Origin of the sequence: Arhodomonas sp. SL1, from assembly GCF_052060015.1 — a bacterium.
Classification (GTDB): domain Bacteria; phylum Pseudomonadota; class Gammaproteobacteria; order Nitrococcales; family Nitrococcaceae; genus Arhodomonas.
Genome location: NZ_JBPODZ010000004.1, coordinates 55928 through 111960 on the forward strand (window position 1 = coordinate 55928; position 56033 = coordinate 111960).

Here is a 56033-nt window from a genome sequence, read left to right on the forward strand (position 1 = left end):
CGGTGCGCGGATCCATTTCCGCGATCATCGTGGTGGTCCGTGCCATGCTCACGAACGGCGTCTGTTCCGCATTGGGCACCTGCTCCCGGCGGGCACCCAGGGTGGCGGCGGCCATCACCGCGGCGGCGGCGATTACCCCGTGGAAGAGCCCGCCCGTGCCTACCGCGTTCATCAGCTGACCGATGGCGATGGGGCCCGCTACCGCCCCGATCCCCCAGGTGAACAGCAGTGCCCCCGCGACCCCGACGAAGTTCTCCGAGCGCACCCGGTCGTTGATGTGGGCCACTGCGAGGGGATACAGGGTAAAGGTCAGCCCGCCGTAGCCGAGCCCGACGCCCGCCAGGGCGTAGAGGCCGGCATCGGCGACGTAAAGCATGGCCAGGGCGACGCCGATGAGCACGACATTGACCACGGCGATGAGGGTCCGGCGGTCGAAGACGTCCGATAAGTGGCCGAGCGGGTACTGCAGCAGCATGCCGCCAAGGATCATCGCGCTCATGAATACCGCCACGCTCTGTACCCCCACGTGCTCGGCGACGAACACCGGGGCCAGGGCGAAGGCCGAGCTGTTGACGACGCCGGCCCCGAGGCAGATCAGCATCCCCAGCGGCGAGCCCCGGTAGACCAGCGCCAGCGCCATGGGCGCCCGTTCCGGTGGGGTGGGGTGAATGGCCCGGGTCAGGCTGACCGGCACCAGGCACAGCGCCAGCAGGATGGCGTTGATGATGAACAGCTCCGCGCCCGTGACCGGTCGCAGCGTGAGCAACACTTGGCCCAGACCGAGCCCCAGGTAGCTGGTGGTCTGATACAGCGAGAACAGCCGTCCGCGGGCCTGGCCGGCGCCGCGCTCGTTGAGCCAGCTCTCGATGACCATGTACAGGCCCGCCAGGGAGAAGCCGCTGATGATCCGCAGCGCGGCCCAGAACCACGGATTGATCCATAGGGCGTGCAGGAGGGTGGCGGCGGTCACTACGGCCGCGAATACGGCGAAGGCGCGGATGTGGCCGGCGCGGCGGATGATACCGCCGGCGCCGAGGGCGCCGAGCATAAGCCCGGCGAAATAGGCGGAGAGTACCGCGCCGGTGACCCCGGGACTGTAGGCCTCCAGCCCCATGCGTACGGACAGCAACGTGCCCAGTAGCCCGCTGCCGGTCATCAGCACCAGGGTGGAGGCCAGCAGCGCCGTAACGGAGATCAGCAGCGGCAGCATTCACGAATCCGTTCGCGGCGGTGCCCCGGTGGTAGTGATAGTTGCACGCAAATTACGCCTTCGCCGCGTAGCTGTGAAGTCTGCCGCGCGATGCGCCGGAACCGCTAACACAGCGACTGCGGTGTGCTACAAGTTCCAGTAGAGAGGCAGGGAATCGGCGTGCGGCGAAACCTATCGCCGGCGTCGGCACTCTAACCCATCACAAGGCCCCGGCCGCGGGGCATCCAATGGGGGCGCCCCGATCCCGCGGGCCATTCCGTAAGGAGGAGATGGTATGGCGAGCACCAACGGCAGCCCGCACGACCGGCATCAGCACTTCCTCGATTCCATGACCGCCTACACCCAGGAGCATCGGGCGAAGCAGTGGGAGGGCACATTCGGGGAATACCTCGAGCAGGTGGTCGTGCAACAGCCGCGACTCGCGACCCGTTCCAGCCACCAGTATGTCTGGGACATGCTGCGGTGGATGCAGCGCCGGGAGTCGGAGGACAGCGAGGAGGGCGAGGAATTCCGGCTGTTCTCCCAGGAGCTCTTCGGCATGGAGCGGCCCCTGCGCCGCATCATGGACTATTTCAAGGCGGCGAGCGCGGGCTCCGAGGTGGGGCGCCGCCTGTTGCTTCTGCTCGGCCCGCCCTCAGGGGGCAAGTCCAGCCTGGTGATCCTGTTGAAGCGGGGGCTGGAGGAGTACAGCCAGACCGAAGAGGGGGCGCTGTACGCCCTCAAGGGGTCACCGCTGCATGAGAATCCGCTGAACCTGGTGCCCTACAGCCTACGCCCCGAGTTCCGGGAGACCTACGGCGTGGATATCCAGGGGGATCTCTCGCCCTACTGCCGCTCGGTGCTCGAGCGCGAGTACGAGGGCGATTTCATGCGTTACCCGGTGGAGCGCATCTTCCTCTCCGAGGCCAACCGCGTGGGTGTGGGCACCTATGCGCCCCATGATCCCACCACCGCGGACATCGCCGATCTCATCGGCTCGGTGGATCTCGCCAAGGTCTCCGAGTACGGCGACGAGGGCGACCCGCGGGCCTGGAGCTGGTCCGGCGCGGTCTATGCCGCCAGCCGCGGCCTCCTGGAGATGATCGAGATCCTCAAGGTAAAGCGCGAATTCCTGTATCTGCTGCTCACCTTGACCCAGGAGAAGAACGTCAAGGTCTCGCGCTTCCCGCTGATCCATGTCGACGAGACCATCATCGCCCACACCAACCTGGCGGAGTTCCGCAAGTTCCTCCAGGAGAAGGAGAACGAGGCCCTGCTCGACCGAATGGTCATCGTCCAGGTCCCCTACACCCTCAACTACAAGGACGAGGCGCGGATCTACCGCAAGCTCATCGCCCAGGCACCAACGTTCCAGGAGGTGCACCTCGACCCGCATGCCCTGGAGGTGACGGCGGTGTTCGCCGTGCTCTCCCGGCTCAAGCCCTCGGAGCGTGAGGATCTGGATCTCTCCAAGAAGGTGCACCTCTATGCCGACGAGGCGGTGGATGGTGTCTCCGTCAGCGAGAAGGAGCGCATCGAGAACGAGCATGAGGACGAGGGCCTCTCCGGGGTCTCGCCGCGCTTCGTGGTCAACGCGCTGTCGAACGCCATCTCGCGTAGCGACGTCAAGAGCCTGACCAGCATGGAGGTACTGGTGACCCTCAAGGATGCCATCGAGAACGACGCCCGCATCGAGGCCAAGCAGAAGCGGGCCTGGGTGGACTTCCTGGTCACCGCGCGGAAGGACTTCTACAACCACTGGGTCAAGGAGGACGTCCACAAGGCGCTGTTCGTATCCTTCGAGGAGGAGAGCGCCAACCTGCTGGAGAAGTACCTCGACGAGGTGGAGGCGACCCTGGACAACCGCGAGGTCAGCGACCCCATCACCGGTGAGACGCGCCCGCCGGATGAGCGCTTCCTCCGCTCGGTGGAGGAGAAGATCAACATCTCCGACGCCGGCAAGAGCACCTTCCGCCAGGAGGTGGTGCGCAAGGCAATGGTCGCCTACAAGCGCGGGGAGGCCTTCACGCTGGACTCCCACAGCCGCCTCAAGGAGGCCATGGAGCGCTACCTCTTCGAGGAACGCCGCGACGTGCTGCGCCTGGTGACCTCGGTGACCCGGCCCGATGAGGAGGCCCGCGAGAAGATCGCCGCCGTCGAGGAGCGCCTGATCAGTGACTACGGCTATGATCGCCACGGGGCACGCGAGGCGCTCAACTACGTAACCACGCTGCTGTCACAGGAGTAGGGGCAATGGCATTGATACAGGCCCACGGCAGCGACGCCGAGCATCCCTGGTATGACCTCTTCTCCCGGGGCACCCGGGACTGGCTGCGCCACAACCGCCGGGTTCGCGAGGCGGTGCGAAGCCAGCTCCCCGACCTGGTAGCCGACTCGGACATCCTGTCCCGTCCGGATAACCGCACCGTGCAGGTGCCGGTGAAGTTCATGGAACACTACCGCTTCCGCCTGCGGGAGCCCTCCGAGCAGGGGGGCGCCGGCCAGGGCCAGGCCGAGCCCGGGGACGTGCTGCGGCCCGCCCAGCCGGGGGCGCCCGGCCAGGGCCAGGAGGGTGCCGGCGAGGGGGAAGGCGGGGTCACCTTCGTCCTCGAGTTCCGCGTCGACGACATCCTCGACTGGCTCTGGGAGGAGTTGGAACTGCCTAATCTGCAGCCGAAGCAGGGCGACAGCGTCGAGACCGACGAGCTCATCCGCGAGGGCTGGGACCGGCGTGGGGCCCGTTCCCGGCTGGACCGCCGGCGGACCATGCGCGAGGCCATCAAGCGGCGCAGCGCCACGGGCCCGGAGGCGGTGCCCATCAGCAACGACGACCTGCGCTTCCGCCAGCTCGCCCGGCGACGCAAGCCGAGCACCAATGCCGTGGTCTTCCTGCTGCTGGACGTCTCCTCGAGCATGGACGAGCATTGCCGTAAGCTCGCCAAGACCTTCTTCTTCTGGGCGCTCGCGGGGATCCGCCGGCAGTTCTCCGCGGTGGAGACGGTGTTCGTCGCCCACACCGTGGAGGCCTGGACCTTCGAGGAGGAGGCCTTCTTCCAGGTCCACGGCCAGGGTGGTACCCGCAGCTCGTCGGGGCTGCACAAGGTCGAGGAGGAGCTGGAGGCGGGCTACGACCCGTCCCGCTACAACTGCTATCTCTTCTACGCCACCGACGGCCACAACTTCAGCGAGGACCGGGGCCGCGCCACCGAGGCGCTGGCACGATTGGCGCCGCACATGAACTTCATGGGCTACGCCGAGGTGTCCCATCATGGCCACCGGCGGCTGGATACCGAGGTGGCGCTGATCTGGCGGGAGCTGGCTGCCGTGGGCGTGCCCTGCGGGAGCTATGCGCTGAGCGACGACAGCGACATCTGGCCGGCGATCCGCGCGTTCTTCACCGATCAGGCGGATGCCGTGGAGGCAGTGTGAGATGCGACTGACCCTGGAAGACGCCATCCCGCGTATGGAGGCCCTGGCCCGCGAGCAGGGGCTGGAGCACTACCCGGTGGACTTCGAGCTGGTGCCCTCGGCGTTCATGACCGAGATCGCCGTCTACGGCCTGCCCGTGCGCATGCCCCACTGGTCCTTCGGCGTGCGCTGGATCTACCAGATGGTGCAGCACCGCATGGGCCACTCGCGGATCTTCGAGGTGGTGTTCCCGGGCAACCCCAACCGGGCCTTCCTGGTGGACACCAACAGCGTCGAGGAGAATACCCTCGTGGTCGCCCATGTGCTCGGCCACGCGGACTTCTCGCGTAACAATCTCCTGTTCTCCCGCAGCCAGGAGCAGGTGGGCTATCACATCGTCGAGCAGGCGGCGGCCCATGCCCACCGTATCGAGGAGGTGATCGAGACCCTCGGCGAGAAGCGGGTGGAGCAGGTCCTGGACGCGGCCCTGGCGCTGGAGCCCCACATCGACACCGGGCAACCCCTGAACCGGAAACGCTTTCCCGAGGGATACACCGCAGAGTCGCCGGAGCTCGGCGACGGCGAGGGGGAGGAGGCGTTCCGCGAACGCTATTCCACCCTCCCCGGCGAGGGCGGGGGGGTCGGCGAGGCGCCCCGGCGGAAGGGTCCGGCCCGGATCCCGCCACGGCCCGAGTACGACCTGCTTTGGTTCATCGCCCAGTACGCCCCGGAGATGGAGGATTGGGAGCGGGACATCTTCCTCGCCGTCCGCAAGGAGGCCTACTACTTCCAGCCGGTGTTCAACTGCCAGATCATGAACGAGGGGTGGGCGAGCTACTGGCATGCGCGGCTGCTCCGGGAGGCGGATTTCCTGCCCTCGGAGGCCTACGTGGACTGCATGAAGACCCACTCCGATGTGGTCCGCCCCTACGGCGGTGACAACCGCATCTCGCTGCAGGTCAACCCCTATCATCTGGGCTACGTGCTCTGGCAACACATCGTCGAGGAGGAGGGCGTGGAACGGGCGCGGTCGGTGATGCGCGAGGAGGACGACTTCGGCTTCGTGCGCAATTACCTCAGCGCGGAGCGGGCCCGGGAGCTGGAGCTGTTCGTCTACTCGGCCCGCCAGGACGGCCAGATCCGCGTTACCGACGCCAACCTCGCCGAGCTCCACGAGACCCTGCTGGCACCGAAGTACAACTTCGGCGCGCCGCGGGTGGCGGTGGAGGAGCTCGGCCGCGATGGCTCGCTGGTGTTGCGGCAGAACATCGCCGATGACGGCCGCGGCCTGGACCTGGAGCGCGCCCGGTACGTGCTGGATTATATCCACCGCGTGTGGCGGCGGCCAGTGATGCTGGTGACCTGTGACGAGCGCGGCCAGGAGGTGCACCTAACCCCCGGCGGTGAATAGGGTTCACAGGGGGGCTGCGGACCCGCAAACTAAACCGCGACACCGATCCGCCGCCGGGGGAGCGCCCATGGACGCCGAGCTGCTTGAGATCCGTCAGCATATGGGGCGCCATCCCCCCTTCGACCGGATCTCCGATGAGCTGTTGGACGAGGTGGCCGGCAGCGTCGAAGTGGCCTATTTCAAGGCCGGCACTCCGATCCTGGAGGCCGACCAACCCATCGAAGACCTCTGCTACATCCGCAGTGGCGCGGTGGAGGTGTACCGCCGCAACGGCAACCTCTTCGACCGGCTCGGCGAGGGGGATATCTTCGGCCACTTCAGCCTGTTGCGGAATCAGCGGGTGCGCTTTCCGGTCTCGGCCATCGAGGATACGCTGATCTATTTCATCCCCCGCGGGGCCCTGCGGCGGCTCTGCGAGGCCGATGAGCACTTCGCCGACTTCGTGGAGCTCGGTCGTCCGCGGCTGAAGGCCGTGGTAGAGGAGCAGCGCAAGAACAACGAAATGATGGTGGCCCGGGTGCGCAAGCTGATCACCCGACCGCCGCTGATCGTCGAGGCCACCGACAGCGTGCAGGAGGCCGCACGACGGGTCACCGAGGGCCAGGCCTCGGCGGTCCTGGTGGTGGATGCCGTCACCGAGAATCCCCGTTACACCTATACCGACAACGACGGCCGGCAGTGGCAGGTCCGGGGCATCCTCACGGATACCGACTTCCGGGCGCGGGTCGTGGCCGAGGGGCTGCCACCGGAGACCGCCGTGGGCGAGGTGGTGGGCGATCGCCTGGTGGCCGTGCAGTCCGATGAATCCATCCATGAGGCGATGCTGTGCATGCTGCGCAGCAATGTCCATCACCTGCCGGTGATGCACCGGCGCCGGCCCATCGGCATTGTCCATCTCTCCGATCTGATTCGTTACGAGACCCATAGCAGCCTCTACCTGGTGGACGCCATCTTCAGCCGGAACAGCGCGGAGGAGCTCGCCGGGCTGTTGCCCGAAGTGCGCGCGACGTTCGTGCGCATGGTCCGCGACGGAGCCGACTCCCGAATGGTGGGCAGTGCCCTGTCCACCATTGGCCGGAGCTTCACCCGGCGGCTGCTGGAGCTCGCCGAACAGGAGCTCGGACCCCCGCCGGTGCGGTACGCGTTCATGGCGCTGGGTTCGATGGCCCGCAACGAACAGAGCATCGTCAGCGATCAGGACAACGCCCTGGTACTCGGCGACGACTTCGACCCGGCACGCCACGATGCGTACTTCCTGGAGCTGGCGCGGCGGGTCAGCGACGGCCTCGCCGCCTGCGGTTATACCTACTGTAAGGGCGACGTGATGGCCACCAATCCGCGCTGGCGCCAGCCGTTGTCGGTATGGCGGCAATACTTCAGTGACTGGATCGATCACCCCACCCCGGAGCGGCTGCTGCACAGCAATATCTTCTTCGACCTGGACAGCGTCTACGGGGAGAATCCCTTCGTGGAATCCCTTCAGGATCTCGTCGCCGAGCGGGCCAAGAACAGCGAGCTCTTCCTGGCGGCGATGGCGCGCAACGCGCTGAATCGTACCCCTCCCCTAGGGTTCTTCCGGGACTTCGTCATGGAGAAGGACGGCAAGCACAACAACTCCATCAACGTCAAACGGCGTGGCACCGCGCCGCTGGTGGATCTCATCCGGGTGCATGCCCTGGCTTGTGGTTCGCGGGCGCAGAATTCCTTCGAACGCCTCGACGACATCGGCCGCACGCAGTTGCTCGGCCCGGGCGTGGGCGATCGGCTGCGCGAGGCGCTGGAGTTCCTCAGCATCTCGCGAATCCGTCATCAGGTCGTGGACCTGGAGAACGAGCGCGAGCCGGATAACAATATCGAACCGGAGAACGTTCCGGCCACCGAGCGGCGCAATCTCAAGGAGGCGTTCCAGGCCCTGAGCAATGCCCAGAAGTTCCTGAAGTTCCGCTATCCGATGCCGGCCGGACGCTGAGCATGGCGTGGTGGCGACGCGGGCACCTGGCGGACAGCGGCACCTGGCCCGCCTACATGGGGGACCGTGCGGCACGGGCGCTGTCACCGCGGCTGGCGCGGTTCTACGCGGCCGGTGTGCCGGCCCCGGAGACGCCTATCGGCGAGACCCCGCTGGTAGCCCTGGACATGGAGACCACGGGCCTGGACGAGGCCCGCCACGCCATCGTCAGCATCGGCGTGGTCCCGTTTACCCTGCGGCGCATCCAGGTCTCGGGGCGCCGTTACTGGGTGCTGCACCCCTCGCGGGCGCTGGAGGAACGGTCGGTGACCTTCCACCATATCACCCATGCGGATATCGAGAATGCCCCGGATCTCTCCGCAGTGCTCGGCGAGGTGCTGGACGGCCTGGCCGGCCGCGTCGCAGTGGCCCACTACTGCCGCATCGAGCGTACATTCCTCGATGCGGCGGTGTGGGAGCGCTTGGGGGAACACCTGCTCTTCCCCATGATCGACACCATGGCGCTGGAAGCGCAACGCTATCGCACGTCCCTGCCATCGAGGGTGCGCCGCTGGCTGGGTAGGCCCCCGGTCTCCATCCGCCTCAACGACAGCCGCGCCCGCTACGGCCTGCCGCCGTATCATGCCCATCACGCCCTGGTGGACGCACTGGCCACGGCGGAGTTATTGCAGGCACAGATCGCGGCGCACCACAGCCCGGAGACTCCGGTCGGTGAGCTGTGGTGCTGAATCAAAAAGGGGCGGCCGCGGCCGCCCCTTGTCCGCCACTGTTGGGTGTCAGCCCCGGGGCTCGTCCATCAGCCCCCTGACCACCGCGTAACAAGCGGCCAGCAGCACCAGGGTGAACGGCAGGCCCGTGGAGATGGCCGCCGCCTGCAGGGCGCCCAGGCCGCCGCCGAGTAGCAACGCGATGGCGATAGCGCCCTCGATGATGGCCCAGAAGATGCGCTGGGGCTTGGGCGCGTCCACCTTGCCGCCGGCGGTGATGGAGTCGATCACCAGGGAGCCGGAGTCCGAGGAGGTGACGAAGAAAACGATCACCAGCACGATGCCGACGAAGGAGGTGATCGCCGCCAGGGGCATCTGCTCGAGCATCACGAACAGCTGCAGCTCCAGGCTCGCGTCCTGCACCGCCTCGATGCCCTGGCCCACCACCTGCTCGATGGCGGTGTTGCCCATGGCGCTCATCCAGAGCACGGAGATGACCGTGGGCACCAGCAGCACGGCGATCATGAACTCACGCACCGTCCGGCCACGGCTCACCCGGGCGATGAACATGCCAACGAAGGGCGACCAGGAGATCCACCAGGCCCAGTAGAAGGCCGTCCAGCCCTCCATGAAGTTGCTGTCCTCACGGCCGAAGGGGTTGGACAGGGCCGGCAGGTTGACCACGTAGCTCCATAGGTTCTCGAAGAAGCCGGTGGCGATGAGCAGCGATGGCCCCACCACGATCACGAACAGCAATAGCACCAACCACAGCACCATGTTGAACTTGGAGAGCTGCTGCACGCCCTTGTCCACGCCCAGCACGATGGAGCCCAGGGCCACTGCCGTGATGCCCATGACCAGCACCACCATGGTGACATCGTTGTTGGGCAGGCCGAACAGGTACTCCAGCCCTGCAGCCGCCTGGGAGGCACCGATCCCCAGTGAGGTGGCGAGACCGAACAGCGTGGCGAATACCGCCAGGATGTCGATGATGTGACCCCACCAGCCCCAGACACGCTCGCCGAGAATGGGGTAGAACACCGAGCGCATGGTCAGCGGCAGGCCCTTGTTGAAGGAGAACAGCGCCAGGGCCAACGCCACGATGGCGTAGATGCCCCAGGGGTGGAGCCCCCAGTGGAAGATAGTGGCGGCCATGCCGAGCTGCGTTGCCGCGGCCTGGTCACCGGCGGCGGCCCCCAGTGGTGCCCAGTCGGTGCGGACGCCGCCCTCCATGGAGGTCCCGCCGAGGGCGGTGCCGAAGTGGGTGATGGGCTCAGAGACCCCGTAGAACATCAATCCGATGCCCATGCCCGCGGCGAAGAGCATCGCGAACCAGCCCGGATAGCCGAAGTCCGGTGTGGCGTGCAACCCGCCCAGGCGTACCCGTCCCAAGGGCGTGAATATGAGCACGATGGAGAGGATCACGAAGATATTCCCGGCCAGCAGGAAGAACCAGGCAAGGTTGCCGGTTATCCACGTGCGCAGGCCGTTGAATACCGGATCCATCTGGGCCTGCAAGGCCAGGGTGATGATGACGAAGAACAGGATCACCAGCGAGGAGATGCTGAAGACCTTGCCGTGCAGGTCCACGTCCACTCCGAACTTCCGGGTGGTGACGTTGTCCTGCCCGATTACGTAGTCCGTGTCGATGAGATTGGCGGGGCCCTCCGGCGCGGGCACACCGGTGGAGCCCTCCTCGGGCCCCTGCCCGTTGTTATCGTTCGGCTCGTTTGCCACGGCTCTCTCTCCTTATTCTGGGTGTTGTGCCTCAGTGCGGCAGCCCTAGCCCTGTTCGGCAGGTGGCCTCACCAGGAACACCGAGACCTCGGTGTGGGTGGCGATCTTACCGCCGTGGGCCGGCATGACGGCGTCGAGATGACGCGGCAGGTGGGTCGCCATGACCACCAGGTCCGCCCCCACGTCCTCGATGGCCTCCAGGAGTACATCGTCGAGGTCGGCGACGGGATCCGGCGAGGTGATCACCCGGGCGCTGGCCTTCTGCCCATGCACCTGCCCCTGCTCTTGGGCAAAGGCGTCGAGCTTTTGCTGGTACTCCTCGGGGGTGCGGGCCACCGTGCCGGGCGTGGTGGCGGTCACCCCCACGTAGCAGACCTCGGCGCCGTAGTGGCGGGCGAGATCCGCCGCGGTGGTCAGCGCCGGCTGAATGGCGTTCACATGCGCCAAGTCCACCGGCACCATGATCTTTCGGTACATGAATCCTCTCCTTGTCGACTGCGTGCTCGGATCATGGAGACGTGTCGCCGTCCGGCGTCACTGACCCTAGTATGGTAGACGAGATATCAATCGCCTACCGATAGCATTCCAGTATCCGTGCGGCAAGGTGCTGTGTCCGTTTCCGTTTGCGGGGCTTGCAGCGTCCGGGCCCACGTCGCGGGCTGACGACGGTCGCCGGGGGCAGGGCAGCAGCCACGCGCTGCAGTGGTGAGTGCCTTGCCTTCGGGATAGGCTGGCTGCCCGTCGTCGCAGACGAGGCCGGATCATGGAATCCGCTCCCGCCTTCCTATTCATCGGTCTGCTGTTCCTGGCCATGGGCCTGACCCGGTGGCTGTTCGAGCGCCTGCCGATCACCACGGCGATGGTGTACCTGGGCATCGGCTTCGTTGCGGGCCCCACCCTGCTCGGCGCCTATCACTTCAATCCCCTCAAGCAGTCGGAGGTCCTGGAGCTTGTCACCGAGCTGGCGGTGCTGCTGTCGCTGTACACCGCCGGTGTGAAAATGCCGGGTCCTTTCAGCCCGTGGCGCTGGCGGAATACGGTGATGCTGGCCACGGTGGCGCTCGGGGTGACCATCGCGGTGATGGCGGCCTTCGGCAACCTCGTGCTAGGTCTGCCACTGGGCGCCGCCGTGGTGCTGGGCGCCATCCTTGCCCCAACGGACCCGGTACTGGCTACCGACGTGCAGGTGCGCCACCCCGGCGACCGGGACCGGTTGCGGCTGGCGCTCACCTCGGAGGCGGGCCTCAACGACGGCACCGCCTTTCCCTTCTTCCTTCTGGGGATGGGGTTGCTGGGCCTGCACCCGCTGGGCGAGGCCGGCCTAGGCTGGCTGGTGCGGGACGTGCTTTGGGCCAGTGCCGCGGGTGTGGCTATCGGTGTCTCAGCCGGCGTGGTGCTTGGTCATGTCGCTGCGTACCTCCGGCGCTCCCGGCCGGGGGTCGCGCTGATGGATGACTTCCTGGGCCTGGGGCTCATCGGCGCGGTCTACGGTGTCTGTGTGCTGGTGGATGCCTACGGTTTCCTGGCCGTGTTTGCCGCGGCCGTGGCCCTGCGACGGACCGAGCTTCGAGCCTCGGCCTCGGCGGGTGCGCGGGTCACCGACTCTTCACTGCTGTTCAAGGAGCAGCTGGAACGACTCAGCGAGGTGGTGGTGATCCTGCTGGTCGGCGGCACGCTGTTCCTGGATTCCTGGAGCTGGCGGGCCGTGGCTACCGCGGCGTTCCTCTTCCTGGTGGCGCGTCCGTTGGGCGTGTGGGTGGGGCTGCTCGGCAGCCGGTCCCCGCGGCGGATGCGCTGGATGAGCGCCTGGTTCGGGGTGCGTGGCATCGGTTCGCTGTACTATCTGATGTATGCGATCAATCACGGCGTCGAGGAGTCGCTGGCCCTGGAGCTGATCCACGTCACCCTGATCGTGGTCACGATGTCGATCCTCGTCCACGGCATCAGCGTCAAGCCCATGCTCAGTCGCTACTGGCGGCCCTCACGGCCGCCGCCGGTGTCGGCAAGCGCCCGCAGCTCGCCATGAAAGGGCCCGTCGCCCATCAGGTCCAGGCTGCGGGCGATGCGGACCCGGTCCTCGGCGCGGGGCAGAGCCTCCAGGGCGGTGAGTATCCGGGCCGCCTGGCCGGCCTCCACCGTGCCGATGAGGGGCTGGCCCAGTCCCATGATGTACTTGGCCCGCTGTAGGTCCGGGAAGTGGCGCGGGTCGTCCTGCATGGCCCGGAACAGCCGGGTCACTGCCTCCAGTGCTCGCTGCACCTCCCGCCAATCCCCCGCGGCTGCTGCGGACAGGATGTGGAGGTACTGTTCCAGGGCGAAGGACATGGCACCGGAGGTGATCCCGGCGCGTGGGCGGCCCGCCGGATCATGGCCAGGCCCGTCCTGCAGGGCCTGCGCCAGATGCGGGTCCCAGCCCTGGACGATCTTGAGGCGCTGCAGCCGGGGATCGGCCAGGAAGCGCGCGGTGCTGGCGGCGTAGTCCACTTCTGTGACCTTGACCGCGACGATGTGCCCACCGCCGGGCCCCGCCAGCACACGGGCGGTGGCCTCCGGCGACAGGGGCAATCCGCTGACATCGGAGATGGAGTACAAGCCCACCGCCAGCCCGCGATCCGCGGCGGCCGCCACCAATGGTGCCAGCGAGGCCGCCACCCGGGCACCATCGGCGTCGGGGGGCAGATCGGTGCCGGGGCGCAGGAAGACCACCGGATAGCCCTGTCCCGCGACCTGATCCATCAGCCGTGTGTTGGCGGCCTCGCCGTCCTCGGGACGGAGCAGGGCCATGGGGACAGCCTCCCCAATGTGGGCCGACGCGGCGCATTCGAACCATTCGGTGAGCTCCTCGACGGTGCGTAGGTGCCCCTGGCCGGTGGACGAGGCGATGAGCAACCCTTCGACGCCCCGCTCCGCGAGCCGCTCAAGGAATGCCCGCATCCGCTCCGGGTCCAGGTGGCGCCGCGGCAATTCCCCGCGGGTGGCGTCGAAGCAGGCCACGGTGGCGTGGGGAAAGCGCCCCACCGGGTCCGCGATGAGCTCGGCGCTGGTCCGTGGCATGGGCGTACCTCGCGTATCGGCCATTCCACGCCTATGCTAGACGTTGACCGTTGCCGTGACGATCTCACCGTGGGGGATATGCCATGCAGGGCCTGGAGGAAGCACTGGAAGCGCTGGGACTTCCCGAACGGGATGGCTATGCGTTGACGCCCTCGGGCCAGGCGTTCCCGGACGGCGGTCACTACCGTATCGAGATCTCCGGGGTGGAACGCGTCTCCGCGCTGCGGACATTGACCGCCGAATCGGCCCGTGAGGGCGTGCCGGTCCACCGAATCATTGCCACTGTCGGCGGGGCCACCTATCTGACGCGCTCCGAGCTGGAGGAATTCGCCGTCCTCGCCCGGGAGGCTCGAATCGAGGTGGTGATGACCCTGGGGCCCCGGCGGGGCTGGGATACCGGCCGCCAGATCACCACGGCGGAGGGCCTGGTTTCCGGGATGCGACTCCGGGGCATGGACGGGGTCCGCCAGTGGCTGGCGGACCTGGAGCGCTGCCTGGAGGCGGGGTTCCGCGGCTTCCTGGTGGCCGACGAGGGTCTGCTGTGGCTGCTCGACGAGCTCCGCAGCCGCTCGGTGATCCCGCCCGAGACCATCTTCAAGCTCTCCGTGTTCGCGGGCCAGGCCAATCCCGCCGGCGCCCGCGTGGCGGAGCGTCTCGGCGCTGATACCTTCAACCCGCTGGCGGACCTCACGGTGCCCATGCTTGCCGCCGTACGCCAGAGCATCTCTATACCCATGGATGTATACATGTGCCTGGTCAACGCCATGGGCGGGTTTGTGCGCTTCCACGAGGCCGCCGAGATCGCTCGCGTGGCCTCGCCGTGCTACTTCAAGTTCGAGCCGGGGCCCTCGGAGGCCGAGATCTACGCCCCCTGGAATCCTCCCGAGTATCATGACCGCATGATCCGAGAGCGGGTGCGCAACGCGGCGGTGACCATGGAGCTGATCGCCCGCTCGGACCCGTCGATCCGCTGCTCGCCGGCGGGCGGCGAGGACCTCCATATCCCCCGCTAGCACCACCCCCGCAGGTGGATTGCCTCTTCCACACGCTTGAGGGCATTGATCCACGCGCCCAGCCGTACCGAGCGCAGGTCATGGCCGTGGGCGGTGTGCAATGCCGCTTGGTAGGCATCGAGCAGGCGCTTGCGGCGCAGGCCATTGATGGTGTCCGCATCCCAGTAATCGTCGTACAGGCCCTGGGTGCGTTCCATCTGGCAGACGTGGACGCTGCCGCTGTTGGCGATGATGTCGGGCACGATGCGCACGCCACGCTCGAGGAGGATCTCCTCGCCCTCCAGGGTGGTGGGGCCGTTGGCCGCCTCCACCAGTAGTCCGGCCTGAATCGCGGCGGCGTTGTCGGCGGTGATCACGCCCTGCACGGCGGCGGGGATGAGGATGTCGCAGGCGCCCGTGAGCAGCGCCGCGTTGCTGAGCGGCTCCGCGCCGGGGAAGCCGGTGACGGTACCGTTGGCGGTCGCGTGTTCGCGGACGGCAGGGATATCGAGGCCGTCCCCGCGGTGTATGGCGCCACGGCTGTCGGAGACCGTCACCACCCGGCAGCCCGCTTCGTGGAGCATCGCCGCGACGACCGCGCCCACCTGCCCGAGGCCCTGCACCGCCGCAGTGGTGTCGTCCAGGTCGCGGCCCATGTCGTCCACCGCCTTCGCCGTCGCGTCGAAGACGCCCCGGCCCGTGGCCTCGGCCCCGCCCAGGGAGCCGCCGAGGATCGCGGGCTTGTCGTTGATCGCCGCGGGGTAGTGCCCGCCGGTGATCTGTTCGTACTCGTCGAGCATCCAGGCCATGGTCCGGGCGTTGGTGCCTATGTCGGCGCCGGGCACGTCCAGGGCGGGTCCCGCCGGGCGAAGGAAACGGATATACGCCCGGCACAGCCGTTCGTATTCGCGTTCGCTGAGCTGCCGCGGGTCAGCGACGATGCCGCCCTTGCCGCCGCCGGCAGGGATATGGCCGGCGGCATGCTTGACGGTCATCAGCAGCCCCAGGGCCTTCACTTCCCCCGCCGTGACGTGGGGGGCGATCCGGGTGCCGTCCCGGCACGGGCCGAGGGCATCGTTGTGGCGTACCCGGTAGGCCTCGAAGATACGGCGGCGCCCGTCGTCCATCTTCAACGGGATGCGAAAGGAGAGCACCTTCAACGGGCCCGACAGCAGCTCGACCACCGCGGGGTCGATGCCGCCGTGTTCGCCGGCGCGCCGCAGCAGGGCGTTGGCCTGCTCGAGGAAGTCATACATGCTTGCCGCTCCGTTGCCGGGAAATCGCGGGGCCGTGCCCCACCGGGCCGACCCGCATGCCGCTCACCCCCGGGGTGGCGAGCTCAGCGGGGCGATGCGAAACAGGTACTCGGCCTCGTGGCCGGCCCCGCCGAAGTGCTCCGCGGTGAAGTACTCATGCTCGCTCATCTGCGCCCCCTCCGCCTCGGCCACGGCCGCGAACAGCGCCCGGGAGGCGGTGTTGGAGCGGGTGATGGTGGTGTTCAGCTCGGTCACGCCGCGGCAGCTGTCCCGGGAGAGGATGGACTGGATCATCCGTCGCCCCAGGCCATGACCGCGCCCGCCGGCGGCGACGCCTACCTGCCACAGGAAATAGATGGACGGATCCCGCGGCATGCGGTAGCCGGTGACGAAGCCCACCAGCCGGCCGCCTTTCTCCGCGACGATGCAGGTGTCCGCGAAATGGGTGCACTGCAGGAGGTTGCAGTAGACCGAGTTCTCGTCGAGGGGCTTGCATTCCCGTACCAGCGCATGCAACGGCGCACCGTCCTCCGCAGTGGGCTGGCGCAAGGTGATCTCCTGGGAGTCCGTGGTGGTGCTCATGGCTCTCCATCCGGCGCTGCGGTTCGCCTTCAGAGTAGTCCCCGGCTCGGGGCCGCGGCAAGCAAGGGCTGTCGAGGCGGGCCATGGCGGGTACCCTGTGCCGCAAGTCACGCAGGGGGCAGGCCATGCAGCGATCACCGAGCCCGCGGATCGACCGCGCCACCCGCATCCACTGGACGGTGCTGGCCATCGTCCAGCTCATCATGCTGGTGGAGCTCGGCGTTGCCGTCGCCGAGGGCCACTGGGGCACGGCGCTGCTAGTGGCCGCCATCATGGGGGTCACCCTGGTGCCCGCGCGGCTGGGCCGCCGGTTCCGTGTCCACGTCCCGGCGGAGCTGCAGCTGCTGACGGTGCTGTTCATCTTCGCCGCGCTGTTCCTCGGTGAGATCCACAGCTACTATGAGCGTATCTGGTGGTGGGACATCGCCCTGCATGCGGGCTCCGGCCTGCTGTTGGGGATCCTGGGCTTCCTGCTCGTCTACGTGCTCAACGAGAGCGAGCGGGTGGGCATGCACCTGCACCCGCGCTTTGTCGCACTGTTCGCGTTCCTGTTCGCAGTGGCCGTGGGTACGCTCTGGGAGATCTTCGAGTTTGCGATGGACCAGCTCGCCGGTACACGAATGCAAAAGCCTATGCTGGGCGACCCCTCGGGGCTGACCGACACCATGTGGGACCTCATCGTCGATACCCTTGGGGCTCTCGCCATCAGTGTGTTCGGCTGGTGGTACATGAGCCACGGGAGGAAGTCGTTCCTGGAGGCGTGGATCCAGGCATTCATCGAGCGCAATCCGCGGCTGTTCCGGCGTGGCCGCAACCGCGCCGGATGAGGCGGTTCAGAGCTCGGGGTCGTCCAGCGGGCTGTTCAGGGAATGGGCGGAGAGGATGTCGTCCAGGCCCGAATCCTCGCGGCTGACGTCCATGGAGCCGGACCAGTCCTCGGGGGGCTCGATGGGGCTGGCATGGATCTCATGCCAGCTGTCGAGATCCAGCTCTTCCACGGCCCCGTCGAAGTACTGGATCTCCACGCTCTGATCGTCGGGGTCGTAGGCCACTACCTCAAAGGTGTCACCGCCCGCCGCCATGTACCAGTCGCCGATGACCGGTTCGCCGCCCATCGCCATTTCCGACCTCCCCACCTCCGCGAGGTGCACTCGTCGAAATGCTCGCCCCACGTATAGGAAGCCCGCCGTCGCTGTGCAACGGCGGCCTGACGGGCGGCAGATCCGCGGCGTCACGGGCAGGGATTGGAGTTATCGTGATGGATGGCCTCGATCCCCGTGAGCACCTCGTCGGAGAGGTCGAGCTCTTCGCTGGCGAGGTTCGTCTCCAGCTGCGCCAGGGAGGTGGCGCCGACGATGTTGCTGGTGAGGAACGGCCGCGAGCTCACGTAGGCGAGCGCCATCTGCGCGGGGTCCAGTCCGTGCTCCCGGGCCAGGGCCACGTAGCGCGCGGTCACCGATTCGCCGGGCTCGCCCAGGTAGCGCTGGAAGTGGCTATAGCGCGTCAGTCGGGCACCCTCCGGCCGGGCGCCGTCCAGGTACTTGCCCGTCAGGGCGCCGAAGGCCAGCGGTGAGTAGGCCAGCAGGCCGGGCCCCTCGCGGTGGGCGATCTCGGCCAGCCCCACCTCGAAGGTGCGATTGAGCAGGTTATAGGGGTTCTGCACCGAGACCACCCTGGGCAGGTCGTACTTCTCCGCCAGGCGCAGGAAGCTCATCACGCCCCAGGGGGTCTCGTTGGACACGCCCACATAGCGGACCTTGCCCTCGTCGACCAGACCGGCGAGGGCGCGCAGGGTCTCCTCGATGGCGGGGTCCCGATCCTCGCTGGGGTATTCGTAGCCGAGCCGGCCGAAGTAGTTGCTCCGCCGTCGGGGCCAGTGCAGCTGGTAGAGGTCCACGTAGTCGGTGCCCAGCCGCCGTAGGCTCCCTTCCAGGGCCTCGCGCAGCCCCCCGGCGTCGTAGCTCGGTGCCCCGTCGCGGATGTACTTGATCCCGGGGCCCGAACACTTGGTGGCAATGAAGAAGCGATCGCGGGGTGCGCCGGCGGCGAAGTAGCTGCCGATGTAGCGCTCGGTGGTCCCCCAGGTGTCCTCGTGGCTGGGCACGGGGTACATCTCGGCGGTGTCCAGGAAGTCGATCCCGCGCTCGTGGGCGAGGTCCATCTGGGCGTGGGCCTGCGCCTCCGTGTTCTGGTGGCCCCAGGTCATGGTGCCGAGGCACAGGCGACTGACGGTAACGCCGGTACGTCCGAGTGGGCGTTTCTCCATGCTGACTCTCTTTCTTCCGGATGGCTGTTAAACGCCCAAGTATGCGTCGCCCGGGATCGCCGGTCCAAGGGGACCCTGGTAACCGCGGCCACCGGTGCCGTATCCTCGCCGCTCTCCAGGGTTGCGGGAGCGGACGGTGCACACGCTGGTCCTCGGCGCCATCAAGTCGGGCAAGAGCCGCTATGCGGAGACGCTGGCGGCGGCCACCGGTGACGAGGTGGTCTACCTCGCCACCGCGGATCCCGGCGATGCCGGCATGCGCGAGCGCATCGCCCGGCACCGAGCCCGCCGGCCCGCCCACTGGTACACCCGGGAGACCGGGGAATCCCTGGCCGCCGCCATCGACGCCGAGGCCGCCGCCGGGCGCTGCCTGATCGTCGATTGCCTGACCCTGTGGCTGGTGCGTTTCCTCGAGCGGCCGGACGCCTGGGCGGCGGAGCGGAGCGCCTTGTTGGAGCTCCTTCCGGCGTTGCCCGGCAGTGTGGTGATGGTGAGCAACGAGGTGGGCGGTGGGGTCATCCCCGCCGATCCCATCTCCCGATGGTTCGTGGACGAGGGCGGGCGTCTGCATCAGGCGCTTGCCGCGTGCTGTCAGCGAGTGGTGTTGGTGACCGCCGGGCTGCCGCTGACGCTGAAGGACGACTTATGAGCGTTGTCATCCCGCCACCGGATCGTGATGCGATGGAACGCGCCGCCGCCCGTCAGGCGGAGCTGACCAAGCCGCCGGGTGCGCTGGGCCGGCTGGAGTCGCTCGCGGTACGCCTGGCCGGCCTGCAGGGACGTATCTGCCCGGTACTCGACGACGTCCGCATCCTCGTGTTTGCCGCGGATCACGGTGTCGTGACCCGCGGGGTGTCTGCCTTCCCGGCGGAGGTGACGGTACAGATGGTGGCGAATTTCGCCGCCGGCGGTGCCGCGGTCAGCGTGCTCGCCCGGGAGCTGGGAGCGGCGCTGGAGGTGGTGGACGTTGGCACTGCCACCGACTACGCGGTGCCGGCCGGCGTGCGGCTGCGCCGGGCGGGCAGGGGCACCGATGATTTCACCGTCGGTGCGGCCATGGACGAGGCCGCGTTCGCCGCGGCAGACGAGGCCGGTCGGGAGGTCGCGGCGGAGGCGGCCGCCGGCGGGACACGGCTGCTCATCGGCGGCGAGATGGGGATCGCCAACACCACCGCGGCGACGGCGGTGGCCTGCGCATTGCTCGGCGCGGAGCCGGGGGCGCTCACCGGTCCCGGGACCGGCCTGGACGCCACTGGTCGGGCCCACAAGGCAGCGGTGATCCGCCAGGGGCTGGAGCGCCATGGTGCTGCGCTGTCGGGCGCGGACGAGGCCCTGCGGCGCCTCGGCGGCTTCGAGATCGTGGCCCTGGCGGCGGCCATGGAGCAGGCCGCCGCGGAGGGCGTGCCCACCCTGGTGGACGGTTTCATCACCAGCGTCGCGGCCCTTGCGGCGGTGCGCCGCCAACCGGATCTCGCCCCGTGGCTGCTGTTCGCCCACCGCTCCGCGGAGCCTGGCCATGGTGCGGTCCTCGAAGCGCTGGGCGGGGAGCCGCTGCTGGATCTCGGCATGCGACTTGGCGAGGGCAGCGGGGCGGCGGTGGCGGTGCCGCTGTTGCGCCTGGCTTGTGCGTTGCATGGCGGCATGGCCACCTTTGCCGAGGCGGCGGTGGCGGCTGGGGAGGCGGGATGCAGCGGATAGAAACCCAAGATGCGCGTTTCGTTGACCTGATCCGCCACGGCATGCCCGTGGGCGGCCAGCGCTACCGTGGCCATCGTGACGACCCCCTCTCGGAGCAGGGCTGGCGGCAGATGTGGGCGGCCGTCGGTGACGCCGCCCCCTGGGACCTGGTGGTCACCTCGCCGCTCACGCGCTGCCGGGCCTTCGCCGAGTCGCTCGCGGCCCGCCATGCCATCCGGTTGGTCGTGGAGCCCCGCTTCGCCGAGATCTCTTTCGGGGAATGGGAGGGGCGCACGGTCACCGAGATCCTGGCCCAGAGCCCGGAGCAGCTGAGTGGGTATTGGGCGGACCCGGTGGCGGGTACACCGCCGGGCGGGGAGTCCCTGGAGGCCTTCCGCGGGCGTCTGCTGGCCGGCTGGGAGGCGCTGCTTGCCCGCGATTGCCGCCGTGCCCTGCTGGTGGGCCATGGCGGCCTGATCCGGGTGCTCACCGCCGCGCTGCTGGATATGCCCCTTGCCGCGGCCCTGCGCCTGGAGGTGCCCAATGCCGCGCTCACCCGCTTTCGCGTGCAGTCGGATATCAACGGCCGAGTGAGCCCGAGCCTGGTCTACCACGCCCGGGAGCGATTATGAGCATGCCGCTGCGCATCGCCTTCGTCTTCCTTACGCGGTTGCCGGTGGCCGTGGGTGACGTGGACGCCGCCGCCGTGGGGCGTTCGCTGGCCTGGTACCCGGTGGTCGGCCTGGCGATCGGCGGCGCGGCCGCCGCAGTGGTGGGTGTCGCCTGGGATACGCCGGTGCTCGCGGCCGCCCTGGCGGTGGCGGTGCTGGCGGGGCTCTCCGGCGCGCTGCACCTGGATGGGTTGGCCGATACCGCGGATGCCTGGGTGGGTGGCCTCGGTGACCGGGCGCGGACCCTGGCGATCATGAAGGACCCCTACTGCGGACCGGTGGGGGTGGTGGCCATTGGTACCGTGCTCATGGTGGAGCTGGCGGCGCTGGCCAGCCTGGTGGAGGCCGGGCACTGGCTGCCGGTGGTTGTCGCCGGGGTGCTCAGTCGGGCGGTGGCACCGCTGCTGTTCCTGACCACCCCCTATGTACGCCGGGAGGGCCTGGGTGCGGCGCTCGCCCGGCATATCGACGTCACCGGCGTCCGGCTGGCTCTGGGCGCGGCCCTGGCGGTGAGCCTGCTCGCCGGATGGAAGGGCCTGTTCGCCGTGGCGGTGGCGCTGGTGCTCGTCTACGCGCTGCGGGCGGCGTTCCTGCGGCGCCTCGGCGGCATCACCGGGGATACCGTCGGCGCGGCCATGGTGCTCACCGAGGCCCTGACACTGGTGGTCATGGCGCTGGTTTCCTGAGCGCTAGAGGAAGAGCGCCAGCAGCACCGCACCGAGCGCCAGGCGGTAGGCGACGAACGGGGTCATGCCGACGCGCGCGAGCAACGCCAGGAACGCGCCGATACAGGCATAGGCGGCTAGCGCGGAGCTGAGCGTGCCGATGGCGAGTGCCCCCCAGTGTACCGGGGCGTCACCGGTGATGAGACCCAGCGCCTTCCAGCCCCCCGCCAAGGCGATGGTGGGGATGGACAGCAGGAACGAGAACCGTGCCGCGGCGGTGGGTGCCAGGCCGAGGGCGAGGCCGGCGGTCATGGTGACGCCGGAGCGGGAGGTACCCGGGATCACCGCCAGGCACTGGGCGAGGCCGATGAGCAATGCCGCTCCGGCACCGATGGCATGCTCTTGGGCGCGCCCGCGGCCGAAGCGCCAGGCGAGCCACAGGGGGACCGCGAAGACGAGGTTGGCCCCGGCGATCACCAGCGGCCCTCGGAGCAGGGTCTCGGTGGCCTCGTCCAGGAGCAGGCCCACCGTGATCACCGGCAGGGTGGCCAGCAGGATCATGGCACCGAGTCGGCCCTCGCCCTGGAGCCGGCGTTGGTGCAGGCTCCCCAGGGTGTCCGCAGCCAGGGTGACCAGGGTGGTGCGGAAGTAGGCGAGCACCGCGACTAGCGTGCCCACGTGAACGGCCACGTCGAAGGCGAGGCCTTGGTCGGGCCAGCCGGTCAGCACCGGCACCAGGATCAGATGGGCGGAGCTGGAGACCGGGAGGAACTCGGTGAGTCCCTGGACGATGCCGAGGCAGAGGGCCTGCAGCCAGTCCATGCCCTCAGTTCGGCCCGGCCGGGCCCAGGCCGAGCCGGCCACCCTGCTCCGCGATGCGGAAGCCGGACAGTGCGCTGTCCATACCCCGGCCGGCGGCGAGGACCTTGAAGCGCTCGCCCATGCCGGCGGGCATCATCAGGGTCTTGGCCTGTTGGGCCAGAATGGCCCCGCTCTCCGCATCGGCGGCCATCTCCGCCTCCAGCAGCGCCGGCAGCCCGGCACCGAGCAGGAAGTGGGCCTGGGTGGTGAAGCCGAGCAGATCCAGGCCCGTATCCATGGCGGCCCGGCCCACCGCGGTGAAGTCCACCGAGGCGGTGATGTCCTGCAGGCCGGGATACCACAGGGCGTCGTCATGGGCGCGGTGGCGATAGTGGCATAGCAGCGTGCCCATGGAGCGCTGGGGGTGATAGTACTCCCGGCGCGGGTAGCCGTAGTCGATGAGCAGGGCCGTACCCCGGTCCAGGCAGCCCGATAGCGCGGCCATCCAACCCCCGACACCGGGACAGTACTCGCTGGTGTAGCCTTCGGGCAGTGGTGCGCCGAGGTCCGCCTCTATGGCCTGGACGGCGCGGCGCAGGGTCTCGTCGGCGGCGATCAGGGTGTATTCCAGGGTACCGCCACGGTGGGTGACGCCGAGCTCCCAGGGTCCATCCGAACCGGTCTGGAACCGTCGCACCGGCATGGCATCCAGGACCTCGTTGGCCAGTATCACCCCGTTGAAGGGGTTACCGGGAAGGCCGTCGAGCCATTCCACCCGGCGGTATACGTCCGCCGGCAGGGCCTTGGCCAGGGCAGTGGCCTGCTCGGCACGCAGCGTGGCGCTGACCTCGAGTATGCGGTAGCGCTCCGGCAGGCGTCCCAGCGCTGCGAGCTCGGTGAGGAGATCGGCGGCCATGCGTCCGGTGCCGGCGCCGAATTCCAGGATATCCCCGCCGGTCACCGCCAGCACCTCGGAACATTGGTGTGCCAGGGTGCGGGAGAACAACGCCGAGGTCAGCGGTGCGGTGGTGTAGTCGCCGCCGGCCCCGAAGCGCGCCTGCCCTGCGCTGTAGTAGCCGAGGCCCGGCTCGTAGAGCGCCATGGCCATGAACCGGTCGAAACCGATCGCCCCGCCGGCCTCCTCGATGGCGGCGACGATGCGTCGGACCAGCGCCTCACTGTGGGCCCGGGCATCCGGATCGGGGAGCGGTGGTCCCTCGCTCACAGGGCGTTCTCGAGCTCGACCCGGCGCATGGGCTGATCATCGGCTTCGAATTCCGCCCACAGCGAGGCGAAGCTCCGTCCGAGCTCCGGGTGGTGCCGCTCGCCGGCGAGCTCCGCCAGCGGCCGCAGTACGAAGGCGTAGCGCAGGATCTCGTCGCGGGGCAGATGGATGCGCCCGTTGTGGTAGGGGGCGTCGCCCCAGAGCAGCAGGTCCAGGTCCAGGGTCCGCGCGCCGCAACGGCCCTCACCCTGGCCGCGCCGGCCGTGATCGTGCTCGATGGTCTTGAGCGCGACGGTCAGTGCCTCGGGATCGAGCTCGGTGTCGACGCCCACCACGAGATTGAGGAAGTCGTCGCCCTCGAAGCCCAGCGCCGTGGTCTCATAGATGGGAGAGACGTGGAGGGTGCCGAAGCGCTCGCGCAATGCCGCCAGCGCCGAACGCACCTTGCGTTCCCGGTCGATGTTGCTGCCGATGCTGATGTAGGCGCGCGTCATGGGGTGGCGACCTCGCCGCGTTCAATGCAGACACCGACGGAGCGCGCGCCGGCCACCGCCCCGGGCTTGTGCAGGGTCAGCCGCAGCCAGCGTACCGGGAAGTGCTCCCGCAGGTGTGCCGCCAGGTCCTCCGCCAGGGCCTCTAGCAGGCGGTAGTCCGTGGTGGCGGCCCGCTCGCACAGGCACTCCGCCACGGCGGAGTAGCTCACGGCGTCCTCCAGGGCGTCGCTGGCCGCGGCCGCCCGGGTGTCCGTCCCCAGCTCCAAGTCCAGGCGCAGGCGTTGCTGCAGTTGCCGTTCCCATTCCCACGCGCCGATGCGGGCGCGCAGCTCTAGGCCTTCGATGAATACACGGTCCATGGCGGTGGTCCTGCGATGGGTGGCGCTATCATACCGGGGCGGGGTGGCGGCTGACCAACCGCGGGCGCGACGGCCGCTTGCCCGCCGGCGCCGTGCTTGACCCGGGGGCGTCGGGGGGCTGGAATGGCGCCATGATCGAATGGGCATGGATCGTTGTCGCCTATCTCCTGGGTTCGGTGTCCTCGGCCATCGTGGTCTGTCGCCTGGCGGGGCTGCCGGATCCCCGCGGCAAGGGTTCCGGCAATCCCGGCGCCACCAACGTGCTCCGCGTCGGCGGGCGGCTGCCGGCGGCGCTGACCCTGGCGGGGGATTTCCTCAAGGGGGCGATCCCGGTCTGGCTTGCCCTCGGGATCGGGATCGGCCCCGCCGTTGTTGGCGCCAGCGGTTTCGCCGCCTTCCTCGGCCACCTCTATCCGGTGTTCTTCGGTTTCCGGGGTGGCAAGGGGGTGGCTACCGGCCTCGGTGTCCTGCTCGGCTGGTCGCCTCTGGCCCTGGCGGCCACGGTGGCGACCTGGTTGCTGGTGGCGGCGCTGTTCCGAATCTCGTCGCTGGCGGCCCTAGTGGCCTTCCTGCTGGCCCCGCTGTATGTCGGTGTGCTCACCGGGATGCCCGCCCTGGCGCTGGCCACCGCGGCGATGACCGTGCTGGTGTGGTGGCGCCACCGGGGTAATATCCGGCGCATCGTCGCCGGCGAGGAGGCGCGGATCGGCGGCTGATCAGCCCGCGCCTTCGTCCCCGGCATGTTCGGGGTCGATACGCCGGCGCAGCCAGCGCAGGAGCCGGCGGACCCGCGGCGACGCCAGCCGGAAGGCCTCATCGAAGCCGACCCACCGGTATTCGTGATGCTCCGGGCGCCCGAGCTCCGGGTTGATGCCCATGGTGACACGTTTCTCCGGCGTCTCGGCGATGTAGTAGCGGGCCACCTTGCCCCGGGCGTAGGGGCCGGTCTCGAAGTAGTCCTCGCCCCAGCGGAAATCCAGCTCCGTGATCCCCGTCTCCTCCGCCACCTCGCGCCTTGCGCCCTCCAAGGGCGTCTCGCCGGCCTCGACCTTGCCCTTGGGGAAGTCCCAGTACTGATAGGCGCGCAGCAGCAACAGCCGCCATTCGCCGCCCTCGCGGCGCACCACGGCCACGCCGGCGGAGAGTACCCGCACGCCACCGCGCCTGCGTTGGGCGTGTTCCCTACTGGCCATGATAGGCCGGGCTGAGCTCGTGGACCGCATCGACCATGGCGGCGACATGCGCCGGGGGGATCTCCGGGTGCACCCCATGGCCGAGGTTGAAGACGTGTCCGGATCCGGAGCCGTACTCCGCGAGCACCCGGGCGACCTGCTCGCGGACGACGGCGGGGCGGGCATAGAGGACGCTGGGATCCAGGTTGCCCTGCAGGGCCACGCGATGGCCCACCCGCCGCCGGGCCTCTTCCAGGTCCACGGTCCAGTCCAGCCCGAGGCCGTCGGCACCGGATTCCGCCATCGCCTCCAGCCACAGCCCGCCGCCCTTGGTGAAGAACACCACCGGCACCCGCCGGCCCTCGCGCTCGCGAACCAGGCCATCGATGACGCGGCGGGCGTAGGTGAGGGAGAACTCCCGGTAGGCGTCATGGGCCAAGGCCCCGCCCCAGGTGTCGAAGATCATCAGCGCCTGGGCGCCGGCGGCACTCTGGGCGTTGAGATAGTCGGTGACCGCGTCCGCGGTGCGGGCGAGCAGCCGGTGCAGGGCCGCGGGTTCATCGTAGGCCAGCGCCTTGATGTGGCGGAAATCCCGGCTGGAGCCCCCCTCCACCATGTAGGTGGCCAGCGTCCAGGGGCTGCCGCTGAAGCCGATCAAGGGCACTCGCCCGGCGAGTTCCCGGCGGACCAGGCGTATGGCATCGGTGACATAGGCGAGCTCGGTGCCCACGTCGGGGGCGGGCAGGGCGTCGATGGCCTGCACGTCGCGCAGCGGGCGCTCGAAGCGTGGCCCCTCGCCGGGCTCGAAGTACAGGCCCAGCCCCATGGCATCGGGCACGGTGAGGATGTCGGAGAACAGGATGGCCGCGTCCAGGGGGAAGCGCTCCAGCGGCTGCAGCGTCACCTCGCAGGCACGTTCCGGGTCCTGGCACAGGGCCATGAAGCTGCCGGCGCGCTCGCGCACCCGGCGGTACTCCGGCAGGTAACGCCCCGCCTGGCGCATGATCCAGACGGGAGTGCGGTCCACCGGCTCACGGGCGAGGGCGCGGAGCAGTCTGTCGTTGTGGAGCTCGCTCACGGTGGTGTTCCGGCCAGCTGAATGACGCGCCGCAGTGTAGCACGGCCCGATTGGTTTCCTGTCGGGCCCCCCGGCACGGGAGAGGCTGTGAATACGTCCGTGTACGCTCGTCGCCGGCCATCCCTGGCCGCCGACGCTCCCGTACCGGGGATGCCCGACGGAAACCCGCCCGTGGCTCAGACGCCGAGGTAGGCGAGGATGCCCTTGGCCGCCTCGCGGCCCTCCCACACGGCGGTGACCACCAGGTCGGAGCCGCGCACCATGTCGCCGCCGGCAAAGACCCGGGGATTGCCGGTCTGGTAGGGACAGCGCCCGTCCTTGTCCACCACCACCCGGTCGCGATCATCCACGTGGATGCCGTGCTCGGTGAACCAGTCCGCCGGGTCCGGCCGGAAGCCGAAGGCGATGAGCACGCGGTCGGCCGGGATGACCTCCTCGGTGCCGGGGACCGGCTCGGGACGCCGGCGGCCGCGTTCGTCCGGGGCGCCGAGCTGTGTCTCGATGACCTTGACGCCCTCCACCCGGCCGTCCCCGACGACCTCCACGGGCTGGCGGTTCCAGCGGAACTGCACGCCCTCCTCCTTGGCGTTATAGACCTCGCGGCGCGAGCCGGGCATGTTGGATTCGTCGCGGCGGTAGGCGCAGGTAACGCTCTTCGCGCCCTGGCGCAGGGAGGTGCGGTTGCAGTCCATGGCGGTGTCGCCGCCGCCGAGCACGACCACACGCTTGCCGCGCATGTCGATGTACTCGGAGCGGTCCCGCTCGAAGCCCATGAGACGGTTAATGTTGGAGACCAGGAAGGGCAGGGCCTCGTAGACGCCGTCCTTGTCTTCGCCGGGGAAGCCGCCGCGCATGGAATTGTAGGTGCCCATGCCTAGGAAGACGGCGTCGAACTCCGCCTCCAGCTGCTCGTAGGTGATGTCCCGGCCGATCTCCACGCCGAGCCGGAACTCCACGCCCATGCCCTCCATGACCTGGCGGCGGGTGGCGATGACCTCCTTCTCCAGCTTGAAGGGCGGGATGCCGAAGGTGAGCAAGCCGCCGATCTCCGGGTATCGGTCGAAGACCACCGCGTCGACGCCGTTGCGCACCAGGATGTCCGCGGCGCCCAGGCCGGCGGGCCCGGCCCCCACCACGGCCACCCGCTTGCCGGTCTTCACCACGCCGGACATGTCCGGGCGCCAGCCCTGCTTGAAGGCCTCGTCGGTGATGTAGCGCTCCACCGAGCCAATGGTCACCGCGCCGAAACCGTCATTGAGGGTGCAGGCGCCCTCGCAGAGACGGTCCTGGGGGCAGACCCGGCCGCAAACCTCGGGGAGGGTGTTGGTCTTGTGGGAGAGCTCCGCGGCCTCGAAGAGGTTGCCTTCGGCGACCAGCTTCAGCCAGTTGGGGATGTAGTTGTGGACCGGGCACTTCCACTCGCAGTAGGGGTTGCCGCACTCGACGCAGCGGTCCGCCTGGGCGGCGGCGGTTTCGCTGTCGAAGTTGCCGTAGATCTCCTTGAACTCGACCTTGCGCACGGCGGCGGGCTTCTTGTCCGGATCCTGCCGCGGCACCTCGATGAACTGAAAATTGTTACCCATAGCTCGCTTCGCTTCGGGGGCACGGGGCGACGACCCCACACCCGGGTTATCGATGGCTCAGGCGGCCTGGCGCAGGGTGTCCAGCACCTCGTGGATGTCCGCCGCCTTGGGCTTGACCAGCCAGAACCGTCCCACGTAGTCGCGGAAGTTCTCGAGGACCTCCCGGCCCCATGCCGAGCCGGTCTCGTCGACGTAGTCCTCGATCATCTCGCGAAGGTAGTGGCGGTGGGCCTCCATGGCCTCCGAGCGGATCCGGTGGATATCGATGAGCTCGTGGTTGTAGCGGTCCACGAAGCGGTTTTCGAGATCCAGCACGAAGGCGAAGCCACCGGTCATGCCGGCACCGAAGTTCAATCCTGTGGTCCCGAGCACGCACACCACGCCGCCGGTCATGTACTCGCAGCCGTGATCGCCGATGCCCTCGACCACCGCATGGGCGCCGGAGTTGCGCACCGCGAAGCGCTCGCCGGCGGTGCCGGCGGCGAACAGCCGGCCACCGGTGGCGCCGTAGAGGCAGGTGTTGCCGATGATGGCGGTTTCCTGGCTGGCGAAGGTACTGCCCTGCGGCGGGTGGATGACCAGCTTGCCGCCGGCCATACCCTTGCCCACGTAGTCATTGGCATCGCCGGCGAGGTGCATATGCAGCCCGGCGGCGTTCCACACGCCGAAACTCTGGCCGGCGGTGCCGGTGAGCCGCAACACCAACGGCTCGCCGGGTAGGCCGTCGTTGCCGTAGCGCCGGGCGATCTCCCCGGACAGCCGGGCCCCGATGGAGCGGTCGTTGTTGCGCACGTTGTATTCGAGCTCGGTGCCGCGGCCGGACTCGATGGCCGGCAGGGCGTCGTGGACCATCCGCTCGGCGAGCTCGCCCTTGTCGAAGGGGTCGTTGCTCGGGCTCATGCAGTGCTGTGGCTTGTCGGCGCCGATCCCGCCGTCCGAGAGGATGGGCGAGAGGTCGAGCCGACCCTGGCGTTCGGTCTCGGGCTCGCGCTGCTCGAGGAGATCCAGCCGGCCGATGAGCGCCTCGAGCGAGGGCACGCCGAGGCTGGCGAGGAGCTCGCGGACCTCCATGGCGACGAAAGTGAAGTAGTTGGCGATGCGCTCCGGTGTGCCCACGAAATGCTTGAGCCGTAGCACCTTCTGCTGGGTCGCCACCCCTGTCGGGCAGTTGTTGAGGTGACAGATGCGCAGGTACTTACAGCCCATGGCGACCATCGGGGCGGTGCCGAAGCCGAAGCTCTCGGCGCCGAGGATGGCCGCCTTGATCACGTCTAGGCCGGTCTTTAGCCCGCCGTCGGTCTGCAACCGGACCTTGTCGCGCAGGTCGTTGGCACGCAGCGTTTGATGGGTCTCGGTCAGCCCCAGCTCCCAGGGTGTGCCGGCGTACTTCACCGAGGTCAGCGGGCTCGCCCCGGTGCCACCGTCGTAGCCGGCGATGGTGATGAGGTCGGCATAGGCCTTGGCCACGCCGGCGGCCACGGTGCCCACACCGGGCTCGGCGACCAACTTCACCGAAACCAGGGCCCGCGGGTTGACCTGCTTCAAGTCGAAGATCAGCTGCGCGAGATCCTCGATGGAATAGATGTCATGGTGGGGCGGCGGCGAGATCAGGGCCACTCCCGGCTTGGAGTAGCGCAGCCGCGCGATCATATGGTTGACCTTGTGCCCGGGCAGTTGGCCCCCCTCGCCGGGCTTGGCGCCCTGGGCCACCTTGATCTGCAGCACCTCGGCATTGACCAGGTAGTGCGGGGTCACGCCGAAGCGGCCCGAGGCCACCTGCTTGATCTTCGACATCCGCTCGGTGCCGTAGCGGGCCGGGTCCTCGCCGCCCTCGCCGGAGTTGGAGCGCCCGCCGAGGCGGTTCATGGCGATGGCCAGTGCCTCGTGGGCCTCCGGCGAGAGCGCGCCCAGGGACATGCCCGCGGAATCGAAGCGCTTGAGGATCTCGGTGAGCGGCTCCACCTCCTCCACGGGGATGGCTTCAGTGCCCGGTTTGAGGCGGAACAGGTCGCGGAAGGTGGCCATCGAACGAGTGTTCACCGTCTCGGAGAACTCCCGGTAGCGATCGTACTCGCCGGTGTAGACCGCCTCCTGGAGGGTACGGACCACGTCCGGGTTGAAGGCGTGGTACTCGCCGCCGTGGACGTACTTCAATAGCCCGCCCTGATCGAGGGGCTGGCTGCGCCGCCAGGCCCGCTCGTGCAGCGCCCGCTGGTCCGCCTCCAGGTCGGCGAAGCCGGCGCCCTGCACCCGGCTGATGCTGCCCGGGAAGCAGCGGTCCACCACCTCGTCGGCGAAGCCCACGATCTCGAAGAGCTGCGCCCCGCGATAGCTGGTGACGGTGGAGATCCCCATCTTGGAGAGGATCTTGTACAGGCCCTTGTTCACGCCCTTGCGGTAGTTACGCAGCAGCTCGGCCAGCGGCGTGCCCTGGAGCTGGCCGGAGTGGGCCATATCCTGGATGACCTCGTAGGCCATGTACGGGTAGACGGCGGTGGCGCCGTAGCCGATGAGCACCGCGCACTCGTGGGAGTTGCGGGCGGTGCCGGTGGCCGTCACGAGGTTGGCGTCACAGCGCAGACCCCGGTGAACCAAGTGGTGATGCACTGCCCCGGTAGCCAGGAGTCCGTGGACCGGGATGCGCTCGCGGGAGAGCCCGCGGTCGGAGAGCACCAGGACGGTGGTGCCGTCGCGGACCGCGGCCTCGGCCTGCTCGCACAATCGCTCCAGGGCACCGGCGAGGTCCTCGTCCTCGCCGTGGCTGAGCTCCAGGACGATGTGCTGGTACTCCTCGTCGGTTTGCTCGAGCAGCGCGCGGTACTTCTCGTCGGAGAGGATCGGCGAGTCCACCACCAGCCGTCGGGCGTGGGCCTCGGACTCCTCGAAGAGGTTCTTCTCCCGGCCGAAGCAGGTCTCCAGGGACATCACGATCTGCTCGCGCAGCGGATCGATGGCCGGGTTGGTTACCTGGGCGAACTGTTGGCGGAAGCTGTCATAGAGCGGCCGGATCTGCCGGGAGAGCACCGGCATGGGGGTGTCGTCGCCCATCGAGCCGACCGCCTCCTGGCCGCCTTGGGCGAGCACCCGCAGGACCTGATCACGCTCCTCGAAGCTCACCCCGAACTGCTTCTGGTAGACGTCCAGCTCGCCGGCGGCGAGGCCGCGTCGCTCGCCCTGCCCGTTGAGCCGGGACTTGAGGTTGCGGGCGTGCTGCTGCAGCCAGCGCTTGTAGGGCTGGCGCTTCTTCAACCGATCGTCGATATCGTCGGGCAGCAGCAGCTCGCCGGTTTCGGTGTCCGCGGCCAGCATCTCGCCGGGCTTCAGCCGCCCTTTGGCGACCACGTCCTCGGGCGCGTAGTCCCAGACACCCACCTCCGAGGCCAGGGTGATGTGACGGTCGCGGGTGAGTACCCACCGTGCCGGGCGCAGGCCGTTGCGGTCCAGGGCGCAGGCGGCGTGGCGGCCGTCGGTGAGCACGATGCCCGCCGGGCCGTCCCAGGGCTCGATGTGCTGGGAATGGTACTCGTAGAACGCGCGCAGGTCGGCGTCCATGGTGTCCACGTTCTGCCACGCCGGCGGCATCAGTAGCCGCATGGCCCGGAAGATATCCATGCCGCCGGTGAGTAGCACATCCAGCATGTTGTCGAGGCTCGAGGAGTCCGAGCCCTCGAGGTTGACCAGCGGCTGGATGGCCTCGATGTCCGGCAGCAGCGGCGTCTCGAACTTGTACGCCCGGGCAATGGCCCAGTTGCGGTTGCCCTTGATGGTGTTGATCTCGCCGTTATGGGCGAGATACCGGAACGGTTGGGCCAGCCGCCATTGGGGCAGGGTGTTGGTGGAGAAGCGCTGATGGAAGACCACCAGCGCGGTCTCCATGCGCGGGTCCTGGAGGTCGCGGTAGAACTCCGGCAGATAGGCCGGCATCACCAGGCCCTTGTAGGAGAGTACCCGGCCCGAGAGGCTCGGGATATAGAAGTCCGGGTCGTTGCCGATGTCCTTCTCCGCGGCGCGGCGGGCGAAGAACAGCCGTCGTTCGAACTCCAGCTCGTCGATGTCGGCCGGCGCGTTGACGAACAGCTGCTCGATGCGCGGCAGTGTCTCCAGGGCCTGGGTGCCGCAGGCGTCTGGGTCCACCGGCACCTCGCGCCAGCCGGCCACGGCCAGCCCGTGGCCGCTGATCGCCGCCTCCAGGGCCTCGCGGCCGGCGCTGGCGCGGGCGTCATCGTCCCGGGCCAGGAACACGCAGCCGGCGGCGAAGCGCCCTGCCAGCTCCATGCCGGACTCCGCCGCTACGGTCCGCAGGAAGGTCTCGGGGAGCTTCATGAGCAGCCCGCAGCCGTCGCCGGTCTTGCCGTCGGCGGCCACGGCGCCGCGATGGGTCAGGCGGGTGAGCGCGCCAATGGCGGTCTCCACGAGCCAGTGGCTCGCCTCGCCGTCCCTATGCGCGATCAGCCCGAAGCCGCAGTTGTCCTTCTCGAATTCGGGGCGATACAGGGTCGCCTTCTTGAAGTCGTGATGGTTCACGGGATCGCCTCTGGGTGTTGGGGCCGTCGGGGCGACGCTCGCCTGCGAGCTGCCGGTGCCTGGTTCTGGCGGGGCTCGGTGGGGCGTGCGCAACCCCCCGTTGATCTCCGAGCGGTGCCGGCAGCTCGGCGGCCGTCACCGCAACCCGTTTTGCGGGCAAATGGCCCGGCAGCATAGCCGGTCACGCCGGCGAGGTAAAGAGTGTCAACGATCGAGCCACGGATGCACACAGATTCAACAGTGATTATCTGTGGCCGTAACGCTGGGGGCTACGCCAGGCGGCGGGGGTCGTGGAGGCGCTCGTGCTCGGCGATGGCGTAGCGGTCGGTCATGCCGGCGATGTAGTCCGCTACCGCGCGGGCGCGGCCGCGCTCGCTGTGGAGCGCCTCGAGTCGGCGCAGACGTTGCCGGGGCTGCTCGGGCAGCAGGCGGGGGTCGTCGAGGAGCAGGGTGAACAATTCCTCGATCACCCGCTTGGCCTTGCTGGTCATGCGGTGGACGCGGTAGTGGCAGTAGAGGTTGTGGTAGAGGAAATGCTTCAGACCCCGGTGGGCCTTCCCCATCTCGTCGCTGAAGGCGATCAGCGGCGCGCGTCGGGCACGCACGGCGTCCACGTCGGCCGGGGCCACGGCCTCGAGGTTCGCCTGGCTGGTGGTGATCAGGTCGTTGACCTGGTGGCTGATCAGATGGCGGACGGTCTGGTATATGGTCCGCCGGGTGTCGAGCCCCGGGTGGTGCTCGCGGACGTGGGCGAGTATGTCGCCCACCAGCGGGACGTCGGCGAGGGTGTCCAGATCCAGTAGGCCGGCACGCAGGCCGTCGTCGACGTCGTGGCTGTTGTAGGCGATTTCGTCGGCGAGGTTGGTGAGCTGGGCCTCCAGGGAGGGTTGGGTGCCCTCCAGGAACCGCCGACCTACGTCGCCGAGGCGCTCGGCGTGGCGACGGGCGCAGCGCTTGAGGATGCCCTCCCGGGCCTCGAAGGTGAGGTTCAGGCCGTCGAAGTCCGCGTACCGGCGCTCCAGGCTGTCCACCACCCGCAGTGACTGCAGGTTGTGCTCGAAGCCGCCGTGGTCTCGCATGCAGCGGTTCAGTGCCTCCTGGCCGGCATGGCCAAAGGGCGTGTGGCCGAGATCATGGGCCAGTGCCACCGCCTCCACCAGGTCCTCGTTGAGCGTCAGTGCCCGCGCGATGGTGCGGGCGATCTGGGTGACCTCCAGGGAATGGGTCAGCCGGGTGCGGAAGAGGTCGCCCTCGTGGTTGAGGAAGACCTGGGTCTTGTACTCCAGCCGCCGGAAGGCGCCCGCGTGGATGATGCGGTCGCGGTCGCGCTGGAACTCGCTGCGCCAGTCGGGGGGCGGCTCCGGGTAGCGCCGGCCCCGGCTGGTGGTGACCGCGAAGGCGGCGAGTGCGCCGGGAGAGGGTCCGGCGTTCACTGCCCCCCCTCCGGGGCGGCCTCCAGGTACCGTTGGAGTGTCGCGGTGAGCGCCTGCTCGGAGAACTCCGCGGTAACCAGTGCGTTGCCGATCCCCTCCAGCAACACCAGCCGCAATCGCCCGCCACGGGCCTTCTTGTCCACGCCCATGAGCTCCCGGAAATGTCCCGGTTCCAACGCCGGCGGGCGGGTGGGGAGACCGGCGTGTTCGATCAGCGCGGCTACGCGATCGAAGGCGGAGCGTGCCATCCGCCCTTCCTGCGCGGACATCCAGGCGGCCATGCAGATGCCCGCGGCCACGGCCTCGCCATGGAGCCAGCTGCTGTAGCCGGTGGCGGTCTCGATGGCATGGCCGAAGGTGTGGCCGAGGTTGAGCAGCGCCCGCTGGCCGGATTCCCGCTCGTCGTCGGCGACCACCCGGGCCTTGTCGCGACAGGATTGCTCGATCACATGGGCCAGGGCGTCCGGATCCCGTTCGAGGACCGCATCGAGATGGCGCTCCAGCCACTGGAAGAAGGCATAGTCCTGGATGACGCCATACTTAATGACCTCGGCGAGGCCGGCGCGGAATTCCCGTCCCGGCAGGGTGTCCAGGGTCGCGGTGTCGGCGAGCACCAGGCGGGGCTGATGGAAGGCGCCGATCATGTTCTTCCCGCTCGGGTGATTCACCGCCGTCTTGCCCCCGACCGAGGAGTCCACCATGGCGAGCAGGGTGGTGGGGATCTGGATGAAGTCCACCCCGCGCTGGTAGGTGGCCGCGGCGAAGCCGGTGAGATCACCGATCACCCCGCCACCAACGGCGATCAGGGTGGCGGTGCGGTCGAAGCGCGCGGCGATCAGGCTGTCGTAGACCTGTTCCAGCGTCTCCAGGGTCTTGAAGCGCTCGCCGTCCGGCAGGACCAGGGTCTCCACATGGCGGTCGTACAGCGCCGTGCGCACCGGTCCCAGGTAGTGCGGCGCCACCGTCTCGTTGGTGACGATGAGCACTTGGTCGCCGCGCAGCGCGCGGTTGAAGGGATTGGCCTGGAGCAGGCCGCGGCCGATGCGGATGGGGTAGCTCCGTTCGGCGAGATCCACCTGGACGGTGCGGGCGGTGGGGGTCACGGCGCGATCCTTTCCAGCTGCTCCATGATGGCCTCCACCACAGCATCCATGCTGCCGCTACCGGTGTCCACCGTCACGTCCGCGATGGATTCGTACAAGGGGTTGCGTTCGGCGGCCAGGGCCTCGAGGCGGGCCCGCGGGTCGTCGGTGCGGAGCAGCGGCCGGTCACTGTCGCGGACCCGGGCGAGCTGGGTGTCCACGTCGGCACGCAGGTAGACGACTCGGCCCCGGGCGCCGAGCATGCGGCGATTCGCTTCCCGGAGCACTGCCCCACCGCCGGTTGCCAGGACGATGCCCTCCCGGGCGGTGAGCTCGTCGAGGAGCCGGCCCTCGCGCTCGCGAAAGCCCTCCTCCCCCTCGATGTCGAAGATCCGGGGTATGTCCACCCCGGTGCGCGCCTCGAGGGTCGCGTCACAGTCGACGAACTCGAGGCCGAGCCGGGCGGCGAGGCGCCGGCCCACGGTGGACTTGCCGGCCCCCATGGGGCCGATCAGGAAGACGGGAGCCGAGCTTCTGCGCATGCGTTGCCCTTACCGCGGATGGGGGAAGGCGGGCGGCTCGCGCCCGCAACATGCCAGGGTACCGCCACCACCCCACCCGCGCCAATGCCGCGCTTTGGGGATCCGGGGGGGTTAGCGCTGCAGGGCGACGTTGCCCTCGACGATCTTCGGGGTGACGAAGATCAGCAGCTCCCGGTTCTCGTCGATGCGCGAGGTGTTCTTGAAGAGGTTGCCGAGTACCGGCAGGGAGCCGAAGAACGGCACACGGCGGACGTCGTTGCGTTTGGTGCGCTCGAACACGCCGCCGAGGACCACAGTTTCACCGTTGTCTACAAGCACTTGGGTGCCGACTTTTTGGGTGTCGATGGCCGGCCCCGAGGGGGTCTGTTCGCCGCGACTGTCCTTGGAGACCTCCAGATCCAGCAGGACCCGGTCGTCGGGGGTGATCTGAGGGGTCACAGTAAGCCCCAATACCGCCTTCTTGAACTCCACGTTGGTTGCACCCGACGACGTCGCCTCTTGGAACGGGATCTCTTCGCCCTGTTCTATATAGGCTTCCTTTTGGTTTGAAGTGATCACTTTGGGTGAGGAGATCACTTGCCCTCGGCCTTCGCTCTCCATGGCCGAGAGCTCGAGTTGCAGCAGGTAACTACCGATCTTGCCAAGAGCGAGGCCGACTTCCGCCCCGGAGGTGCTTGCGGGGAGGTCCACCAGTAGATTCTCGTTGGCACCGCCGATGTTTACGCCCGTGTTGCCGGCCGCGTCTTCCGAGTCGGCTCCCGGGACAACGGTGCCTCCCACCACTGCACCCATATCCCCGATCTCCCCTTGGCGGCTGTAGCCGAATTGGACGCCCAGGTCCTGGGTGAAGCTGTCGTCGGCGATCACAATGCGTGATTCGATGAGCACCTGCCGCACCGGAATATCCAGGTGATTGATCAGCTGACGGATATCGCCGATGTTGGCGGAGGTGTCCTGGACGATCAGGGTATTGGTGCGCTCGTCGATGGAGACGTTGCCGCGCTCGGAGAGCAGGGACTCGCCCTCGTCGCCGCGGATCAGGGTGGCGAGCTGGGCGGCCTTGGCGTAGTTGATCTGGATGAACTCGGTGCGCAGCGGGGCGAGCTCCTCCTGCTGGCGGGCCGCCTCCGCCTGGATGCGCTCGCGCTCGGCGATCTCCTCGGCCGGCGCCACCCACATGACGTTGTCGGTGCGGCGTTTGTCGAGGCCCTTGGCCTGGAGGATGATGTCCAGTGCCTGGTCCCAGGGGACGTCATCCAGGCGCAGCGTGATGTTCCCGCTGACGCTGTCGCTGACCACCATGTTCAGGCCGGTGAAGTCGGCGAGTAGCTGGAGCACCGAGCGAACCTCGATGTCCTGGAAGTTCAACGATAGCCGCTCGCCGGTGTATTCCCGCTCCTCGGCCGCCTCCTGCTCCTCCTCGGTGAACGGCTTGAGCTCGATGGTGAAAGTCTCGTCCGCCTGGTAGGCCACCTGCTCAAACTCGTTGGCGGCCTCCACCGTCACCCGGGTGGCGCCGTTGCGCTGCCGGGTCTCGATGGTCGTGACCGGCGTGGCGAAATCGGTGACGTCGAGGCGCCGGCGCAGGCGCTCCGGGGTGAATACGCCTTCGAGGTCGGCGATCACCGTGGAGCCCTGCCGCTCGATATTCACCGGCGCGTCGCTGGCGTTCAGGCGGATGAGGACACGGCCCGCGCCGTCCGGCCCACGGCGGAAATCGATCTGCTCCACCATCGTGCGTCCGGACGCACCGGTCCCGCCTTCGTCGGTCGCCGCTCGGGCGCCGTTCTCCGCCTGCTCGTTATCGGCGACGGTTTGGGTGCGTGGCGCACCGGTGCTCTGCATCCCGGGCGCGGCAAGGAATACACTGGCGGTGTCGCCGCGCATGCGGATGTCATAGGGGACCATGTTGGTGAGGCGGATGACCGCGCGAGTGCGGCCACCCGCTGCGGCAAGGCCCACGTTCTCCACAGCGCCGACGTCGATGTCGAGCTGGCGGGAGCCGGTGCGGTTCTCTGCTCCTTGAAAATCCAGCGCGATGCGCGCCGGGTCTACCGTGCGGAAGCTGCGCGGCTCGGGGGCATCGCCGTCGAAGGTGAAGTCGACCCGTACCCGGTTTCCGGAGAGGGTGGCGTAGCTCATGTCCGTGAGGCCGGCCGCGAGTATTGGCGCGGCAGGAAACGCGGAGAGCAACAGCATCAGCAGTGCGCCGGGTAGCGAGGCAAGCAGGGACAGCCGCCTGGGGACCCGCGGGGTGGTCGCGATGCCGTTGATTGTTGGCGTGCTCATTGGTTCTTCGCTCCCGAGGGTTCAGTCCTTCAGCGCCAGCTCTCTGTGACGCTCACGCCATCCGCCGTTGTCGGGCACGAGCTCGCGCACGGTCACCGACATCGGCCGTATGGCGTCGATACGGCCATGGTTCTGGCCCATGTAGTTGCCCGTCTGCACGCGATGCACCACGTCATCGGGCGCCTGGATCAGGGCCCATAGCTCGCCCCCCCGGGAGAGGGTACCCACGTATTGCAGCGCGTCCAGGGGGTAGGCCTCCAGCGGCTCCTTCGGCCGGGTGGGGTCGGGGCTAGGTCCGGTACCCGGAGCGGCATCTTCCGTCGGCTCGGGACGGGCGAAGGACAGGGGCTCGAAGGGGTCCCGAAGGGGGTCTTCCGGGTAGGCGTAGCTCTCCAGCGCCTCCATCTGGGGGATGGGCTCGAGGTCTCCCCCGGGGCGTGATTTCACGTCCTGAATATAGTGGCGCAGGTCGTTCATGTCCCCGCCGCCGCAGCCGCCGAGCAGCAGCATGGCCAGCAGCGTCGGGGCGAGCGCTGGAATGCCGGGGCGACGGGACGGCCTCATTGCTCTGCCTCCTCGTCGTCCAGGTACCAGTACGTGCGTGCGGTGAGGTTCATCACCAGCTCGTCACCGCCGTCGCCCGTGCTGATGGACACGTCGTGCAGGGTGACGATGCGTGGCAGATTCGCCACGCCGCTGACGAAGGTGGCGAATTCGTGGTAGCTCCCGCGGACCCGGATATCGACGGGTAGCTCCGCGTAGAAGTCCTTGCGTACCGACTCCCGTGGGCGGAACAGCTCGAAGGACAGGCCGCTGCTGAGTCCGGTCTCGGAGATGTCCACCAGCAAGCGTGAGACCTCGGCCCGACTCGGTAGCTGGCGGAGCATGGCGCCGAAGGATTCCCGCATCTCGGCGAGCTGTTCCTCGTAGGCCTTGAGGTTGGCGGCCCGTTGTTGCTTGGTCTCCAGCTCTTCGCGGAGCTCGCGTTCCTCCGCGCGGGCGTTCTCCCAGCTCTCAATCTGGTGCTGCCAGTCGAAATACCACCCCGCCACGGCGATCAGCGCGGTGACCAGCACCGCGGCGGCCAGCTTGGCACCCGTGGGCCAGCTTCCCGGGTTCTGCGGATCCAGGTCGCGATAGGCGTCGAGGTTGAAGTTCATCCCTCATCCTCCCCGCCATCGCCGCCGGTGTCCTCCTGGACCAGAAGGGTGAAGTCACTGAGGCGCTGGCCGTTGCGGTTCTCCACCTCAATGACGGAGAGGTCCGGGTCCGTCAGCCAGTCGGAATCGTCCAGGTTCTCCATGTAGCGGGAGATCCGCGCGTTGGATTCGGCCACGCCCTCTATGGTGATGCGGTTGTCCTGGTCCTGCAGGCTGGTGAGATAGAGCCCGTCCGGCAGGGTGGTCACGAACTGCTCGAACAGGTGGACGATCCGCGGGCGGCCGCGCTGCAGCTCCTGGATGACCTCCATGCGCGCGATGAGTCGCTCCTTGGTCTCCTCGAGCTTCCGGATTTCGACAATCTGGCGCTCGAGGCTGGCGATCTCGTTCTCGAGCAGGCGGTTGCGCTGCTGCTGGTAATCGATGCGGTCGCCGAGGTACCAGTGGCCGGCGAACCAAATCGCCACGCCGACCAGGGCGGCCGCGCCGATGAGGGTGTAGAAGCGCTGCTGGCGGCGCTTGCGCTCCGCCTCGCGCCAGGGAAGGAGGTTGATACGGGTCGCCATCTCAGTCGAAGCTCCGCATGGCCAGCCCGCAGGCGATCAGCAGCGATGGCGCGTCCCGGTTCAGGAGTTCCGTAGCGACTCGTGACGCCGCAGACATAGCCGAGAAAGGGTTGGCCACGTGCACCGGCGCGCCAACGGCGCGTTCGGCCTCCTCCGCCACCCCAGGGACGCTGGCGCAACCGCCGGCCAGCAGGACATGATCCACGCCACTGCGCTGGCCGGCGCCGTAATAGAACTGCAACGAGCGGCTGATCTGCTGGACCATAGAGTCCCGGAACGGGAGCAGCACCTCCCGCTCATAGTCCTCGCCGAGGTCGCTCTGGCGTTTGGCGCGCCCCGCCTCCGCGTAGGTCATATCGAAGCGGCGCATGATCTCCTCGGTGAGCTGGCGGCCACCGAAGATCTGGTCCCGGGTATAGGCGATCCGTTTGCCCTCGATGACCGTCAGCGTGGACATGGTCGCGCCCACATCCATCACGGCAACGGTTTTTCCCTCGGCATCTCCCTCGAGCGTCGCCATTATGGGCTCGCAGGCGCGCTGGATGGCGAAGCTCTCCACGTCCACCACCCGGACCTGAAGCCCGGCATTTTCCAACGCCTCCACCCGGATCTCTACATTCTCGCTGCGGGAGGCCACCAGCAGGACGTCGACCTCGTCCTTGCCGCCGACCCGCGACGGGCCAAGGACCTCGAAATCGAGGTTGACCTCCTCGAGGGGATAGGGCACATGCTGCTCGGCCTGGAGGTTGACCTGCGCCTCCAGGTCCTCCTCGCTGGCGGCCTGCGGCAGGGTCAGGACCCGGCTGATCGCGGAGGAGCCCGGCACGGCTACGGCCGCGTCGCGCACCCGGGAGCGGGCCCGCTTGACGGCTGCCTTGACCGCCATGGTGACGGCTTCGGGGTCGGAGATGTTCTTCTCGACCACTGCGTCCTGCGGCAGGGGCTCCACCGCATAGCTCTCCACGCGATAGCCCCGACCATCCTGACTCAGCTCCAATACCTTAATCGAGGAGGAGCTGATGTCGACCCCCAGCAGTGGCGATGCCTTCCTCCTGAAGATGGCCACGATTTTTCCTTATTGCATTATCATTTACGCACGATTGTTACGGGCCGTATTCAAACCCACCCTCCGGCACGGATCAAGATAAATTCGCCAGGGTGTGATCCGGTGAGCGTTACGTGCGGTCGCTGGTCTCGGCGGCGGGAGGGGAGGCACCGGCGAACACCGCGGCGATGATATACTGCGGCTTGCGCTTGGCGATACTCCCGCGGTGCGGATCCAGCCCTTATGCGACGAACAATGCGCGCCCTGCGTTACGCCCTCGCCGCGCTGTTGGCCCTCGGCCTCTCAGGTGTGGTGGTGGCGGCGCTCGCCTACTACCTGCTCGCCCCCGGTCTGCCTTCGGCGGAGCGGCTGCGCCACGTAGAGTTCCAGGAACCACTGCGCATCTATACACGCGACGGTGAGCTGATCGGGGAGTTCGGTAGCCAGCGGCGCATCCCCTTGCGTTACGACCAGTTCCCCCCCCGGATCATCGATGCCTTTGTGGCCGCCGAGGATCAGCGGTTCTTCGAGCATCCCGGCGTGGATTACCAGGGGCTGATGCGGGCGGTCTGGCACCTGGCCACCACCGGCGAGAAGGGGCCCGGCGGCAGCACCGTTACCATGCAGGTGGCCCGCAATTTCTTCCTGAGCCGCGAGCAGACCTATATCCGCAAGGCCCGGGAGATCCTGCTGGCGCTGGAGATCGAGCGCGTGCTCTCCAAGCCCCAGATCATGGCGCTGTATCTGAACAAGATCTACCTCGGCGAGGGGGCCTATGGGGCGGCCGCGGCGGCGCGGATCTACTACGGACGGGATCTCGCGCAGTTGACACTGCCCGAGGCGGCCATGATCGCCGGACTGCCCAAGGCGCCCTCGGCGTCGAACCCCATCGCTAATCCGGAAGGGGCACGCGAGCGGCGCGATTACGTCCTCGGGCGGATGCATGAGCTGGGCATGATCGACGCGCCGGCGTACCAGGAGGCGTTGGCCGCGCCGCTGACCGCCGAGGTCCACCGGATGCGCCCGGATGTCGATGCCCCCTATGTGGCCGAGGTCGTGCGCAGCCGTATCGTGGAGCGATTCGGCGAGGAGGCGGCCTACAGCAAGGGGTACCGTGTCTACACCACCATCGACGGCGAGCGCCAGGCGGCGGCCCGGGCAGCGGTGCGCCAGGCCCTGCATGAATACGACGAGCGCCACGGGTGGCGCGGACCGGTGGGCACCATTGAGCTCGCCGGCGGCGGGGAGGACACGGCCGCGCTGCGCGAGCGTTTGGAGGAGGGCTTCGAGCGGATCGGCGGGTTGGTGAACGCGGTGGTGATCGGGGGTGGCGCCGAGGGCGGGCTCCGGGTCGTGTCCACCGACCGTGAAGGGGCCTGGGAGTTGCCGGCGGTGGCGACGGAGTGGGCCCGGGGCCAGGGCGACGGGCCCGTGGCACAGGCCGGCGACGTGATCCGGCTGCGCCAGACCGAAGAGGGTCTGCGGCTGGCCCAGGTGCCGCAGCCCCAGGGGGCGCTGGTGGCCCTCGCCCCCGAGGACGGCGCGGTCGAGGCCCTGGTGGGCGGCTACGACTTTAACACCGCCAAGTTCAACCGGGCGCTACAGGCCCGGCGCCAGCCCGGCTCGGCGTTCAAGCCGCTGATCTACTCCGCGGCCCTGGAGAACGGGCTGACCCCGGCGACGCTGATCAATGACGCCCCCGTGGTCTTCCACGATCCCTCCCTGGAGGACACTTGGCGACCGGAGAACTACAGTCGTGAGTTCTATGGGCCCACCCGTCTGCGCGAGGCGCTGATCAACTCCCGTAACCTGGTCTCCATCCGGGTGCTGCGTCGGATCGGCATACAGGCGGGGCTGGAACACCTGCAACGCTTCGGCCTGGATCCAGAGCGATTGCAGGGGAACCTCTCCCTGGCGCTGGGTACGGCCAGCGTTTCCCCCATGGAGCTCGCACGGGCCTACACGGTGTTCGCCAACGGCGGGTACCTGGTGCAGCCGTATCTCATTGATCGCGTGGAGAACGATCTCGGCGAGATCATATTCCAGCCGGTCCGTCTGCGGGTCTGCACCGATGGCTGTCCGCGTGGCGAGGCCGTCGCGGAAGCCGGCGCGGTCACCGCCGAGCCGGTCCTGCGGCCGGTGCTGGCCGACGCGATCCCGCTGCCGGAGGATACGGAGAGCGTCCTGCCGGCGCCGCGAGTCCTCCCGGCGGACAATGCCTGGCTGATGACCAGCATGCTCCGGGATGTCATCCGCCACGGGACCGGCCGCGGCGCCCTGTCACTGGGACGGCAAGATCTGGCCGGCAAGACCGGCACCACCAACGACCAGATCGACGCCTGGTTCTCCGGGTTCAACCACGATCTCGTGGCCACCGCCTGGGTGGGCAGGGATGACAATCGGGCGCTCGGCCGTGCGGAAACGGGGGCACGCGCGGCGCTGCCGCTTTGGCGCGCCTTTATGGGGGAGGCGCTGGAGGGGGTGCCGGAACGCAGCCCGCCGCGGCCGCAGGGCCTGATTACGGCGCAGATCGATCCCGAGAGCGGTCTCCGCAGCGATGGCGCGAATGCAGTGACCGAATACTTCCGCGAGGGCAGTTTGCCGGAACGGGCACGCTCCCGTGGGGGGTACGCCGGTAACGGTGGAGATGGCGGTGGCTCCGGCGGTGATGGGACCTTGTTCTGAGGGGCTTATGGGCAGGAGAACGCAGAGCAGGGCGGAGCGCATGCGCGAGCGCCTGACCCAGGAGGCGGCCCGCATCATGGTGGAGCAGGGCATCCGCGACTTCCAGCTGGCCAAGCGTAAGGCCGCGGAGCGCCTGGGGGCGCCGGATACCCGCAACCTGCCGCAGAACCGGGAGATCCAGGCCGCGGTGCAGGACTATCAGCGCCTGTTCGGCGGCCGCGCCCAGCGTGACCGGTTGCGCGCATTGCGGGAGGCGGCCCTGGAGGCTATGCAGTTCTTCCGGGACTTCGAGCCGCGCTTGGTGGGCGAGGTGCTGGACGGTACTGCCGGCGCCTTCTCGGCTGTACACCTCCACGTCTTCGCCGACACCCCCGAAGAGCTGGTGCTCTTCCTCATGGAGCACGACATCCCCTTCGACACGGAGGAGCGGCGCTTCCGCTTCGGTGACGAGTATGTCTTCCGGCCCGCCTACCGTTTCGCCGCCGGGGACGTCACCTTCGAGCTCACCCTGTTCGACCGCCGTGGCCTGCGCCAGCCGCCGAACAGCCTGGTGGATGGGCAGGCGATGTCCCGGGCCAGTGTCGGGGAGCTGGAGCGGCTGCTGGCGGATCCCCCGGAGATGGACGCCCTATAGGCGAAAACGCCGGCCCCTTCGTGCGGGCCGGCGTCGAGCGGCGGTGGGCGGCGTGCTCAGCCGCGCCGGTGCAGCGGCACGTAGTCCCGCTGGGCGGCACCGGTATAGAGCTGGCGCGGCCGGCCGATGCGCTGCTCCGGGTCCGCCACCATCTCCATCCATTGGGCGATCCAGCCCGGCGTGCGGCCAAGGGCGAAGAGCACCGTGAAGAACTCCTTGGGGATGCCCAGCGCCCGATAGATGATGCCCGAGTAGAAGTCCACGTTGGGGTAGAGCTTACGCTCGACGAAGTACTCGTCCGCCAGGGCGATCTCCTCGAGCTTCATGGCGAGCTCCAGGTGCGGGTCGTCGCCGATGCCGAGCTCGTCGAGGACGTCGTGGCAGGCCTTGCGGATCACCGTCGCCCGCGGGTCGTGGTTCTTGTAGACCCGGTGGCCGAAGCCCATGAGGCGGAACGGGTCGTCCTTGTCCTTGGCCTTTTCGATGAACCGCGGCACGTGCTTCACGTCGCCGATTTCCTCGAGCATGTTCAGCACCGCCTCGTTGGCGCCGCCGTGGGCGGGCCCCCACAGGGCCGCGCAGCCGGAGGAGATGGCCGCGAATGGATTGGTGCCGGTGGAGCCCGCGAGGCGCACCGTAGAGGTGCTCGCGTTCTGCTCGTGGTCGGCATGCAGGATGAGCAGCTGATCCAGCGCCTTCTCCGCCACCGGATTGATCTCGTACGGCTCGCTCGGCCGGGCGAAGAGCATGTTCAGGAGGTTGCCGGTGTAGGAGAGATGGTTCTGGGGATAGACGAAGGGCTCGCCCACCATGTGCTTGAACGCCGCCGCGGCGATGGTGGGCATCTTGGCGATGATCCGGTGGGCGCAGAGGGTGCGGTTGACCGGGTCGTTGATGTCGATGGTGTCGTGGTAGAACGCCGACAGCGAGCCCACCACCCCCGTGAGCATGGCCATCGGGTGGGCGTTGTAGTGAAAGCCGTTGAAGAAGTTCTTCAGGCTCTCGTTCACCATCGTGTGCCGGGTGATGGAGTCGGTGAACGTCTCCAGCTCCGGCTGACTGGGCAGCTCGCCATTGAGCAGCAGGTAAGAGACCTCGAGGAACGAGCTCTGCTCGGCGAGCTGGTCGATGGGATAGCCGCGGTAGAGCAGGATGCCCTGGTCGCCGTCGATGAAGGTGATGTCGCTGCGGCAACTGGCCGTCGAGGTGAAACCGGGGTCGTAGGTGAAGCAGTCGGTCTGTTGGTACAGCGCCTTGATGTCGATCACGTCCGGACCGTGGGTCCCCTCCCGCACGGGGAACTCGACCTGTTTCCCGGTGCCGTTGTCGGTAAGCGTAACCGTCTTCTCGGACATGGGCAGCACTCCTGATTGGTGCGGCGCCCGCGGTGCTTCCTCCGCGGTGCACTGCCGCGCGTCGCTTGAATGGCGCGGCAGTGGGCGCCGGCGTCCCGCATGTGGATGACGACACACGCCAGAGGCGCGTCGACACGGCTCAACGGTCGCCGCCGCGGCCGGGCCCGTCGGGCTGGGGCGGGCTTCGGCGGGCCGTCAGGACAGGGCCGGCGAGATACTATCAATAAACCCAATAGGCGGGAAGCTTATTGGTCAGGTCAGGTGATGATGGGGATCAAACAAAAAGGGGCGCCTGCGGGCGCCCCTTGAGTCGGTGGCGGGTTTGTCGCCCGCCCGCGGCGGTTCACTTGCCCTTGGCCATCCGGCCGTAGCGCTTGCGGAACTGGTCCACGCGCCCGCCGGCGGAGAGCACCCGCTGCTTACCGGTGAAGAATGGATGGCTCTTGCTCGAGACCTCCACCCGCACCAAGGGGTACTCATTGCCATCCTCCCAGGTGATGGTCTCCTCGGTGCGAATGGTGGAGCGGGTCTTGAACGCGAAATCCGCCGTGGGGTCCTGGAAGACCACCTCGCGGTATTCCGGATGGATGTCCTTTTTCATGCCGTCACCTTAGCCTTGCGCCGTGGGCCCCGGACTGCGACCCGGGGATTGCGAACTCTCGGAAACGCGCAATGGTAGAGGATCCCCGCGCCGGCTACAACCGCCCCCTCAGTGCTGGTAAGGGAAGGAGATGACCCGTGCCCGGCGTCGTGGTCGGGGCGGGAGCTGGCCGCAGGCGACGTTGAGCCGTTCGGCCAGCCCGTCGGCGCCGGCGAAGCGCTCCCACATCATCCCGTAGATGCGGACGCAGGCGCCCAGCGGAGTGTCGGCCCGCTCCCGCTCCCGGTCGATGCGCCACTGCAGGCGGCGGAGCCGAGTTTGGCGCCGTGCCGGACGTGCGGCGATTAACCGGTCCACCGCGTCGCGTCGGTATGCCTCGAAGGCCTCCGGCGACGAGCGGGCCAGGCTTGCCCATTCATCGAAGCTACAGGGACCGGTATCCACGGCGCCACCTCATCGTCACTCGAAATAACGATAGCAGATACCGCCTTTTTGGTAGCTCCCGCTCGCACCGTCTGCACATCCGTTCAACGACTAGTGCTGTCAGGTCAGGGCGCACGCTCCGCAGCAGGTACTGGCGACTCCTGCCTGTACGAGCCTATGTGGCGTCTGAGTCGGGGGGCGAGAAGTCGCTACCGTCGTCCGTGCTGTCAGTGTCCTCCTCGTCTTCGCAGTCGCTGACCCCAATGTCCGAGGACAGCGTGCCCACTGCCGAGAACGTGGCTCCGCCGCTGGCCTCGAAGGTGAAGGTGAAACTCGAGTCCGCGCATCCCACCGTCTCGAAGCGGGCTTGCGCTTCGCCGTCCACGCTTGTCCGCGGTCCGGTCAGCCAGTTACTGGAGGTTACCCCGGCCTTGTCACCGTTTGCCGTGGCCTCCATCGACAGCGGGTCGCCGGACACAGGATTGCCGGAATCATCGACGAGCTCCAGGTTCACGGTGAAGGTGCCGCCGCTCTGGCTGGCCTGACCGAGGAGTCGACCCTGATCAATGGCCTTCACTGTGATCTCCACGCTGGATTCCTCTATGCCCTCGCCGCCGCTCGCGGTAAAGGTTAGCGCGATCGGCTCCTCGCCAGTGATCTGGCCACTGACAGCGACGGGGAAAGTCACGCAGCCGTCACCGCCGGTTACCACAGGCGCGCCGCCATTAACGGTGACCGTTGCCGCGCCAGTGCCGCTGGTCGAATGGGTGACCTCCCTGCCACTCACCGGGGCGTCGTTGAGGTCGCGCAGGCATAGCGTCACGTTGGTGGTGCTGTTCGCAGCCAGCTCGGTGTGGGAGCTGGTGAGCGTGAGCGGGCGGATCGGGGCGTAGAAAACGTCGCTGGTGATCTCTGTGCCGTCCGCGGAGGCCACCAGTAGGGCCCGCTGGTTGAGCCGGGAGACCGGGTAGTTGATCGCCGTGGACGCCACGCCCTGCGCATTGGTTGTCGCGGCGTTGAAGACGTTGCCGTACTGGGCGCGCCCCACGACGTAAGGGATACTCGCCCCGGTGTCCTCGACGCTTCCGGAGCCGTCATTCCAGGGGAAGGCGGGGTCCACGAACAGCGAGTTCTCACCAAGGATGCTCTCGATGGTGTAGCGGCCAATGAAGGCGTGGTTCTGCCCCTCCGGATCCGCATTGATCACCAGGGCGTCTTCCCGGCGGACGCCGTCACTCTGGAAGCGCGCAGAGGCACTGCTGAACTCGTTGCCGCCCTCCAGCGCATTGCCGTCCCCGCCTTGGATGGCAAAGGTGCCGGTGGTCTGCGGGTAGCCGTCGAGGGGGGAGTCCACCAGGGAGAATCGGATCTCCGTGCCCGCCGGCGGCGGGTTGCCGAAGCGGTCCGTGGCGACGGCGCTGATCACCCGGGAGTAGGTGCCGTCCTGGAAGGCCTCGCCCTCGGCCAAGGGTAGGACGAAGGGCTGATCCACACCGTTGGCGCGGATCGCCTCGATGTAGGGTCCGGTCAGGGTGATGGCCTGCACCGTGCCATCGGAGATGCCCACGGTGATGGTGTCGGTGACCGGATCGTCGATGCCATTGGTGACGTCGTTGTCGCGGTCACTGATGAGGCGGATCTGCACCTCTTCGGCGCGTTCCTCGGCCACCAGGGAGACGTTGGCCTCGCCTCGGACGGTGCTGGTCTCGACGCTCTGGCCGCTCTCGCCGCCGACCCGGAGCTCGGCGGCCGGGTCGCCGAGGAGCTCGACGCGGAGGTTGTCCGACTCCGGGTCAGTCACTACTTGGCCGGCCGCGTCCCGGAGGGTCACGGCCAGTAGACCGGTGTCATCGTGGCCGGAGCCAGCAGTATAGACCCGGTTGCGGAGCTCGGCGAAGATGGTGTCCGGATTGCCGTCGTTCAGCCCCGATCCCACTTGGATCGTAATCTCGTCGGTGGCGGTACGCCCGTTGGAGGGGTCGGTGACCTCCGCACGGATGGTGACGCTGCCGGTCTGCTGCCAGGCATGGAAGATGAGCCGCGCAATGCCGCCGGACGACTCCACCGGCCAGCTCCAGAAGGCCTGCGGTACCTCGGTGCCGTCCGGCAACTCCACTGTTTCGCTGAGGTCCGAGGGGTACAGTGCGCCCGTCTCCGTCTGTCCGCCACGGACCGAGAAGTTCACCACTGTTTCCGTGGGCAGCGGCCCCCCGTTATCGTGCTTAACCTCCGCCCACACGTTGGTGGTGTAGGGTTGTGCATACGGGTACTGGAACTCCCCGGTCTGGACCGGGAGGCTGGTGGCGTCCGCATGCAGCGTGATATCCGGCTTGGGCTCCAGCGGGTTGCTGTCCGAGCCGCCCCCGCCGCCGCCGCAGGCGGCCAGCAAGAGGCCCGCAAGGAGCAAGATGAGGGAGTGCAAAGCCCGCTGGTGTGCCATGTCCGTTCGTCCTTATATTCGCGATTCTTCTGCGGCGGGGTCTTCATAGAAGCCTGCTAGATACCGGCCGCGTGGCAGCGGACCGGTTGCCCCCTTTGCGCGGAATTTACCTCGATGGTGACGGGATCGCCAAACCCGGCCGCGAAAATGTAGAGTCCTTGGCAGAACCGGCCGCTGTCAGCGCACAGGCCAGCGGAGTAAAGCGATCATGTACATGGCCCTCAAGCACATCCATTTGGCCACCGTGGTGATCACCATCGCGCTGTTCCTGCTGCGCGGCTACTGGATGTTCGCGGGCTCACCGATGCTGCAGCGGCGATGGGTGCGCATCGCCCCCCATGTCAACGACACGGTGCTGCTGGTCTCGGCGCTGTGGCTGGCGGTGAGCGTCTACCAGTATCCGATGGTCCTCCACGGCTGGATCACCGCCAAGATTATCGCCCTGATCGTGTATATCGTGCTGGGCACCATTGCGCTGAAGCGTGGTCCGACGATGGCGGCCCGCGGCGCGGCGTTCGTTGCCGCCCTGGTGGTATTCGCCTATATCGTGCGTACCGCACTCACCCGCTCGCCCTGGCCGCTTTGAGCCAGGGGGTCAGTCGTCATCGCGGGCGGCGCTGACGCGCTCGGGGTTGCCATCCGCGGTGATGTGCAGGGCGATCTCTATGGGCCGGCAGCACACCGGGCAGTCCTCCACGTAGCGCTGGGCGCCGGCGGACCAATCCACCAGGGTGGTGAAGGCCTCGCCGCAGTACGGGCACTCCAGTATCTCTTCTTCGATCACGCGCTATCCTCGGGCAGGAAGCAGGCGAGCAGGTCATTGAGGAAGAGCAGCCCATGCTCCGTGGGCTGCAGGCGGCCGGGGTCGTCCCGCAACAGCCCCTGCTCGATGGCCAGCGTCTGGCCGGGGCGGAAGGCATCGGCGCCCAGGCCCGTGCGGGCGGCGGCCGCCTCCACGTCGATCCCGGCCGGCAGGCGCATGGCGTTCATCATCAGTTCCAGTACCCGCTCCCCCGGCGGCACCTCCTGGCGGGCGGCGAGGGTGTCGTTGGCCGCCAGGTATTGCCTCGGTGCGGCGATGCGCTGATAGCGCTCGATGCCGCCATCGGGGCGGGTGCACTTGCCGTGGGCACCGGCGCCCAGCGCCAGGTAGTCGCCGTAGGTCCAGTAGTTGAGATTGTGCCGGCACTCATGCCCCGGCCGTGCCCACGCGGAGACCTCGTAGCGCTGGTATCCCGCCGCATGGAGCCGGCCGTGCACCGCCGCCTGGATGTCGAAGGCCGTGTCCTCATCCGGCACGGCAGGCGGACGGGCGGCGAAGGCGGTCCCGGGCTCGAGGGTGAGCTGGTAGCAGGATAGATGCGGGGCATCCAGCGCGATTACCGCCATTGCGTCCGCCTCGGCCTGCTCCGGGGTCTGCTCCGGCAGGGCGTACATCAGGTCCAGGTTGTGGCTGGCCAGGCCGGCCTCCGGCAGCGCACTGGCCGCCGCCCGCGCCTCCGCGGGTCCGTGGATGCGGCCGAGGCGCCGGAGCTGGCCGGCGTCCAGGCTCTGCACCCCCAGCGAGATCCGGGTGACGCCGCCGTCGCGGTAGGCGCGGAAGGTACCGGTCTCCGCCGTGCCGGGGTTGGCCTCCAGGGTGATCTCCGCGTCTGTCGCCACGGGCAGGCGCTGGCCCAGGCCGGCGAGGAGCCGGCCGATGGCCTCCGCCGGGAACAGGCTCGGCGTGCCGCCGCCGATGAACACGCTGGAGATCTCGCGGCCGTGGACACCGGCGGCCTCCGCCTCCGCGTCGCGCAGCAGCGCGTGGACATAGGCATCCACGGGGAGCGCCCCGCGCAGGGCATGGGAGTTGAAGTCGCAGTAAGGGCACTTGCGCACGCACCAGGGCAAGTGGATGTACAGCCCCAGCGGTGGCAGCTCGGCAGCGGCGTTCATGGCTGGTTCAGCGGGCTGCACCGGCGAGGAGCACGCCACCGATACACGCGAATGCACGCGGTTGCACGCAAGGTATTCGAGACTGGATGTGGTATGCACCTAGTTCGTGTGCATCTGTGTTCATCTGTGGCTCCCGTCCAAATTGCCCCGGAGTTTTACGCTGAGTTGTTCGCGAAGGCGCTCCAGGGCACGCGCCCGGTGGCTGTAGCGGTTCTTGGTGGCGGCGCCCAGCTCCGCGGCGGTGCAGCCGAGTTCCGGGACGTAGAACAGCGGATCGTAGCCGAATCCGTTCTCCCCGCGCGGTTCGCGGAGGATCCGCCCCTCCCAGCTTCCCTGGCAGATCAGCGGCGTCGGGTCCTCGGCGTGACGCAGGAACACCACCACGCACTGGAAGCGGGCCGAGCGCTCGGTATCGGGGAATTCCCAGAGCTCGTCGAGGAGGTATTCGTTGTTGGCGGCGTCGCTGGCCTCCGGCCCCGCGAAGCGGGCTGAATAGATCCCGGGTGCCCCGCCCAGGGCGTCGACCTCCAGCCCGGAGTCGTCGGCGATGGCCGGCAGGCTGGTGTGGTGGCTGGCGTTGCGGGCCTTGAGTATGGCGTTCTCCACGAACGTCAGGCCCGTCTCCTCCACCGGCGGCACGTAGTAGAACGACTGGGCGGTCAGGCTCACGCCCAGCGGCGCGAGTAGGGCCTCGATCTCCCGCGCCTTGCCCTCGTTGTTGCTCGCCAGGACCATCCTCATCACCGCGACCCTCTAGCTGCCGAGCGCCTCGCGCTGGGCCTCGATGAGCTCGCCAATGCCCTTCTCGGCGAGCCCCAGCATGGCATCGAGCTCGTCGCGCCGGAAGGCGTGGCCCTCAGCGGTGCCCTGGATCTCGATGATGCCGCCGGCCTCGTTCATGACCACGTTCATGTCCGTCTCTGCCTCGGAATCCTCGGCATAGTCCAGGTCCAGCACGGGTTCACCCCGGTAGATCCCCACGGACACCGCGGCCACATGGCCGATCAGGGGGTTGCGGCGGATCTGGCCGCGCCGGCCGAGCTGGCGCATGGCGTCGGCCAGGGCCACGTACCCGCCGGTGATGGCCGCGGTACGCGTGCCGCCGTCCGCCTGGAGCACATCGCAGTCGATGACCACCCGTCGCTCGCCCAGCGCCTCCAGGTTGATGCTCGCCCGCAGGGCCCGCCCGATCAGGCGCTGGATCTCGATGGTGCGGCCCTGCTGGCGTCCCCGCGCCGCCTCGCGGTCGTTGCGCGTGCCGGTCGCTCGCGGGAGCATGCCGTACTCGGCGGTGACCCAGCCCTTGCCGCTGCCGCGCAACCATGGTGGTGTGCGGTCCTCCACGGAGGCGGTGCACAGGACCCGGGTCTCGCCGAACTCCACGAGTACTGAGCCCTCGGCGTGGCGGGTGAAGTGCCGGGTGAGCCGCACCGGGCGTCCTTCGTCCGGATGGCGGCCACTGGGTCGTTGCATGGGAAATCCCCTTCGCCTCGATGGTCTGTTGCGGAAGACGCGCACTTTAGCATATCGCCGCGTGATGCCGGTTTTTTCCCGGTCGCGTTGGCGGTACTATTGAAGGCTTTCCCACGACAGGGCGCGGTGATGATTCGGAGCATGACGGGGTTCGCGCGGCGCGATGCCGAGGGCGAGTGGGGCAGTCTCAGCTGGGAGTTGCGTTCGGTCAACCACCGCTACCTGGACCTATCGCCGCGCCTGCCCGACGAGCTGCGCTTCCTGGAACCCGATGTTCGCGACCGGCTGAGCGGGTCACTGTCCCGCGGCAAGGTCGAGGCGACCCTGCGCTTTCGGTCCCCGGCCGGGGGCGCCGCGGGTCTCGAGATCGACTGGGGCTACGCCGACCAGGTGATCGGTGCCTGCGAACGGGTCGCCGAGCGCCTGTCGCAACCCGGCGCCGTCTCTCCCCTGGAGGTGCTCGCCATGCCCGGCGTAGTGGCCGAGGCCCGTCATGACTGGCAGCCGGTGGCGGCGGCGGCCCTGGAATGCCTGGACGAGGCCGTAGCTGAACTGGTTCGGGTCCGCGAGGGCGAGGGTGAACGCCTCGCCGCGGTGATCCGCGATCGCGTCGAGGGCGTGGCGACGCTCACCGCGGCCGTGCGTACCCGGCGGGTCACGGTCAACGAAGAGGTGCGCGCGCGGCTCGAGCGCCGCCTGGAGGAACTGGACGTCACTGCGGATCCGGGCCGGCTGGAGCAGGAGCTGGCCTTTATTGCCCAGCGCCTGGACGTCGATGAGGAGCTGGAGCGCCTCGACGCGCATGTCGCGGAGGTGAAAGCGGTGCTCGGGCGCGACGAGCCAGTGGGCCGACGGCTGGATTTCCTGATGCAGGAGCTCAACCGCGAGGCCAACACCCTGTCATCGAAGTCCAATGACGCCGAGACCACTCGGGCCGCGGTGGACATGAAGGTGCTCATCGAGCAGATGCGCGAACAGGTCCAGAACGTCGAGTAGCATGGCAGGTACGCTGTTCATAGTCGCCGCGCCCTCGGGGGCAGGAAAGACCAGCCTGGTCGGCGCCCTGCGCGAGGCCGATCCGGCGGTGACGGTTTCCGTGTCGCATACCACGCGGCCCCGGCGCGAAGGCGAGGAGGATGGCGCCCACTACCACTTCGTCGACGAGGCGACGTTCGTCTCCCTGATCGAGGCGGGCGAGTTCCTTGAGCATGCGCGGGTGTTCGGCAACCGCTACGGGACCACCCGGGCCGCCGTGGAGCGCGAGCTCGGCGCCGGCCGCGACGTGATCCTCGAGATCGATTGGCAGGGTGCCCGTCAGGTGCGCGAGCGCATGCCGGCGGCGGTGTCCGTGTTCGTGCTGCCGCCGTCACGGGCCGCCCTCGAGCATCGCCTGCGAAGGCGCGGTCAGGACAGCGACACCGTGATTGCCGAGCGCATGCGCGCGGCCGAAGCGGAGATGGTCCATTACGACGAGTTCGATTATCTCGTCATCAACGATGACTTCGACCGCGCCCTCGCTGACCTGCGCGCCGTGGTCCGTGCCGAGCGTCTGCGCTTGGCGCGCCAGAGCGAGGCCCATGCGGACGCCATTGCCGGGTTGCTCGGCGGCGGTTGAGGGCTTTCTGTGTCCCCGGTGGAGGGGATAGAATCCAATTGTCAAGTAACCATGATTTCCGGGAGGTGCGCTGAATGGCGCGTGTAACCGTCGAGGATTGCCTCGAGCATGTGGACAACCGTTTCGACCTGGTGCTGCTCGCGACGCGACGCGCGCGACAGCTCGAGCGCGGCAAGCAGCCGCTGGTGGACTGGAGCAACGATAAGCCGGGCGTGGTCGCCCTGCGTGAGATCGCCGAGGACCGCATCAATGCGGCCATGCTCGATGCCCAGGAGGCGGAGGCGGCGGTGGAATCCGCGGAGGCCGAGATCGAGCGCGTCAGCGGCCACCACGAGGAGCATCAGCCCCCGATGGGCTGAGGCGGGCAAGGGGTGATGACGCGTGGCGAGGCGGTGGTCGACGAAGGCGTGGCGGCCGTGGATCCCGCCGCGCGCGCCGCTGACCTTTGCGGCGAGCTCGAGGCCTATCTCACCCCCACCCAGGTCAACCGCGTCTACGAGGCCTTCCGTTTCGGCGCGGAGGCGCATAGCGGCCAGCGCCGGCTCTCCGGCGAGCCGTATATCACCCATCCCCTGGATGTGGCGCGGATCCTGGCGCGGATGCGGCTGGATACCGAGAGCCTGATCGCCGCCATCCTCCACGACGTCATCGAGGACACCCCCACCGCGAAGGCGGAACTCGCCGAGCGCTTCGGCGACGAGGTCGCCGAGCTGGTGGACGGGGTCTCCAAGCTCACGCAGATCAATTTCCGCAGCAAGGCGGAGGCGCAGGCGGAGAATTTCCGCAAGATGGTCCTGGCCATGTCCCAGGACATCCGCGTGATCCTCATCAAGCTCGCCGACCGTCTCCACAACATGCGCACCATCTGGGTGATGCCGCCCCACAAGCGCTGGCGCATCGCCCGGGAGACCCTGGAGATCTATTCCCCCATCGCCCAGCGGCTGGGGATCAATACCCTGCGCGTGGAGCTCGACGAGCTCGGCTTCGCGGCCCTGTATCCCATGCGTTACCGCGTGCTCAAGGAACGGGTGCGCCGCCAGCAGGGCAACCGCCGGGAGGTGATTACCAAGGTCCGGCATACCCTCGAGGAGCGCCTCGCCGAGGCCGGGATCGGCGGCCGGGTGGAAGGCCGCGAGAAGCACCTGTGGAGCATCTACCAGAAGATGCGGCACAAGCATGCGAGCTTCGAGGATGTCCTCGATATCTACGGCTTCCGGATCGTGGTCGACGACGTGGATACCTGTTACCGGGTGCTCGGGGTGCTCCATCAGCTCTATAAGCCCTTGCCCGGCCGGATCAAGGACTACATCGCCATCCCCAAGTCCAATGGCTATCAGTCCCTGCACACGACCCTGCTGGGCCCGCGGCGCATGCACATGGAAGTGCAGATCCGCACCGGGGAAATGGACAAGGTGGCCGAGGCGGGGATCGCGGCGCATTGGCTGTACAAGGAGGCGGAGCAGGCCAGCCACGTAGCCCATGCCCGCGCCCGGGAATGGGTCCGCGGGCTGCTGGAGATGCAGCAGGCGGCGGGCAATTCCCTGGAGTTCATCGAGAACGTCAAGATCGACCTGCTCCCCGATGAGATCTACGTGTTCACCCCCTCCGGCGACATCATGGAGCTGCCGCGGGGCGCGACGGTGGTGGACTTCGCCTACGCCGTGCACTCGGACATCGGGGACGCCTCCATCGCCGCCATGGTCGATCACCGCCTAACGCCCCTGCGCACGCCGCTGGAGACGGGGCAGACGGTGGAGGTCATCACCGCGCCGGTGGCGCGGCCGAATCCGGCCTGGCTGGACTTCGTGGTCACCGCCAAGGCGCGTACGGCGATCCGGCACAGCCTCAAGCGGCTGCGGAGCACGGAGGCGGCGAGCCTGGGACGGCGCCTGGTGGACCAGGCCCTGCAGGCCTTTGAGTTGGAGCTCGCCG

At 68.3% G+C, this 56033-nt stretch carries 52 protein-coding genes (2 of these 52 running past the window's edge); 20 read left to right on the top strand and 32 right to left on the bottom strand.

The genetic code is table 11. The features are described 5' to 3' along the window. Positions 1-1210, bottom strand: partial view of an MFS transporter gene (locus ACQ754_RS07330; protein ID WP_440996350.1) — the 5' portion only. 71 nt of this gene lie to the left of the window's left edge; only the first 1210 of its 1281 coding nucleotides appear in the window; the start codon lies at positions 1208-1210; its stop codon lies beyond the left edge, outside the window. A 274-nt stretch (positions 1211-1484) separates the two neighbouring features. Between ACQ754_RS07330 and ACQ754_RS07335 the strand changes: the two genes are divergently transcribed. From ACQ754_RS07335 to ACQ754_RS07355, 5 genes are all read left to right on the top strand, one after another. Next, positions 1485-3437 (top strand): serine protein kinase, encoded by a 1953-nt coding sequence (locus tag ACQ754_RS07335; protein WP_440996351.1) that lies wholly within the window; start codon positions 1485-1487, stop codon positions 3435-3437. Positions 3438-3442: 5 nt separating this feature from the next. Further along, positions 3443-4618: a DUF444 family protein gene (locus ACQ754_RS07340; protein ID WP_440996352.1), complete on the top strand. Its 1176-nt coding sequence runs from the start codon at positions 3443-3445 to the stop codon at positions 4616-4618. A gap of 1 nt (position 4619) precedes the next feature. Beyond that, a complete protein-coding gene (locus ACQ754_RS07345) occupies positions 4620-6008 on the top strand; it encodes a SpoVR family protein (RefSeq protein ID WP_440996353.1) in 1389 nt (462 codons plus the stop codon). 67 nt (positions 6009-6075) lie between these two features. After that, positions 6076-7977 (top strand): DUF294 nucleotidyltransferase-like domain-containing protein, encoded by a 1902-nt coding sequence (locus ACQ754_RS07350; RefSeq protein WP_440996354.1) that lies wholly within the window; start codon positions 6076-6078, stop codon positions 7975-7977. 2 nt (positions 7978-7979) lie between these two features. Beyond that, positions 7980-8705, top strand: a complete 726-nt coding sequence (locus ACQ754_RS07355; protein WP_440996355.1) for a 3'-5' exonuclease — start codon at positions 7980-7982, stop codon at positions 8703-8705. 48 nt (positions 8706-8753) lie between these two features. On the opposite strand, the gene ACQ754_RS07360 is transcribed toward ACQ754_RS07355, so the two are convergent. Beyond that, positions 8754-10421, bottom strand: coding sequence for a BCCT family transporter (locus ACQ754_RS07360; RefSeq protein WP_440996356.1), 1668 nt, complete (start codon positions 10419-10421; stop codon positions 8754-8756). 45 nt (positions 10422-10466) lie between these two features. After that, a complete protein-coding gene (locus tag ACQ754_RS07365) occupies positions 10467-10898 on the bottom strand; it encodes a universal stress protein (protein ID WP_440996357.1) in 432 nt (143 codons plus the stop codon). A 286-nt stretch (positions 10899-11184) separates the two neighbouring features. Here ACQ754_RS07365 and ACQ754_RS07370 point away from each other — a divergent pair, with 286 nt between their 5' ends. Continuing rightward, positions 11185-12447, top strand: coding sequence for a cation:proton antiporter (locus ACQ754_RS07370; RefSeq protein WP_440996358.1), 1263 nt, complete (start codon positions 11185-11187; stop codon positions 12445-12447). On the opposite strand, the gene ACQ754_RS07375 is transcribed toward ACQ754_RS07370, so the two are convergent. Further along, positions 12390-13475 carry a dihydrodipicolinate synthase family protein gene (locus ACQ754_RS07375; RefSeq protein WP_440996359.1) on the bottom strand — a complete coding sequence of 362 codons (1086 nt, stop codon included), beginning with the start codon at positions 13473-13475 and terminating at the stop codon, positions 12390-12392. The genes ACQ754_RS07370 and ACQ754_RS07375 overlap by 58 nt on opposite strands. Before the next feature lie 83 nt (positions 13476-13558). Here ACQ754_RS07375 and ACQ754_RS07380 point away from each other — a divergent pair, with 83 nt between their 5' ends. Then, positions 13559-14488, top strand: coding sequence for a hypothetical protein (locus tag ACQ754_RS07380; protein WP_440996360.1), 930 nt, complete (start codon positions 13559-13561; stop codon positions 14486-14488). Here ACQ754_RS07380 and ACQ754_RS07385 read toward each other — a convergent pair. Further along, a complete protein-coding gene (locus ACQ754_RS07385; protein WP_440996361.1) occupies positions 14485-15723 on the bottom strand; it encodes a Glu/Leu/Phe/Val family dehydrogenase in 1239 nt (412 codons plus the stop codon). The genes ACQ754_RS07380 and ACQ754_RS07385 overlap by 4 nt on opposite strands. 63 nt (positions 15724-15786) lie before the next feature. Next, complete coding sequence (gene ectA / locus ACQ754_RS07390) at positions 15787-16305, bottom strand: diaminobutyrate acetyltransferase (RefSeq protein WP_440996362.1); 519 nt, start codon at positions 16303-16305, stop codon at positions 15787-15789. Between the two features lie 125 nt (positions 16306-16430). Between ectA and ACQ754_RS07395 the strand changes: the two genes are divergently transcribed. Beyond that, positions 16431-17132, top strand: coding sequence for a hypothetical protein (locus tag ACQ754_RS07395; RefSeq protein ID WP_440996363.1), 702 nt, complete (start codon positions 16431-16433; stop codon positions 17130-17132). 6 nt (positions 17133-17138) lie between these two features. On the opposite strand, the gene ACQ754_RS07400 is transcribed toward ACQ754_RS07395, so the two are convergent. Both ACQ754_RS07400 and ACQ754_RS07405 read right to left on the bottom strand, forming a co-directional pair. After that, positions 17139-17426, bottom strand: coding sequence for a DUF6763 family protein (locus tag ACQ754_RS07400; RefSeq protein WP_440996364.1), 288 nt, complete (start codon positions 17424-17426; stop codon positions 17139-17141). Positions 17427-17536: 110 nt separating this feature from the next. Beyond that, positions 17537-18571, bottom strand: a complete 1035-nt coding sequence (locus ACQ754_RS07405) for an NADP(H)-dependent aldo-keto reductase (protein WP_440996365.1) — start codon at positions 18569-18571, stop codon at positions 17537-17539. 136 nt (positions 18572-18707) lie between these two features. On the opposite strand from ACQ754_RS07405, the gene cobU reads away from it, so the two are divergent. The 4 genes from cobU to cobS are packed head-to-tail and all read left to right on the top strand — an operon-like array spanning position 18708 to position 21605. Continuing rightward, the gene (cobU, locus tag ACQ754_RS07410) at positions 18708-19220 is read left to right on the top strand and encodes a bifunctional adenosylcobinamide kinase/adenosylcobinamide-phosphate guanylyltransferase (protein ID WP_440996366.1); all 513 of its coding nucleotides are present in this window, start codon (positions 18708-18710) and stop codon (positions 19218-19220) included. Next, positions 19217-20269 carry a nicotinate-nucleotide--dimethylbenzimidazole phosphoribosyltransferase gene (cobT, locus tag ACQ754_RS07415; RefSeq protein ID WP_440996367.1) on the top strand — a complete coding sequence of 351 codons (1053 nt, stop codon included), beginning with the start codon at positions 19217-19219 and terminating at the stop codon, positions 20267-20269. Before cobU ends, cobT begins: the two co-directional genes overlap by 4 nt. After that, positions 20257-20880: a histidine phosphatase family protein gene (locus tag ACQ754_RS07420; RefSeq protein ID WP_440996368.1), complete on the top strand. Its 624-nt coding sequence runs from the start codon at positions 20257-20259 to the stop codon at positions 20878-20880. The genes cobT and ACQ754_RS07420 overlap by 13 nt, the downstream gene beginning before the upstream one ends. Continuing rightward, positions 20877-21605, top strand: a complete 729-nt coding sequence (cobS, locus tag ACQ754_RS07425) for an adenosylcobinamide-GDP ribazoletransferase (protein ID WP_440996369.1) — start codon at positions 20877-20879, stop codon at positions 21603-21605. The genes ACQ754_RS07420 and cobS overlap by 4 nt, the downstream gene beginning before the upstream one ends. 3 nt (positions 21606-21608) lie before the next feature. On the opposite strand, the gene ACQ754_RS07430 is transcribed toward cobS, so the two are convergent. The 4 genes from ACQ754_RS07430 to folB are packed head-to-tail and all read right to left on the bottom strand — an operon-like array spanning position 21609 to position 24463. Continuing rightward, positions 21609-22406 carry an undecaprenyl-diphosphate phosphatase gene (locus ACQ754_RS07430; protein ID WP_440996370.1) on the bottom strand — a complete coding sequence of 266 codons (798 nt, stop codon included), beginning with the start codon at positions 22404-22406 and terminating at the stop codon, positions 21609-21611. A 4-nt stretch (positions 22407-22410) separates the two neighbouring features. Then, a complete protein-coding gene (locus tag ACQ754_RS07435) occupies positions 22411-23610 on the bottom strand; it encodes a class I SAM-dependent methyltransferase (protein ID WP_440996371.1) in 1200 nt (399 codons plus the stop codon). Further along, positions 23607-24104 (bottom strand): 2-amino-4-hydroxy-6-hydroxymethyldihydropteridine diphosphokinase, encoded by a 498-nt coding sequence (folK, locus tag ACQ754_RS07440; protein ID WP_440996372.1) that lies wholly within the window; start codon positions 24102-24104, stop codon positions 23607-23609. Before folK ends, ACQ754_RS07435 begins: the two co-directional genes overlap by 4 nt. Beyond that, positions 24101-24463 (bottom strand): dihydroneopterin aldolase, encoded by a 363-nt coding sequence (gene folB / locus ACQ754_RS07445; protein ID WP_440996373.1) that lies wholly within the window; start codon positions 24461-24463, stop codon positions 24101-24103. The genes folK and folB overlap by 4 nt, the downstream gene beginning before the upstream one ends. A gap of 131 nt (positions 24464-24594) precedes the next feature. On the opposite strand from folB, the gene plsY reads away from it, so the two are divergent. Next, on the top strand, positions 24595-25179 hold the full coding sequence (plsY, locus tag ACQ754_RS07450) for a glycerol-3-phosphate 1-O-acyltransferase PlsY (protein ID WP_440996374.1): 585 nt from the start codon (positions 24595-24597) through the stop codon (positions 25177-25179). Here plsY and ACQ754_RS07455 read toward each other — a convergent pair whose 3' ends face one another. From ACQ754_RS07455 to ACQ754_RS07510, 12 genes are all read right to left on the bottom strand, one after another. Further along, positions 25180-25617 (bottom strand): NUDIX domain-containing protein, encoded by a 438-nt coding sequence (locus ACQ754_RS07455; RefSeq protein WP_440996375.1) that lies wholly within the window; start codon positions 25615-25617, stop codon positions 25180-25182. A 28-nt stretch (positions 25618-25645) separates the two neighbouring features. After that, positions 25646-26713: a uroporphyrinogen decarboxylase gene (gene hemE / locus ACQ754_RS07460; protein ID WP_440996376.1), complete on the bottom strand. Its 1068-nt coding sequence runs from the start codon at positions 26711-26713 to the stop codon at positions 25646-25648. A 176-nt stretch (positions 26714-26889) separates the two neighbouring features. Next, positions 26890-28296: an FAD-dependent oxidoreductase gene (locus tag ACQ754_RS07465; protein ID WP_440996377.1), complete on the bottom strand. Its 1407-nt coding sequence runs from the start codon at positions 28294-28296 to the stop codon at positions 26890-26892. Between the two features lie 57 nt (positions 28297-28353). Continuing rightward, entirely contained in the window at positions 28354-32820 is a 4467-nt protein-coding gene (gene gltB / locus ACQ754_RS07470; RefSeq protein ID WP_440996378.1) for a glutamate synthase large subunit, read from the bottom strand. A gap of 269 nt (positions 32821-33089) precedes the next feature. Next, positions 33090-34253: a deoxyguanosinetriphosphate triphosphohydrolase gene (locus ACQ754_RS07475; RefSeq protein WP_440996379.1), complete on the bottom strand. Its 1164-nt coding sequence runs from the start codon at positions 34251-34253 to the stop codon at positions 33090-33092. Continuing rightward, on the bottom strand, positions 34250-35356 hold the full coding sequence (gene aroB, locus ACQ754_RS07480; RefSeq protein ID WP_440996380.1) for a 3-dehydroquinate synthase: 1107 nt from the start codon (positions 35354-35356) through the stop codon (positions 34250-34252). Before aroB ends, ACQ754_RS07475 begins: the two co-directional genes overlap by 4 nt. After that, positions 35353-35877 carry a shikimate kinase AroK gene (gene aroK, locus ACQ754_RS07485; protein WP_440996381.1) on the bottom strand — a complete coding sequence of 175 codons (525 nt, stop codon included), beginning with the start codon at positions 35875-35877 and terminating at the stop codon, positions 35353-35355. Before aroK ends, aroB begins: the two co-directional genes overlap by 4 nt. A 111-nt stretch (positions 35878-35988) precedes the next feature. Next, entirely contained in the window at positions 35989-38166 is a 2178-nt protein-coding gene (pilQ, locus tag ACQ754_RS07490; RefSeq protein ID WP_440996382.1) for a type IV pilus secretin PilQ, read from the bottom strand. Between the two features lie 21 nt (positions 38167-38187). Continuing rightward, on the bottom strand, positions 38188-38730 hold the full coding sequence (locus ACQ754_RS07495; protein ID WP_440996383.1) for a pilus assembly protein PilP: 543 nt from the start codon (positions 38728-38730) through the stop codon (positions 38188-38190). Further along, a complete protein-coding gene (locus ACQ754_RS07500; protein ID WP_440996384.1) occupies positions 38727-39326 on the bottom strand; it encodes a type 4a pilus biogenesis protein PilO in 600 nt (199 codons plus the stop codon). The genes ACQ754_RS07495 and ACQ754_RS07500 overlap by 4 nt, the downstream gene beginning before the upstream one ends. Next, complete coding sequence (locus ACQ754_RS07505) at positions 39323-39892, bottom strand: PilN domain-containing protein (protein WP_440996385.1); 570 nt, start codon at positions 39890-39892, stop codon at positions 39323-39325. The genes ACQ754_RS07500 and ACQ754_RS07505 overlap by 4 nt, the downstream gene beginning before the upstream one ends. Position 39893: 1 nt before the next feature. Beyond that, positions 39894-40958: a pilus assembly protein PilM gene (locus tag ACQ754_RS07510; protein WP_440996386.1), complete on the bottom strand. Its 1065-nt coding sequence runs from the start codon at positions 40956-40958 to the stop codon at positions 39894-39896. Between the two features lie 222 nt (positions 40959-41180). Here ACQ754_RS07510 and ACQ754_RS07515 point away from each other — a divergent pair, with 222 nt between their 5' ends. Both ACQ754_RS07515 and ACQ754_RS07520 read left to right on the top strand, forming a co-directional pair. Further along, positions 41181-43622, top strand: a complete 2442-nt coding sequence (locus ACQ754_RS07515; protein ID WP_440996387.1) for a penicillin-binding protein 1A — start codon at positions 41181-41183, stop codon at positions 43620-43622. 7 nt (positions 43623-43629) lie between these two features. Next, the gene (locus ACQ754_RS07520) at positions 43630-44256 is read left to right on the top strand and encodes a hypothetical protein (RefSeq protein WP_440996388.1); all 627 of its coding nucleotides are present in this window, start codon (positions 43630-43632) and stop codon (positions 44254-44256) included. Positions 44257-44312: 56 nt separating this feature from the next. Here the strand turns inward: ACQ754_RS07520 and ACQ754_RS07525 are convergent, their stop codons facing one another. The 4 genes from ACQ754_RS07525 to ACQ754_RS07540 form a co-directional block, all read right to left on the bottom strand. Next, positions 44313-45611 (bottom strand): citrate synthase, encoded by a 1299-nt coding sequence (locus ACQ754_RS07525; protein WP_440996389.1) that lies wholly within the window; start codon positions 45609-45611, stop codon positions 44313-44315. A gap of 343 nt (positions 45612-45954) precedes the next feature. Next, positions 45955-46212, bottom strand: coding sequence for a type B 50S ribosomal protein L31 (locus ACQ754_RS07530; RefSeq protein WP_440996390.1), 258 nt, complete (start codon positions 46210-46212; stop codon positions 45955-45957). Between the two features lie 108 nt (positions 46213-46320). Beyond that, positions 46321-46656 (bottom strand): DUF3135 domain-containing protein, encoded by a 336-nt coding sequence (locus tag ACQ754_RS07535; protein ID WP_440996391.1) that lies wholly within the window; start codon positions 46654-46656, stop codon positions 46321-46323. A 154-nt stretch (positions 46657-46810) separates the two neighbouring features. Then, positions 46811-49075 (bottom strand): hypothetical protein, encoded by a 2265-nt coding sequence (locus tag ACQ754_RS07540; protein WP_440996392.1) that lies wholly within the window; start codon positions 49073-49075, stop codon positions 46811-46813. Between the two features lie 208 nt (positions 49076-49283). Here ACQ754_RS07540 and ACQ754_RS07545 point away from each other — a divergent pair, with 208 nt between their 5' ends. After that, complete coding sequence (locus ACQ754_RS07545; protein WP_440996393.1) at positions 49284-49661, top strand: SirB2 family protein; 378 nt, start codon at positions 49284-49286, stop codon at positions 49659-49661. A gap of 9 nt (positions 49662-49670) precedes the next feature. Here the strand turns inward: ACQ754_RS07545 and ACQ754_RS07550 are convergent, their stop codons facing one another. From ACQ754_RS07550 to rph, 4 genes are all read right to left on the bottom strand, one after another. Then, a complete protein-coding gene (locus ACQ754_RS07550) occupies positions 49671-49859 on the bottom strand; it encodes a CPXCG motif-containing cysteine-rich protein (RefSeq protein WP_440996394.1) in 189 nt (62 codons plus the stop codon). Next, a complete protein-coding gene (hemW, locus tag ACQ754_RS07555) occupies positions 49856-51013 on the bottom strand; it encodes a radical SAM family heme chaperone HemW (protein ID WP_440996395.1) in 1158 nt (385 codons plus the stop codon). Before hemW ends, ACQ754_RS07550 begins: the two co-directional genes overlap by 4 nt. Before the next feature lie 120 nt (positions 51014-51133). After that, on the bottom strand, positions 51134-51754 hold the full coding sequence (gene rdgB / locus ACQ754_RS07560) for an RdgB/HAM1 family non-canonical purine NTP pyrophosphatase (RefSeq protein ID WP_440996396.1): 621 nt from the start codon (positions 51752-51754) through the stop codon (positions 51134-51136). 12 nt (positions 51755-51766) lie between these two features. Next, on the bottom strand, positions 51767-52486 hold the full coding sequence (rph, locus tag ACQ754_RS07565; protein ID WP_440996397.1) for a ribonuclease PH: 720 nt from the start codon (positions 52484-52486) through the stop codon (positions 51767-51769). A gap of 141 nt (positions 52487-52627) precedes the next feature. On the opposite strand from rph, the gene ACQ754_RS07570 reads away from it, so the two are divergent. The 4 genes from ACQ754_RS07570 to spoT form a co-directional block, all read left to right on the top strand. Next, positions 52628-53482, top strand: coding sequence for a YicC/YloC family endoribonuclease (locus ACQ754_RS07570; RefSeq protein ID WP_440996398.1), 855 nt, complete (start codon positions 52628-52630; stop codon positions 53480-53482). Between the two features lies 1 nt (position 53483). Further along, complete coding sequence (gmk, locus tag ACQ754_RS07575) at positions 53484-54101, top strand: guanylate kinase (protein ID WP_440996399.1); 618 nt, start codon at positions 53484-53486, stop codon at positions 54099-54101. A 74-nt stretch (positions 54102-54175) separates the two neighbouring features. After that, positions 54176-54460, top strand: coding sequence for a DNA-directed RNA polymerase subunit omega (rpoZ, locus tag ACQ754_RS07580; protein ID WP_440996400.1), 285 nt, complete (start codon positions 54176-54178; stop codon positions 54458-54460). Positions 54461-54475: 15 nt separating this feature from the next. After that, on the top strand, positions 54476-56033 hold the 5' portion of the coding sequence (gene spoT, locus ACQ754_RS07585) for a bifunctional GTP diphosphokinase/guanosine-3',5'-bis pyrophosphate 3'-pyrophosphohydrolase (RefSeq protein ID WP_440996401.1). 611 nt of this gene lie beyond the right edge of the window; 1558 of the gene's 2169 nt are visible here — the first part of the coding sequence; the start codon lies at positions 54476-54478; its stop codon lies beyond the right edge, outside the window.

Coding starts and splice junctions, on each gene's coding strand:
- ACQ754_RS07335 (WP_440996351.1), top strand. CDS start 1,485: ATGGCGAGCACCAACGGCAGCCCGCACGACCGGCATCAGCACTTCCTC.
- ACQ754_RS07340 (WP_440996352.1), top strand. CDS start 3,443: ATGGCATTGATACAGGCCCACGGCAGCGACGCCGAGCATCCCTGGTAT.
- ACQ754_RS07345 (WP_440996353.1), top strand. CDS start 4,620: ATGCGACTGACCCTGGAAGACGCCATCCCGCGTATGGAGGCCCTGGCC.
- ACQ754_RS07350 (WP_440996354.1), top strand. CDS start 6,076: ATGGACGCCGAGCTGCTTGAGATCCGTCAGCATATGGGGCGCCATCCC.
- ACQ754_RS07355 (WP_440996355.1), top strand. CDS start 7,980: ATGGCGTGGTGGCGACGCGGGCACCTGGCGGACAGCGGCACCTGGCCC.
- ACQ754_RS07365 (WP_440996357.1), bottom strand. CDS start 10,898: ATGTACCGAAAGATCATGGTGCCGGTGGACTTGGCGCATGTGAACGCC.
- ACQ754_RS07370 (WP_440996358.1), top strand. CDS start 11,185: ATGGAATCCGCTCCCGCCTTCCTATTCATCGGTCTGCTGTTCCTGGCC.
- ACQ754_RS07375 (WP_440996359.1), bottom strand. CDS start 13,475: ATGCCACGGACCAGCGCCGAGCTCATCGCGGACCCGGTGGGGCGCTTT.
- ACQ754_RS07380 (WP_440996360.1), top strand. CDS start 13,559: ATGCAGGGCCTGGAGGAAGCACTGGAAGCGCTGGGACTTCCCGAACGG.
- ACQ754_RS07385 (WP_440996361.1), bottom strand. CDS start 15,723: ATGTATGACTTCCTCGAGCAGGCCAACGCCCTGCTGCGGCGCGCCGGC.
- ectA (WP_440996362.1), bottom strand. CDS start 16,305: ATGAGCACCACCACGGACTCCCAGGAGATCACCTTGCGCCAGCCCACT.
- ACQ754_RS07395 (WP_440996363.1), top strand. CDS start 16,431: ATGCAGCGATCACCGAGCCCGCGGATCGACCGCGCCACCCGCATCCAC.
- ACQ754_RS07400 (WP_440996364.1), bottom strand. CDS start 17,426: ATGGCGATGGGCGGCGAACCGGTCATCGGCGACTGGTACATGGCGGCG.
- ACQ754_RS07405 (WP_440996365.1), bottom strand. CDS start 18,571: ATGGAGAAACGCCCACTCGGACGTACCGGCGTTACCGTCAGTCGCCTG.
- cobT (WP_440996367.1), top strand. CDS start 19,217: ATGAGCGTTGTCATCCCGCCACCGGATCGTGATGCGATGGAACGCGCC.
- ACQ754_RS07420 (WP_440996368.1), top strand. CDS start 20,257: ATGCAGCGGATAGAAACCCAAGATGCGCGTTTCGTTGACCTGATCCGC.
- cobS (WP_440996369.1), top strand. CDS start 20,877: ATGAGCATGCCGCTGCGCATCGCCTTCGTCTTCCTTACGCGGTTGCCG.
- ACQ754_RS07430 (WP_440996370.1), bottom strand. CDS start 22,406: ATGGACTGGCTGCAGGCCCTCTGCCTCGGCATCGTCCAGGGACTCACC.
- folK (WP_440996372.1), bottom strand. CDS start 24,104: ATGACGCGCGCCTACATCAGCATCGGCAGCAACATCGACCGGGAACGC.
- folB (WP_440996373.1), bottom strand. CDS start 24,463: ATGGACCGTGTATTCATCGAAGGCCTAGAGCTGCGCGCCCGCATCGGC.
- plsY (WP_440996374.1), top strand. CDS start 24,595: ATGATCGAATGGGCATGGATCGTTGTCGCCTATCTCCTGGGTTCGGTG.
- ACQ754_RS07465 (WP_440996377.1), bottom strand. CDS start 28,296: ATGGGTAACAATTTTCAGTTCATCGAGGTGCCGCGGCAGGATCCGGAC.
- aroK (WP_440996381.1), bottom strand. CDS start 35,877: ATGCGCAGAAGCTCGGCTCCCGTCTTCCTGATCGGCCCCATGGGGGCC.
- pilQ (WP_440996382.1), bottom strand. CDS start 38,166: ATGAGCACGCCAACAATCAACGGCATCGCGACCACCCCGCGGGTCCCC.
- ACQ754_RS07495 (WP_440996383.1), bottom strand. CDS start 38,730: ATGAGGCCGTCCCGTCGCCCCGGCATTCCAGCGCTCGCCCCGACGCTG.
- ACQ754_RS07500 (WP_440996384.1), bottom strand. CDS start 39,326: ATGAACTTCAACCTCGACGCCTATCGCGACCTGGATCCGCAGAACCCG.
- ACQ754_RS07505 (WP_440996385.1), bottom strand. CDS start 39,892: ATGGCGACCCGTATCAACCTCCTTCCCTGGCGCGAGGCGGAGCGCAAG.
- ACQ754_RS07515 (WP_440996387.1), top strand. CDS start 41,181: ATGCGACGAACAATGCGCGCCCTGCGTTACGCCCTCGCCGCGCTGTTG.
- ACQ754_RS07520 (WP_440996388.1), top strand. CDS start 43,630: ATGGGCAGGAGAACGCAGAGCAGGGCGGAGCGCATGCGCGAGCGCCTG.
- ACQ754_RS07525 (WP_440996389.1), bottom strand. CDS start 45,611: ATGTCCGAGAAGACGGTTACGCTTACCGACAACGGCACCGGGAAACAG.
- ACQ754_RS07530 (WP_440996390.1), bottom strand. CDS start 46,212: ATGAAAAAGGACATCCATCCGGAATACCGCGAGGTGGTCTTCCAGGAC.
- ACQ754_RS07540 (WP_440996392.1), bottom strand. CDS start 49,075: ATGGCACACCAGCGGGCTTTGCACTCCCTCATCTTGCTCCTTGCGGGC.
- ACQ754_RS07545 (WP_440996393.1), top strand. CDS start 49,284: ATGTACATGGCCCTCAAGCACATCCATTTGGCCACCGTGGTGATCACC.
- hemW (WP_440996395.1), bottom strand. CDS start 51,013: ATGAACGCCGCTGCCGAGCTGCCACCGCTGGGGCTGTACATCCACTTG.
- rdgB (WP_440996396.1), bottom strand. CDS start 51,754: ATGAGGATGGTCCTGGCGAGCAACAACGAGGGCAAGGCGCGGGAGATC.
- rph (WP_440996397.1), bottom strand. CDS start 52,486: ATGCAACGACCCAGTGGCCGCCATCCGGACGAAGGACGCCCGGTGCGG.
- ACQ754_RS07570 (WP_440996398.1), top strand. CDS start 52,628: ATGACGGGGTTCGCGCGGCGCGATGCCGAGGGCGAGTGGGGCAGTCTC.
- gmk (WP_440996399.1), top strand. CDS start 53,484: ATGGCAGGTACGCTGTTCATAGTCGCCGCGCCCTCGGGGGCAGGAAAG.
- rpoZ (WP_440996400.1), top strand. CDS start 54,176: ATGGCGCGTGTAACCGTCGAGGATTGCCTCGAGCATGTGGACAACCGT.